Source organism: Sphingomonas sp. (genome assembly GCF_036388215.1).
In the GTDB taxonomy this organism is placed as follows: Bacteria; Pseudomonadota; Alphaproteobacteria; order Sphingomonadales; family Sphingomonadaceae; genus Sphingomonas.
Map to the genome: position 1 here is coordinate 110444 of NZ_DASVSH010000030.1, position 55904 is coordinate 166347.

Below are 55904 nucleotides of genomic sequence, written 5' to 3' on the forward strand. Positions count from 1 at the left end.
CGCGCTGGGAGAGCAAGATGGCGCGCAATTTCAAGACCCTGGACGACATGGGCGACCTAGCGGGCAAGCGCGTGCTGGTTCGCGAAGACCTGAACGTGCCGATGGCCGATGGCGCCGTAACCGACGATACGCGGCTGCGCGCGGCGGTGCAGACCGTCGCCGAGCTGGCGGACAAGGGCGCCAGGGTGGTCATCCTCGCCCATTTCGGGCGGCCCAAGGGGCAGCGCACCCCTGATATGAGCCTGGCGCTGGTCACCAAGCCCTTCGAGGCCGTGATCGGCCGCCCGGTGCGCTTCATCGATGACCAGCAGGCGTGCGATGTCGTTCACAAGATGCTCGATGGCGAGATCGGCATCCTCGAAAATACCCGCTTCGATCCGGGTGAGGAAAAGAACACGCCCGAAACCATCGATCGCCTTGCCGCGCTGGGCGATTTCTATGTCAACGACGCCTTCTCGGCCGCACACCGCGCGCACGCCTCCACGGAGGGCCTTGCGCACAGGCTTTCCTCGTTCGCCGGCAGGCAAATGGAGGCCGAGCTTGACGCCTTGGACAAGGCCCTCGGCAATCCCGAGCATCCCGTCGCCGCGGTGGTCGGCGGTGCGAAGGTATCGTCCAAGCTCGATGTGCTCAAGCATCTGGTGGCGCGGGTGGATCACCTGATCATCGGCGGCGGCATGGCGAACACCTTCCTCGCCGCGCGGGGTGTCGATGTCGGCAAATCCCTGTGCGAGCACGATCTGACCAGCACTGCCGAGGAAATCCTCGATGCGGCTGATCGAGCCAATTGCACCGTGCATCTGCCCTACGACGTGGTGGTCGCCAAGGAATTCAAGCCGAACCCGGCGACTCGCACCGTCAATGTCCACGAAGTAGCTGCCGACGAAATGATCCTCGATGTCGGCCCCGCGGCCACCGAGGCGCTGGCCGACGTGCTCAAGAATTGCCGCACGCTGGTCTGGAACGGGCCGATGGGCGCGTTCGAGACGCCGCCGTTCGACACGGCCACGGTGAGCTTAGCCAAAACCGCCGCCGCGCTCACCCGCGAAGGATCTTTGGTCTCGGTCGCGGGGGGCGGGGACACGGTTGCCGCGCTCAACCAAGCCGGAGCGGCCGGGGATTTCAGCTTCGTCTCGACTGCGGGAGGAGCATTCCTCGAATGGATGGAGGGCAAGGAATTGCCCGGCGTCGCTGCGCTTTCGCGCGGCTGAAGACCAAGATATCAAACCGACAAAGCTATCAGGGGACCGGAACGGACATGCAGACTTCTGAAATGACGGCGAAGATTGCCGGGGGCAAAGGCTTTATCGCTGCGCTGGACCAGAGCGGCGGATCAACGCCCAAGGCGCTGGCCGGTTACGGCATCGAGGCAGCAGCATGGGCCGACGAGGCGGGCATGTATGGGTTGATCCACGACATGCGCAGCCGGATCATCGGCTCGCCCGCGTTCACCGGCGACAAGGTGATCGGCGCGATCCTGTTCGAGCGGACGATGGATGGGCAGGTTGGCGGCAAGCCTACTCCACAGGCGCTGATCGAGAAGGGCGTCGTGCCTTTCCTCAAGATCGACAAGGGCCTCGAGGAGGAGGCGGACGGCGTCCAGATGATGAAGCCGATGCCGGGCCTCGACGCTCTTCTGGCGCGGGCCAAGCAGCTCGGCGTGTTCGGGACCAAGGAGCGCTCGGTCATCAACCTCGCGAACAAGGACGGTATCGCGGCGATCGTCTCGCAGCAGTTCGTTGTCGGCGACCAGGTGGCAGCGCACGGGCTGGTCCCCATGCTTGAGCCAGAGATCAATATCAAAAGCGCGGAGCGCGCTGCCGCGGACCTTATTTTGCGTGATGAACTTCTGGCGGCACTCGACGATGATGTGAATGGGCCGAAGTTCATGCTGAAGCTCTCGATTCCCGCCGTTGCCGGAACGTTCGATGCATTGGTCGATCACCCGCGCGTCCTGCGTGTGGTGGCGCTCTCCGGCGGATTCAGCCGCGCCGATGCATGTGTCGAGCTGGCGAAGAACCGCGGCATGATCGCCAGCTTCAGCCGTGCGCTGCTTTCCGATCTGCGCCACCAGATGAGCGACGCCGAGTTCGACAGTTCGCTGGGCGAGGCGATCGACGAAATCTATACCGCCTCGACACAGAAGTCCGCAGTTCCGGCATGACCGCACGCCGCCCGGTTCTGGCGGGCTTGGCGCTCGCCATGCTGGGCGGCCCGGCATTCGCAAAGGGAATTGCGATGGAAGAGATCGACCCGCCGTTCGGCATGATCGGCAAGATCAAGGCCGTGCCCGGCAAGCGCGCCGCGCTGATTGCCATTCTCGGCTCGGGCACGGGTGCGATGCCGGGGTGCCTGGCCTACCTGATAGCCGAGGACGCCACCGACCCGGATGCGATCTGGATCACCGAGATCTGGGACAAGAAGGAAAGCCATGCGGCTTCGCTGGCGTTGCCCTCGGTAAAGGAAGCGATCCGTCTGGGCCGCCCGCTCATCGCTGGCTTCGAGCTGAGCGCGGAGACTCGCCCGAAGCCCGGCGCAAGCTTCGTGAAAGCCTGACGGGTCTAGGCTGTATCGATTCAACCTGTCCTTCCTCGCCCCCTGAAAGGGGGAGAGGGTTGCGCAGACTTAGGTCGGCATCTTCAGCCGGCCTTAGTCGAAGCTGGGTGAGGGGTGCGGTTGCGCAGCAACCGCGCGGAGCTTTGCTCCGCCCTACCCCTCTCCAGCTGCGCTAGGCAGCAAGCTGCCAAGCTTCGCTATCCTCTCCCCTATCAAGAGGAGAGGATACTTAAGGCTGAATGTCGATACAGCCTAGCGCGTCGCCTGCCGAACGATTGCCTTCAATGTGAGCGCGTCATCGATCGCGGCGACATCGATGTCATTGTTGAAATAGGCCCATACCTCCCGCCCGGATCGGGCCTGGTCCACCATCCAATCCGCCCATCCGAGCAGCGTCTGCTCGGGATATCGCCCCCAATATTTCCCCTGGCCCCCGTGGAAACGCAGATAGGCGACAGGGCCGATCGCCACGCGCTCGGTGGCAAGCCCCGCCATGTCGTGCGCACAGAAGCTGGCGCCATATCGTTCGAGCAATTCCAGTGCTTCGGGCACATACCAGCTCCTGTCGCGAAACTCGAAAACACTGGTCACGTCCTTCGGCACAAGCTGGAGGAAGCTTTCGAGTCGCTCCAGGTTTAGGCGGAAACGCGGCGGAAGCTGGTAGAGGATTGGCCCCAGCGTCTCGCCCAAATGGCGAAAGGGCGGCATCATCCGCGCGAGCGGTTCTTCGCAATCCTTGAGCTTCTTCGCCTGGGTCAGGAAGCGATTCGCCTTCACCGCATAGCGGAAGCCCGCCGGCGCCTGTTCGCGCCACGCATCGAAGGTTTCGCTCTTGGGCAGGCAATAGAAGCTGTTGTTGATCTCCACCGTGTCGAACTGCTCGGCATAGAAAGCGAACCAGCGCTTGACCGCAAGCTTCTCCGGGTAGAAGCGGCCACGCCAATGGCGATAGTTCCAGCCGGAGCAGCCGATGCGGATGGCGGAGTAGGGCATGAGCGAACCTGATCAGGGCGGACTATTGGACGACAACGCGCTGGAAGGCTTCGCGGCCCAGTTCGTGCGCGATCTCCGCCGGCCGCCCTGCCAGCTCTATCTGATTTCGCCGCTCGATGTGACCGGGGATTTCCCCGATCGGCTGAAGCGCGCTCTGGATGCGGGGCCTGTCGCGGCGTTTCAGCTCCGCGTGAAGGGCATGGATCAGCATGAGGCCGCGCGGCTGGGTGAGCCGCTGCTGCGCATCTGCGCTGATGCCGACGTCGCCTTTATCGTCAATGACGATATGGGCCTCGCCAAGCGGCTGGGCGCGGACGGCGTGCATCTGGGTCAGGGCGATGGTGACCCGCGCGAAGCGCGCGCTCTTCTGGGCCCGACCGCGCAGATCGGCGTAACTTGTCATGCCAGCCGGCACCTGGCGATGGAGGCGGGGGAGGACGGGGCCGATTATGTTGCGTTCGGCGCATTCTATCCGACCAATACCAAGGAAACCCATCACCGACCCGTGCCCGCTATTCTCAGCTGGTGGTCCACGATGTTCGAAATCCCCAGCGTCGCGATCGGCGGGATCACGCCGCAGAATGCCGCGCCCCTGATTGCTGCCGGCGCGGACTTCCTTGCGGTGAGCAATGCCGTCTGGGCGGGCGACGAAACCGCGGCAATCGGGGCATTCACGGACCTGCTGGCCAACTAGATCGTTCTGCTGTCGAACCATTGTGCGACAGGAGATCAATTCGGTGCGGAAACAACTATTCATAGCGCTATGCCTCGCGGGAGCGTCGCTCGGTTCCGTGGCGTCGGGGCAGACGAACTCCTCGTCGCGGCCGCCGATCGACAATACGATTCTTCACGCCCAGGTGATCCTCGATCACCTCGGCTTTTCGCCCGGCATCCTCGATGGACGCGAGGGCCAGTCGCTCACCGCCGCGCTCAAGGGCTTCCAGACTTCGCGTGGGATGACCGTCAGCGGCAAGCTTGACCCCGCGACGCTCAGCGCTCTCTACCCCTATCGTGCGCTCCGCCCGATGCGGACGCTTACCCTGGACGTCGCGACGATCGCTGGTCCCTATGTGAATCCCATGCCGAAGGATCCCGAGGACCAATCCAAGCTTCCGTCCCTCGCTTATACGCGGCCGATCGAAAAGCTGGCCGAGATGTTTCACACGACGCCCGAGGTGCTGGTCGAGCTGAATCCCGGCGGCGGCGAGATCAAGCCCGGCGCGACCTTCGTTTTCCCCAATGCCCTTCCTTCATCGCGCGATTATCCTTCCGAACTGCGCGAGGATTGGCGCAAGACGCTGAGCGATCTCAATGTGGATGCCAATCAGCCCACGGGCGACCGGATCGTGGTCGATAAGTCCGAAAAGGCGCTCAAGGTCTATAATGGGGAGCAGCTCGTCGCCCAGTTCAGCGTGACCACGGGCAGCGAGCATGATCCCCTCCCGATCGGCACGTGGAAGGTCAACGGCGCGGACTATAATCCGAAATTCCATTACAATCCGGACCTGTTCTGGGATGCCAAGAAGGGCGACGATCCCGCAATGCTGCCGCCCGGCCCGAACGGTCCGGTCGGCGTCGTATGGCTTGATCTATCCAAGGAGCATTACGGCATTCACGGCACCCCCGAGCCCCAGACGATCGGCCGAACCCAGAGTCACGGCTGCATCCGGTTGACGAATTGGGATGCCGCGCGGCTATCTCTGATGATAAAGCCGGCGACACCTGCGGTATTCCAGGAGTGACGGATTGATCTGGCTGAAGCGAATCGGGTGGGGGGCCGCGGCGATCGGGCTGCTGCTGATCGCCGGATTCGTTTCGCTGGTGCGCATTACGGTCAGCCCGGCGACGCGCGAGCAGGTCGCCGCGATGCCGACCATGGTTTCCGACCCGTTGCTGGGCACAACCCAGGTGCAGATGTCCGCCGGTGGTCCGCTGATAATACCCGTCGCGGGCGTGGGCGCACGCCAGCTCAGTGATACCTGGGGGCAGAGCAGGGGCGGGGGCACGCGCGTCCACAACGCGATCGACATCATGGCCCCGCTCGGAACGCCCGTGCTCGCGGCGGCGTCCGGCACGGTCGAGAAATTGTTCGAGAGCGCGAATGGCGGCCACACGATCTACATTCGCACCGCCGACCCCACGGTAATCCATTATTATGCGCACCTCGACAGTTACGGGGTGGGCGAGAAGCAACAGGTTCGCCAGGGCGATGCGATCGGCACGGTCGGCAATACGGGCAGCGCGTTCGGCGGCGCGCCGCACCTCCATTTCGAGATCAAGGTCGTCGCTCCGGGCGAGCGCTGGTGGCAGGGCACCAATGTGAACCCCTATCCCTTGCTTGCGGGGACCGCGCCGCGCCGCTAAAGCGCGCCCTCGCTCTTTCTCAGGCAAACAGGTCTCGATCCCATGAAGATCAGTGGCGTGGACATCCGTCCGGGCAACATCATCGAATATGAAGGCGGCATCTGGAAGGCCGTCAAGATTCAGCACACCCAGCCCGGCAAGGGCGGTGCCTATATGCAAGTCGAGATGAAGAATCTCATCGACGGCCGCAAGAACAACGTTCGTTTCCGCTCGGCCGAGACGGTCGAGCGCGTGCGCCTCGACACCACCGATTTCCAGTTTTTGTTCCGCGACGGCGATGCGCTGACCTTCATGGACAAGAACACCTATGACCAGATAACGCTCGACGCGGGCATTCTCGGCGATGCCGCGGCGTTCCTGCAGGACGGGATGGACGTGGTTATGGAGCTTTACGACGAGCGCCCGATCTCCGTGCAGCTTCCAGACACGATCGAGGCGCTGATCGTGGAGGCGGACGCCGTGGTGAAGGGGCAGACCGCCTCGTCTTCGTACAAGCCGGCCATGCTCGAGAACGGCGTTCGCGTCATGGTCCCGCCGCATATCGGCGCGGGCACGCGGATCGTGGTCGATGTGTACGAGCAGACCTATGTGAAGCGCGCGGATTGATTTTCTTAGCCCTCTCCCGCTTTCGCGGGAGAGGGTTGGGTGAGGGTCTTCTTCTTTTTCGGCCGCCGGCAAAAGAAGAAGACCCTCACCCTCCCGCCTTCGGCGGGCCCCTCCCTCTCCCGCGAAAGCGGGAGAGGTGTTTACTGGAGCGATTGCATTGGTTTCCCACTCCGGCATTATCACGGTGATCGAAAAGGCCTGCCGCAAGGCGGGGCCGCGGCTGCGTCGCGATTTCAACGAAGTCTCGCAGCTTCAGGTCAGCCGCAAGGGGCCGGCGGACTTCGTTTCGATGGCCGACAAGCGCGCCGAGGACACGCTGATCGAAGAGCTGCGCCATGCGCGGCCGGACTGGGGTTTCCTGGTCGAGGAGCGCGGCGAGATCGAGGGCGATCCTAGCAAGCCGCGCTGGATCATCGATCCGCTGGATGGAACCAGCAACTTCCTTCACGGCATCCCGCATTTCTGCATCTCGGTCGCGGTGGAGGATCCGCTCGGGCCGCAGGGCAAGCCCGAGATCACGCACGGCTATGTCTATCAGCCTCTGAGCGACGAAAGCTTCTGGGCCGAAAAGGGCCGCGGCGCGTGGTTGCAGGGCCAGCGCCTGCGCGTCTCGGCGCGGCGCGATCTTGCCGATGCGCTGATCGCTACCGGCATCCCCTTCCTCGGCCACGGCAATTTCGCGCAGTGGAGCCGCATCTTCGGCGCCGTTGCCCCCGAAGTGGCAGGCATCCGCCGGCTCGGCTCGGCGGCGCTCGACATGGCCTGGGTCGCCGCGGGGCGCTTCGACGGTTTCTGGGAAAGTGACCTCAAGCCTTGGGACGTTGCCGCCGGCATGCTGCTGATCAAGGAAGCGGGCGGCTTCGTCACCGATTTCCGCGGGCAAGACATGTCGATGGAGCGCAGCCAGTTCCTGGCCGCGAACGACGTGCTCCATTCGAAGCTGCACAAGCTGGTGGGCAACGCCCTGCGCTGAGCGTTATTGCGAGTTATTCTCACGAGTTCCGGGCCTTGCCGCCAAGGGGGCATCGTCCTAAAGCCGCCCCACGATTCCGCATCCGCGAGAAGGCATCTTGGTCGACCTATCCGAATATCTGCCGATCCTCCTGTTCCTCGGCGTGGCGATCGTGCTTTCCAGCGCGTTCGTGTTTCTGCCCATGGCTGTGGGGCGGCTAACCGGGGCGCATAAGCCCTCTCCCGAAAAGCTCACCGAATATGAGTGCGGCTTCCCGGCTTTCGAGGATTCGCGCAGCCAGTTCGATGTGCGTTTCTATCTGGTCGCGATCCTCTTCATCATCTTCGATCTCGAAGCCGCGTTCCTGTTTCCCTGGGCGGTGTCCGTGTTCGATCTCGGCTGGACCGCGTGGATTTCGATGATGATCTTCATCGCCGAACTCGCGCTCGGCCTTGTTTATGCCTGGAAGAAGGGAGCCCTGGAGTGGGAGTAGAATACCGCCCGCCGGAGACTTCGGAGTTCCAGCACGGTGCCGCCTTGCCCGGTGCCGGCACGCTACCCGACGTGGGCTTCCTCAACGACATCAATGCCGAGATCGGCGACAAGGGCTTCCTGGTCACGTCCACGGAGGACCTGTTCCAATGGGCGCGCACCGGATCGCTCTGGTGGATGACCTTCGGGCTGGCGTGCTGCGCAGTCGAGATGATCCACGTCAACATGCCGCGCTATGACATGGAGCGCTTCGGCGCCGCGCCGCGAGCATCTCCGCGCCAGTCGGACGTCATGATCGTCGCGGGCACGCTCTGCAACAAGATGGCCCCAGCGCTGCGCCGGGTCTATGACCAGATGTCCGAGCCGAAATACGTCATTTCGATGGGCTCGTGCGCCAATGGCGGCGGCTATTATCACTACAGCTACAGTGTCGTGCGGGGCTGCGACCGGATCGTGCCGGTGGATATTTATGTTCCCGGTTGCCCGCCTACCGCCGAGGCTTTGCTATATGGCGTGATGCAGCTCCAGCGTAAGATACGCCGCTCGGGGACGCTCGAGCGGTGAGGAGTGCAGCGCCTCGCATGCTGGAGCGCGACGAGTCGATCTGGGCGCCGCTGCTCGGCGAGGAGGGCGTTCTGCGCCGTCCTGGCCTCGAAGTAGCGTTCGACGTTACGCGCGCCGCGTTGCTGCGCGTAATCGACAGGCTCCGCGTCGAGTTCGAATATCAGCAGCTCATGGAAATCGCGGGCGTCGATTATCCCGAGCGGGCGGAACGCTTCGAGGTGGTATACTGCCTGTTGTCGCTGACCCAGAACCACCGCGTCCGCTTGCATGTCAGCACCGACGAAGTGCAGGCGCTGCCCTCGGTCACCCATATCTGGCCGGTCGCGGGCTGGCTCGAGCGCGAAGTGTACGACCTCTATGGCGTGCTGTTCGACGGCAATACCGATCTGCGCCGCATCCTGACCGATTACGGGTTCCAGGGGCATCCGCTCCGCAAGGACTTCCCCATGACCGGCTATGTCGAGCTGCGCTATTCGGAAGAGTCCAAGCGGGTCGTTTACGAGCCGGTGAACCTCGCGCAGGACTTCCGAAATTTCGACTTCCTCAGCCCCTGGGAAGGCGCGGCCTATGTGCTGCCGGGCGATGAGAAAGCCCCGGGGCCGGGGCCTGGGGACACGCCGCAGGGCAAGTCCGCACCATCCCCATCGCCGGCTCCAAGCGCGCCCGCGGCGCCCGAAGCCAAGGGCGCGCCGACACCGCTCAAGGCCGATGAGATCGCCAAGGCAGACGCTCCAGCCGCCCAGCCCGCCAAGCCGCGCGCCAAGCGAGCGAAGACCGTTGAAAGTCCTTCACAGACGGGCGCGGGCGAGAACTCGCCCGGCAATCAGCCCGAGTCCAAGCCCAAGGATCCCGATGTCGTGCCCAGCAAGGGCAAGGGCCAGAACCAATGAGCGATTCCGTCGATCAGATCTTGGAGCACGGCGCCAGCGGCCCAACCGCGGGCAATACCGAGATACAGAACTACACGATCAATTTCGGGCCGCAGCATCCCGCCGCACACGGCGTGCTGCGCCTGGTGATGGAGCTGGACGGCGAGATCGTCGAGCGTATCGATCCGCATGTCGGCTTGCTCCACCGCGGCACTGAGAAGCTGATCGAGTACAAGACTTACACCCAAGCTCTCCCGTACTTCGATCGCTTCGATTATTGCTCGCCCATGGCGATGGAGCACACTTATGTGCTCGCGGTCGAGAAGCTGCTCGATCTCGAAGTGCCGATCCGCGGCCAGTATCTCCGCGTCTTCTTCGCCGAACTGACGCGCATCAAGAACCACATGCTCAACCTCGGCAGCCACGTCATGGACGTCGGCGCGATGACGCCGAACCTGTGGCTGTTCGAGTTGCGCGAAGACTGCATGAACTTCTATGAGCGCGCATCCGGCGCGCGCATGCACGCCAATTATTTCCGCGTCGGCGGGGTGCGGCAGGACGTGCCGCTCAAGCTGCTCACCGACATCGCCGAATGGCTCGATACGCGCCTTCCGCGCCTGTTCGAGGACGCGATCAGCCTTGTCGCCGAGAACCGCATCTTCAAGCAGCGCAACGTCGATATCGCCGTGGTCAGCCGCGACGACGCGATCAAATGGGGCTTTTCCGGCCCGATGATCCGGGCGGCGGGCATTCCCTGGGATCTGCGCAAATCGCAGCCTTATGACGTGTACGACCGCATGGAGTTCGACATTCCGGTGGGAACCCGCGGCGATTGCTACGATCGCTTCATGGTTCGCGTTGAAGAGGTCCGCCAATCGGCGCGGATCATGAAGCAGTGCCTGCAGGACATGCCCGAAGGCCCGGTGATCACGCTCGACCGCAAGGTCGCTCCGCCCAAGCGCGGCGAGATGAAGCAGTCGATGGAAGCGCTGATCCACCACTTCAAGCTCTTCACCGAAGGCTTCCATGTTCCGGCGGGCGAGGTTTATGTCGCGACCGAGAGCCCCAAGGGCGAATTCGGTGTCTATCTGGTCAGCGACGGCACCAACAAGCCCTACCGCTGCAAGGTCCGCCCGACCGCGTTCAGCCACCTCCAGGCAATGGACTTCATGTCGCGCGGCCACATGCTCGCGGACACCACGGCCATTCTCGGCGCGATGGATATCGTGTTCGGGGAGTGCGACCGGTGAGTCTCCTCCAAGCATCACGAGCGGTTTTGCTACTCTTCATTCTGTTTTTCGAGGCTGTTGTTTTTTTCGCGAAGCAATTGCCAGAATTCGGATTGATACTGGGACTGTTTTCGGGCTTCGGCGTCGTTATGAGCGCTACGGTCTGCGTTGCGGCCCAGGCGGCAACCGTTGCACAGAGGCGCCGTAATGGCTGACGCACCCCAAATCCCCGACGAAGCCGAGACCCGCGCGCGCTGGGGCAATTTCGCCTGGACGGCGGAGAACGCCGCCAAGGCGCGCGAGATCGTCGGGCGGTATCCGCCGGGGCGGCAGCAATCGGCGTCGCTTCCCTTCCTCGATCTCGCCCAGCGCCAGGTGGGCGCGGAGACGAATACGCAGGGCTGGCTGCCGGTGCCGGTGATCGAGTTCGTCGCGCGCGAACTGGGCATGCATTATATGCGCGTGTTCGAAGTCGTCAGCTTCTACACGATGTTCAACATGGCGCCCGTCGGCCGCTATCACGTCCAGGTCTGCGGCACGACGCCATGCATGTTGCGTGGTTCGGACGATGTGATGGCCGCGTGCAAATCTCGCGGGCTTCGCAAGGGCGCGACCACGGCGGACGGCATGTTCACCCTCAGCGAAGTCGAGTGCCTGGGCACTTGCGCCAATGCGCCGATGGTGCAGATCAACGACGATAATTTCGAGGATCTGGATTTCGAAAAGACCGTTGCGATCCTCGATGCGCTGGCCAAGGGCGAGAAGCCCAAAACCGGCCCGCAGATCGATCGCCAGACCAGCGCCGCCGAGGGCGGGCCTACCAATCTGACCGCGATGGTATCCGAAAATCACGATTACCGGGGGGAATGGGCGTGAGCGACAACAAGAATCTGATCGTCACGATCCTCGCGATCATCGGCGGCATCGTCGTACTCGGCTGGCTGCTGCGCTTGACGTTCGCGCTGCTCGGGCCGCTGATCATCATCGGCATCGCGGTGCTGGTCTATGTGATGTTCATGAAGGGCAAGGGCGCCAGGTGATGCTTGCCGGAATTTTCCAATGTTAGAAGATCGGGACCGCATCTTCACCAATGTCTACGGCTTCCAGCCGTGGAACCTGTCGGCTGCGCAAGTGCGCGGCGATTGGGATGCGACCAAACAACTGATGGCGATCGGCCAGGATGCGATCATCGACCGCATCAAGGCTTCGGGGCTGCGCGGGCGCGGCGGGGCAGGGTTCCCGACCGGCATGAAGTGGAGCTTCATGCCCAAGGAGCCCCGTCCAGATCGCCCGAACTTCCTGGTGATCAACGCCGACGAATCCGAGCCCGGCAGCTGCAAGGACCGCGAGATCATCCGCCACGATCCGCACAAGCTGATCGAAGGCGCGCTGATCGCGGGCTTCGCGATGCGCGCGCGCGCTGCTTACATCTATATCCGCGGCGAATATATCCGCGAGGCCGAGACGCTCTTCGCCGCGGTGGCCGAGGCCTATGCCGCCGGCCTGATCGGCAAGAACGCCAGCAAATCCGGCTATGATTTCGACGTCTTCGTCCATCGCGGCGCCGGTGCCTATATCTGCGGCGAAGAGACCGCGATGCTCGAGAGCCTGGAGGGCAAGAAGGGCCAGCCGCGCCTCAAGCCGCCATTCCCGGCGGGCGCGGGGCTCTATGGCTGCCCGACAACGGTCAACAATGTCGAATCGATCGCCGTCGTGCCGACGATCCTGCGGCGCGGTCCCGAATGGTTCTCGTCGTTCGGGGCGGAGGGGAACAAAGGCACCAAGCTCTTCCAGATCAGCGGGCATGTGAACAAGCCGTGCGTGGTCGAGGAAGCGATGAGCATCCCGTTCCGCGAGCTGATCGACAAGCATTGCGGCGGCATTCGTGGCGGCTGGGACAATCTGCTCGCGGTGATCCCGGGTGGCTCGTCGGTACCGCTCGTCCCCGCCGAGCAGATCATGGACTGCCCGATGGATTTCGACGGGCTCAAGGCGCTCGGCTCGGGCCTTGGCACCGCGGCGGTCATCGTGATGGACAAGTCCACCGACATAGTCCGCGCGATCTCCCGGCTCAGCTATTTCTACAAGCACGAGTCCTGCGGCCAATGCACCCCTTGCCGCGAAGGCACCGGCTGGATGTGGCGCGTGATGGAGCGCATGCGCACCGGCGACGCCGAGATCAGCGAGATCGACACGCTCTATCAGGTGACGAAGCAGGTCGAGGGCCACACCATCTGTGCGCTGGGCGACGCGGCGGCCTGGCCGATCCAAGGGCTGATCAAGCATTTTCGCCCTGAGATGGAGCGCAGGATCAACGAGCGTAACGGCACCGCCGAAGCACCGATGCAGGAGGCTGCGGAGTAATGATTGTCGTTGCGGCCTCCGTGTTGATGGCGATGTCGCCGGGCCCGTTTGCGCTCATGGCTGCGCCGTCGCTTGTGGTGGGGCAGGACAAAAGGGGCACGAAGTCGAGCAAGCTCTCGGAAGCTAACGAGCATCGCAAGATTTTGCGTGCCTATGCGCTCTGTGTGGCGGACTCGGACCCGAACGACATGACCGACCGGGCAGTTCGCGCGGTAATGGAAAACGGCGCAATGTCGCGCAAGGCCAAGGACGGTGCTGCCGTTTTGGCAAAAAGCTGGTGCCCGACGATCATGGTTGGTCACAATGAAAAATTCGGGTGGCTTTCCTATCCGGCAGAGGCGCTGCGCGGGCAACTTTTCCGCGCCCGATACCTGCTGAAAATGGCAGGCAAACCAATCGGGCCGCCGCTCGAGTCAACCGAACCCGCCTGGCGGCTTCCTGCAGACGATTCGTATCGACCGGCGCAGATTTTTGGCGAATGTATCGTACGCAAAGCCCCCGAGCTGAGCCGGACGGCGATAAGCGGCAAGATCGTCGCGACACCGGAAGAGAGCGAGTCCTATGCGGCGCTGAAGCCGACGATTGCGGCTTGCGTCCCCGGCGGAGTCACGTTGACACTAACCCGCGCCTTTCTCGAAGCGACAATCGCCGAGGCACTATTTCACTTTGCGACGGTCACGCCGACGGTCGTAAGCCACGATGCGAATATCAGGAGCGCGCAATGATGACATTTGCAGTTGCCACCACTCTTTTGCTCATTGGGGCACCGGCCCAGGCCAGCGCCGATACCGCGATGTCGATCGCAACCTGTGTCGCCGACAGCGAGCCGCGCGGCGTGCGCAAGCTCCTGTCGACGCTTCCGGGATCGGACGACGAGGCCAGGGCGTCGCGCAAGCTCGCCGTCGCCTATGACGCGTGCCGCGGTACGGTGTGGTATGATTTCGCCGATGCGCGTGCGCTGCTCGCGGTTGCGATCATGGCGGGTTCCGCTAATCGGCCGGGCAGTGTCGCAGCTTCGCCCTGGTATGCTTCCGCCATTTCCGGCCGGTCCGTCGGGGTCGACTATAGTGCTGCGGAGGTTGCCCGCCAGCAATACGGCACCTGCATCGCCGCCGCCGCGCCCTCCGCCTCGGCGCAGCTCGTGATGGCAGCGCCCGGTAGCGCCGAAGAACGCGCGGCGATCGGCGCTCTCAAGCCGGTGCTGGGCGGGTGCATCGTTCAGGGCCAGACGGTGAAGCTCACCGCGTCGAACCTGCGGCTGATGCTCGCCGAGCCGCTCTACCACGCGACCGCCAATTGAGCCCTATCCTGCCCCGTATCCGTATCTTGCTGGCGCTTTGCGCGGCGCCTCTCGCTGCGCATGCGCAGGAGCGGATTGCCGCGCCCACGGCAATGTACCCGGTTGGAGCAGGGCCGGCCGAAATCTCGAATGCGAAATCGATCTCCGAGGCCAATCGGGGGCGCATGGCCGGGGCTGAATTCGCCCGGTGTATCGCGTCAAGATCAGCCAAGCGCGTCGACGCGGTGTTGGCCATGCCGAACGGCGACGCTTACAACCGGGCCCTGGTCGGGCTTGCAGACGATTATTGCCTTTCCGGCGGCCAGTTGAGATTCGACAGCAATTTGTTTCGTGGGGCGCTTTTCGTTCAGCTCTATCGCCAGCGCAGTGCTGCGGAAGCCAAGGGGAAAGCATGGTCCCGCAGCCTGGCCCCGTTCGATCCCGGCGCACCTGCCTCGCCCGTGGAATTTGGTCAGGCGAGACTGCTATCGTTCGCGGACTGCGTCGTCCGCCGCAACCCTGCTTTTGCTCGCGAAGTCGTGCTGTTGCCGACCGCGAGTCCGGGCCAGGAAAACGCGATCCGGCAGCTGAAAAACGATTTGGCCCCGTGCTTTCCGGCCGGGAGTACAATGACACTGAGCAAGCCCGTTCTGGAGGGCGCGCTCGCCGAAATTCTTTATCGAACCCCTGCCGCGTCGCTGACGCCGGCGGCGCAGGAAAAGAAGTAATGCCCAAGCTCAAGGTCGATGGAATCGAAGTCGAAGTCCCCCAGGGCGCCACCGTGCTCCAGGCCTGCGAAGCTGCGGGCAAGGAGATTCCGCGTTTCTGCTATCACGAGCGCCTGAGCATCGCGGGCAATTGTCGCATGTGCCTGGTCGAAGTGAAGCCCGGGCCGCCCAAGCCGCAGGCAAGCTGCGCGCTGCCCGCCGCCGACAATCAGGAAATCCGCACCGACAGCCAGATGGTCAAGGCCGCGCGCGAAGGCGTGATGGAATTCCTGCTGATCAATCACCCGCTCGATTGCCCGATCTGCGATCAGGGCGGCGAATGCGATTTGCAGGACCAGAGCCTCGCTTACGGCAAGGGCCACAGCCGCTACACCGAGAACAAGCGGGCCGTGACCGAAAAGTACATGGGCCCGATCATCAAGACGATCATGACTCGCTGCATCCAGTGCACGCGCTGCGTCCGCTTCGCGGAGGAAGTCGCGGGCGTGGAAGAGATCGGCGCGATCTATCGCGGCGAGGACATGCAGATCACCACCTATCTGGAGCACGCGTTCAAGAGCGAGCTTTCGGGCAACACCGTCGATCTCTGCCCGGTCGGCGCGCTGACGCACAAGCCGGTGGCGTTCGAATATCGCCCGTGGGAGCTGCGCCGCAACCTTTCGATCGACGTGATGGACGCGGTCGGCACCAACATCCGGCTCGACAGCCGGGGCCGCCAGGTGATGCGCGTGCTTCCGCGGATCAACGAGGACGTGAACGAGGAATGGGCGCACGACAAGACGCGCTATCACGTTGACGGGCTCGTCCGCCGGCGCCTCGACAAGCCCTTCGTGCGCCGTGACGGCAAGCTGGTCGAAGCGAGCTGGGACGAGGCGTTCGACGCGATCGTCGCGGCAGACGCCGGATCGAGCGTCGCGGCGATTGCCGGCGACATGCTCGACTGCGAGACGATGTATGCCGCGAAAAAACTGGTGAATTCGCTCGGATCGGAGCTTCTCGAAGGTCGCCAGACCGGCATGGCCTATGACGTGACCAATTTGGGCGCGGTCGCATTCAACACCACGATCGCGGAGATCGAGAATGCCGACGCGATCCTGCTGGTTGGCTCGAACCTTCGCTGGGAAGCCCCGCTGATCAACACGCGCGTGCGCAAGGCGATCAAGAAGGGGGCAAAGGTTTTCGCGATCGGGCCGGAGACCGACCTGACCTATAAGGTCGAGTGGCTCGGCAACGATCTGGGCCTGCTCGGCAAGATGCCGGAGAATCTCGCCCAGGCGATCGACAATGCCGCGCGCCCTGCGCTGATCCTCGGCCCCGGCGCGCTCAAGGACGGGCATGGCCCGGCGCTGGCATTGGCCAAGGGCTTCCAGCGTGCCCCCACTGAAACGCAAAGCGCCTGGAACGGCTTCAACGTGGTCCACACCGCCGCCGCGCGCATGGGCGGTCTGATGCTCGGTTTCGCGCAAAAGGGCGGCATCGCGGATATCGTTGCCGCCGCGCCCAAACTCACCTTTTTCCTCGGTGCCGACGAAGTCGATTTCTCGGCGTTCGCGGGAAGCTTCAAGGTCTATATCGGCCATCATGGCGACAAGGGTGCGCATCACGCCGATGTGATCCTGCCGGGCGCGACCTATGCGGAGAAGCCGGGCACCTATGTGAACCTCGAAGGCCGCGTCCAGCGCGCCGACCGCGCGGTATTCGCCCCGGGCGATGCGCGTGAGGACTGGACGATCCTGCGCGCGCTCTCGGAAAAGCTCGGCAAGCCGCTGCCGTTCGACAGCTATGCCGAACTCCTCGCCGGGATGTCTTCCGAAGCGCCCGAATTGGCGCAAGAGGGGCTGATCCGTTACCCATGGTCGCCGCCCAAGCTCTTCTCGAAGACGAGCGGGCCGGTGAGCTATCCGATCCAGGATTTCTACCTCACCAACGCCATCTGCCGCGCCAGCCCGACGATGCAGCGCTGCTCGGCCGAGTTGGTCCACGGCGAAGATTTCGCGGAGGCGGCGGAGTGAGCAAGCAAACGCACGTCGCCCTCACCCTTCCGGCGCCTTCGGCGCCTCCCTCCCTCTCCCAATGGGAGAGGGAAGGGGCCCGCGACGCGCAGCGTCGTGGGAAGAGTGAGGGTGACGAAGGAACTCACATATGACGGCCTTCTTCCAGTCCATCAGCCTGTTCGGGTGGCAGCCTTTCGCCAGTTACAATCTCGCCTGGTTCACCGCCACGATCGCCGGAATCCTGCTCATCGCGTTGCCGCTGATGCTGGCTGTGGCGATGATCATTTATGCCGATCGCAAGATCTGGGCGGCGATGGCGCTGCGCCGCGGGCCCAACGTCGTCGGCCCGTTCGGGCTGCTCCAGTCGTTCGCCGATGGGCTCAAGGTCTTCCTCCAGGAAACGATCATCCCGTCGAGCGCGAACAAGACGCTGTTCCTGATCGCCCCGATCATCACTTTCACGGTCGCTCTGATCGTGTGGGCGGTGGTGCCGTTCCAGGCGGGCGTGGTGCTCGCCAACATCAATGTCGGCTTGCTCTACGTGCTCGCGGCATCGTCGCTCGGCGTCTATGGAATCATCCTCGCGGGCTGGTCGTCCAACTCCAAATACCCCTTCTATTCAGCGATCCGCGCCGCGGCGCAGATGGTCAGCTATGAAGTCTCGATCGGCTTCGTGCTGGTGTCGGTCGTGTTGTGGGCCGGGACGTTCAATCTGGGCGGCATCGTCGAGGCGCAGCGCGGGGCGGCAGTGTTCGGGTGGGTGAACGGTTTCGTCGCCAATCCGCTGCTGTTCCCGATGTGGGTGGTGTTCCTGATCTCTTCGCTGGCCGAAACCCAGCGCGCGCCGTTCGACTTGACCGAGGCGGAGAGCGAGCTTGTCGCGGGGTACCAGACCGAATATTCGTCGATGAGCTTCGCGCTCTACTGGCTCGGCGAGTACGCCAACGTGCTGCTGATGTGCACGCTCAACGCGACTTTGTTCTGGGGCGGGTATCTGCCCCCGGTCGATTGGGCGCCGCTCTATTGGGTGCCCGGAATCCTCTGGCTCTTCGCCAAGATCCTGTTCTTCTTCTTCATCTTCAGCTGGATCAAGGCGACCGTGCCACGCTACCGCTACGACCAGCTGATGCGGCTGGGATGGAAGATATTCCTGCCGCTGTCGCTGATCTTCGTATTCCTCGTTTCCGGATACCTGATGTGGCTCCGGGTTGGATTTCCCGCATGAGCCTCGCCCAGATCATCCGTTCCTACACCTTGTGGGAGTTCCTGAAGGCCCATTGGCTGACCTTGCGCTATTTCTTCAAGCCCAAGGCTACGATCAACTACCCCTATGAGAAGAACCCGCTCTCGCCCCGCTTTCGCGGCGAGCATGCGCTGCGCCGCTATCCCAATGGCGAGGAACGCTGCATCGCCTGCAAGCTGTGCGAGGCGGTGTGCCCCGCGCTGGCGATCACGATCGAGGCCGAGCCGCGTGAGGACGGCAGCCGCCGCACCACGCGCTACGACATCGACATGACCAAGTGCATCTATTGCGGGCTCTGCCAGGAGGCGTGCCCGGTGGATGCGATCGTCGAGGGGCCGAACTTCGAATTCTCGGTCGAGACGCGCGAGGAGCTGATCTACCAGAAGGATAAGCTGCTCGCGAACGGCGACCGCTGGGAGCGCGTCCTCGCCGCGAACCTTGCCGCCGATGCACCGTACCGTTAATGGCCCCGCAAATCGTCCCCACCTCCGCTCAGGCTGAGCCTGTCGAAGCCTCCCTCCCCGGGCGGCAACCCTTCGACAAGCTCAGGGTGAGCGGAAAATCTGGAATGTCCGTGCTTTGATCCAGATCCTCGCCTTTTACCTGTTCGCCACGGTCGTAATCGCGTCCGGCGCGATGACGATCCTGTCGCGCAATCCGGTGCATTCGGTGCTCTGGCTGATCCTGGCGTTCTTCAACGCGGCGGGGCTGATGGTGCTCGCCGGAGCCGAGTTCATCGCGATGCTGCTGGTGATCGTATACGTGGGCGCAGTCGCGGTGCTGTTCCTGTTCGTCGTGATGATGCTCAACATCGATTTCGCCGAGCTGCGCGCGGGCGTGATGCGCTATGCTGCGGTCGGCGCCTTACTGGCGCTGGCGCTGGCGGCGGAGATTGTCGTGGCGGTCGGCGCGTGGAACGCCGGCGGGCTGCAGATGGGCCGCCGCATTGCGCCTATCGATCGGGAGGTCCCCAATATCGAAGCGGTCGGCCAATTGCTCTACACGCGCTATCTGTTCGTGTTCGAGGGAGCCGGGCTGGTGCTGCTGGTCGCGATGATCGGCGCGATCGTGCTGACCTATCGCAAGCGCAGCGACGTGCGCCCGCAGAATATCAGCCACCAGATCAATCGCCGCTCGAAGGATGCGACCCGCAACACGCAACCGCCGGTGGGGCAGGGGGTGGAGTTGTGATGGGGTCTGCCACAATGATCCTCCCCGGTACGGGGAGGTGGCAGCGCGAAGCGCTGACGGAGGGGGCTCTCTCCGAAGTACAGCACTTGCGGCACGCCCCCTCCACCAGCCTGCGGCTGGTCCCCCTCCCCGTGCCGGGGAGGATCGAGGCATTATGATCGGCGTTACCCATTACCTTGTAGTCAGCGCGATCCTGTTCACGCTTGGCGTCCTCGGCATCTTCATGAACCGCAAGAACCTCATCGTCATCCTGATGGCGATCGAGCTGATCCTGCTGGCGGTGAACCTGAATCTCGTCGCCTTCTCGAACGCGCTGGGCGATCTCGTCGGCCAGGTCTTCGCGATGTTCGTGCTGACCGTCGCTGCCGGTGAGGCCGCGATCGGGCTCGCCATCCTCGTCATCTATTTCCGCGGCCGCGGCACGATCTCGGTCGACGACGTCAATCGGATGAAGGGCTGATGTCTCCCATTCTCTTCATCGTATTCCTGCCGCTGCTGGCGGCTATCGTCGCCGGGCTGGCCAACAAGACGTTCGGCTCGGTTTTCCCCAAGGTGGTCACCACGGGCGCGCTGTTCGTCGCCTGCGCGCTCTCCTGGCCGATCTTCCTGAGCTACATGAGCGGCGTCGCTGAGCCTAATGTAGTGCCGGTGCTCAACTGGATCACCAGCGGCGACATGCATGTCGATTGGGCGCTGCGCGTCGATGCGCTCACTGCGGTGATGCTCGTCGTGGTCACCAGCGTCTCGGCGCTCGTCCACCTCTATAGCTGGGGCTATATGGACGAGGACCCCGATCAGCCGCGCTTCTTCGCCTATTTGTCGCTCTTCACCTTCGCGATGCTGATGCTCGTGACCGCGAACAATCTCGTCCAGATGTTCTTCGGCTGGGAAGGCGTAGGTCTAGCTTCCTACCTCCTGATCGGCTTCTGGTTCCGCAAGCCATCGGCCAATGCCGCGGCGATCAAGGCATTCGTCGTCAACCGCGTCGGCGATCTCGGCTTCATGCTCGGCATTTTCGGCACATTCCTGGTGTTCGGCACGGTCGATATTCCAACGATCCTCGCCGCCGCGCCCAATATGCACGGTTCGACTATCGGATTCCTGGGGCTCCGCGCGGACACGATGACCGTGCTCTGCCTGTTGCTGTTCCTCGGGGCGATGGGCAAATCGGCGCAGCTCGGGCTTCACACCTGGTTGCCGGACGCGATGGAAGGACCAACCCCGGTTTCGGCGCTGATCCATGCCGCGACGATGGTGACTGCCGGCGTGTTCATGGTCTGCCGCCTCTCGCCGATGTTCGATCAGAGCGCGGTCGCGATGGGGGTGGTGACCTTCGTCGGCGCGGCCACGTGCCTGTTCGCCGCGACAGTCGGAACGGTGCAAACCGACATCAAGCGCGTGATCGCTTATTCGACCTGCTCGCAGCTCGGCTACATGTTCTTCGCCGCCGGCGTGGGCGCGTACGGCGCGGCGATGTTCCACCTTTTCACGCACGCATTCTTCAAGGCGCTGCTGTTCCTCGGCGCTGGATCGGTCATCCACGCGATGCACCACGAGCAGGACATGCGCTATTATGGCGGGTTGCGTAAGCACATCCCGATCACCTTCTGGACGATGATGGCGGGCACGCTCGCGATCACCGGCGTCGGCATCCCTGGCATCTTCGGCTTCGATGCGATCGGTTTTGCCGGCTTCCATTCGAAGGACGCGATCATCGAGGCGAGTTGGGCCGCCGGTGTGCCGAGCGCCTTCTGGGTCGGTGTGTTCGTCGCGCTGCTGACGAGCTTCTATTCGTGGCGCGTCGTGTTCCTGACCTTCTACGGCGCACCGCGCTGGACGCAGTCGGAGCACATCCGGCACGCGATTCATGACGCACACGGACACCATCACGACACGCACGGTCACGGAAACGAAGAGGCCAACGCCCCGGCGCAGGAGGATGCCGGCCACACGCCGAACGCGCACGAAGCGCTCCATGCGCCCGCAGAGGGCACCGGCGGCTATCATCCGCACGAGAGCCCCTGGGCCATGCTCGTACCGCTGCTGCTGCTGTCCATCGGCGCGGTTTTCGCGGGTTTCGCTTTCCACGGCTATTTCATCGAGCCGGAAGCGGGCGAGCATTTCTGGAAGGGCGCTCTCGCGTTCAACGAGCATCTGATGCACGCGATGCATGAGGTTCCGGTGCCGGTGAAGCTCTCCGCGACGATCGCGATGCTGCTCGGCCTCGGCATCGCCTGGTATGCCTATATCAAGCGCCCCAGCTTCCCCGTGGCGTTCGCGGAGCAGTTCGGCGTCCTCTACCGCTTCCTGCTCAACAAATGGTATTTCGACGAGATCTACCATTTCCTGTTCGTGCGCCCCGCCTTCGCGATCGGCCGCCTGTTCTGGAAGGCGGGGGACGAAGGCATCATCGATCGCTTCGGCCCCAACGGCATTGCGCGGCTGATCCAATTCAGCGGCGTTGGCACGGCCAGGCTGCAATCGGGATATCTCTACACCTATGCGTTCATCATGCTGATCGGCCTTACGGCTGCGCTCACCTGGGTGATCGCAGGATGAGCGGTTTCCCGATCCTCTCGATCATGCTGGCGATCCCCGCGGTGGCGGCGGTCGCGTGCCTGTTCTCGAGCGCCAGTAATGCCCGCTGGATCGCGCTCGCCGCCACGCTGGTCGATCTAGCGCTCGGCATCTGGCTCTGGACCAGCTTCGATCAGGGGCCCGGAGCGGCGCAGTGGCAGTTCGTCGAGCATTTTCGACTGTTCGGCGTGGGCGGAGTCGATTTCGCTTGGGCGCTGGGCATCGACGGTTTCGCGCTGATGCTCATTGTCCTTTCGGTCTTCCTGATGCCGATCTGCATCGGCGCGAGCTGGAGCGCGATCGACAGGCGGGTGCCTGAATATATGGCTGCGTTTCTCGCCACCGAATTGCTGATGATCGGCACCTTCGCGGCGCAGGACCTGCTGCTCTTTTACGTATTCTTCGAAGGCGGGCTGATCCCGATGTTCCTGATCATCGGGATATGGGGCGGCGCGAACCGTGTGTACGCCAGCTATAAATTCTTCCTCTACACGTTGCTCGGCTCGCTGCTGATGCTCGTCGCGATGATCGCGATGATCCTGAGCGCGGGCACTGCATCCATCCCCGAGCTGATGGGCCATGATTTCCCGGCGCACTGGCAAAGCTGGATGTGGGTGGCGTTCTTCGCCAGCTTCGCAGTCAAGATGCCGATGTGGCCGGTCCACACCTGGCTCCCCGACGCGCACGTTCAGGCCCCAACGGCGGGTTCGGTGATCCTGGCGGGCGTGCTGCTCAAGCTTGGCGGTTACGGCTTCCTGCGCTTCAGCCTGCCGATGTTCCCGGAAGCTTCGGCACAGTTCATGTGGCTGGTTTTCGCGCTCTCCTGCGTGGCCGTCGTCTACACTTCGCTGGTCGCTCTGGTGCAGTCGGACATGAAGAAGCTGATCGCCTATTCCTCGGTCGCACACATGGCGATCGTCACGATGGGGCTGTTCGCCTTTAACAGCCAAGGCATCGAAGGGGCGATGATGGTCATGCTGGGCCACGGGCTAGTCTCTGGCGCGCTCTTCCTGTGCGTCGGCGTGATCTATGATCGGCTGCATACCCGCGAAATCGACCGCTATGGCGGTCTCGCGATAAACATGCCGCGCTATGCTGTGTTATTCCTCCTCTTCACCATGGCGGCGGTGGGCCTGCCCGGCACTAGCAATTTCGTCGGCGAATTCCTGGGGCTTGCGGGTGTGTACAAGGTTTCCACCTGGACCGCGCTGATCGGTACGACGGGCATCATCCTGGGCGCGGCATATATGCTCTATCTTTATCGCCGCGTTGTTTTCGGCGAGCTCACCAAGGACGATGTGCGCGCGATGCCCGATCTGAATGCGCGCGAGCTGTGGCTGCTCGCTCCGATCGCTGCGGCGGTGCTGTGGATGGGCGTCTACCCTGAGAGCTTCCTCGAGCCGATGCGGCCCGATGTCGCTCGCTTGGTGGAGCGGATGAGCCGCGCCGCGCCGGCCGGCGATTCGCAGCCGACCCCCGGAAAGGCGGCTCCGGCGGCTCATGGTGAAGGCCATGCTGCGCCCGCTGCTTCCGCCCAGCACGGGAGCGCCCACTGATGAGCTATTCCCTGCAATTGATGATGGCGCTGCCCGAGCTGGTGCTCAGCGTCGGCGCGATCGCGCTGATGCTGGTCGCAGCCTGGGGCGGGCAGCAATCGACAAAATTGGTGAGCTGGGCGAGCATCGCCGTTCTGATCGGCGCGGGCATCTCCCTGGCTGGCCCCGCATCCGCGGGCGGCGAGGCGTTTGGCGGCCTCTATCGGCCTGACATGTTCGCCGCATTCGCCAAGGCGCTGATCTTCTTCGCGGCCGCGGTCTCGATCCTGATCGCGCCGCGCTTCTTCCAGTCCACATCCGGAGACGATCTTCGCCCCGAATATCCGGTGCTCATCCTGCTTTCCACGGCCGGCATGGGGATGATGGTTTCCGCCGGAGACCTGATGAGCCTGTATATCGGCCTCGAGTTGCAGAGCCTCTCGGCCTATATCCTCGCCAGCTTCATGCGCCGCGACGTGCGATCCGCCGAGGCAGGCTTGAAGTATTTCGTTCTCGGATCGCTTGCCTCTGGCATTTTGCTTTACGGCATCAGCCTGGTCTACGGCTTCAGCGGCACGACATTGTTTGCTGGGATTGCTGACGCTTATGCCGGCGGGCGCTCGATGGGGTTGCTGTTCGGGCTGGTGTTCGTCTTTGCCGGCCTGGCCTTCAAGATCAGCGCCGTGCCGTTCCACATGTGGACCCCAGACGTCTATGAAGGCGCGCCGACCCCGGTGACGGCCTTCTTCGCCTCCGCGCCCAAGGTCGCGGCAGTCGCGCTCGCTACGCGGGTCGCGATCGAGGCAATGGGTCCCGCAATCCACGACTGGCGCCAGATCGTGATCTTCGCGGCGCTGGCATCGATCATCTTCGGCGCGGTTGCTGCCATCGGCCAGACCAATATCAAGCGGCTGCTCGCTTATTCCTCGATCAACAATGTCGGATTCGCCTTGATCGGCGTGGCGGCGGGCGGCGAGGCGGGCGTATCCAGCGTGCTTTATTACATGGCGATCTATGTCGTAATGACGCTGGGCAGCTTCCTTGTCGTGCTCCAGATGCGCGGGCCGGATGGCCAGCCTGTCGAGAGCATCGCCAGCCTATCCGGGATGTCCCGCACGCGGCCCGGGCTGGCACTGGCATTGGCGATCTTCATGTTCAGCCTTGCGGGCATCCCGCCGCTGCTGGGCTTCTTCGCCAAGCTGCAGGTGTTCGTAGCTGCGGTGGATGCCGGCCTGTTCATATTCGCGGCGGTGGGCGCGGCGGCTTCGGCGATCGGAGCCTATTATTATCTCAAGATCGTCAAAATCATGTACTTCGACGAGCCGGCGCCGGCATTCAGCGGCAAGACCCATCCCGTCGAGGGTGGACTGCTCGTGCTAGCGGCAGCGGTGATATCGCCGCTCGGCTGGCCGCTGCTCGGCTATCTCGAAATCTTCACCGCATCGGCTGCGAAGGCGCTGTTCTGACCGCGACGATACGTACCGTCGCCGAAACGGGATCGACCAACCAGGACATGGCCGGTCTTGCGCGCAGCGGCGCGAGCGAGGGCCTGTGGCTTCGCGCCGAGCGCCAGAACGCGGGCAAGGGCCGGCAGGGCAGGGCCTGGGTTTCCCCGGTCGGCAATCTCTATGTCAGCACCCTGGTGCGCGTCCGCCCCGGCGAGCCTTCGCCCGCCACGCTGGCGCTTGTCGCCGCGGTCGCGCTCGAAGAAACCGTCGCGGTCTTCGGGGTGCAGGCGATGCTCAAATGGCCCAACGACCTGCTTGTGAATGGCGCAAAGCTCTCAGGCATCCTGCTCGAGCGCGTGGACGACGCGGTCATCCTCGGCTTTGGCGTCAATCTCGCCCATTGCCCTATTGGCCTGGGCCAGCCGGCGACCAGCCTGAACGTCTATGCGCCGGCCCCGGAGGCGGAGGTCTTCGCCGAAGCGCTCGCGGAGATTTTCGCGCGCTGGCTTTCGCGCTGGCGAGACGGCATCGCACCTGTCCGTGATCGCTGGCTCGCCCGCGCACATCCCATCGGCACCGCGCTTACCGCACGCCTTGCCGATGGGACGAGCCTGGACGGCCTGTTCGGCGGGCTCGACAAGGATGGCGCGCTGATGCTGCGCTTGGCCGACGGCACTGTCCGTGCCATTCACGCGGGCGACGTGTTCCTGCTCTGAAAGGGCTTTTCGATGCTGCTCGCGATCGACGCCGGCAACACCAATGTCGTCTTCGCACTGGTGGAAGCCGGCGAGATCCACGCGCGCTGGCGCATCGCCACCGATCCGCGCCGCACGGCGGACGAATATGCGGTGTGGCTCAGCCAGTTGCTTGGGCTTGAGGGCTTCGAGATGGCGTCGGTTACCGCCGTGATAATCGGCACGGTGGTCCCGCGCGCGCTCCATAATCTTCAGGTGCTCTCGGCCAAATATTTCAATGCGGAGGCAGTGATCGCGGGGCAGGGTGAGGCAGGCTGGGGATTCCAGCTCGATGTGGAGGAGCCGCAAAATCTGGGCGCCGATCGCGCGCTGAACTCGATCGCCGCGCATGCTGGACATCCCGGCGACCTGATCGTAATTGATTTCGGCACCGCGGCGACCTTCGACGTGATCGATTATACTGGGGCCTATAAGGGCGGGATCATCGCGCCCGGGATCAACCTGTCACTCGACGCACTGGTCACTGCCGCCGCCAAGCTCCCCCGCATCGCGATCGAGGCGCCGAAGGGGAATCTCTCGGTGATCGGCCGCAACACCGTCGATCAAATGCACATCGGTATCTATTGGGGCTATGTCGCGATGATCGAGGGGCTCGTCGCGCGGATGAAGGCGGAGGTCGGCCGCCCGCTCAAGGTGATCGCCACGGGGGGCCTCGCGGTGCTCTTCGAGAAGCATACGAACGTGTTCGACGCGATCGAACCCGATCTGACGATTCAGGGGTTATGGATGCTGTGGAAACGCGGCCGCTGACTCCATTCAAGGAAATATGGTGACACCAGGTAACGAACTACTTTTCGTCGCGCTCGGCGGATCGGGCGAGATCGGCATGAACGTCAATCTCTATGGCTGCCAGGGCAAATGGCTGATGGTCGATTGCGGCATCACCTTCGGCGATGCGCAATATCCGGGCGTGGACGTGATCCTGCCCGACCTCCAGTTCATCGAGGAGCGCCTCGACGAGCTGATCGGCATCGTGCTGACGCACGGGCATGAAGATCATATCGGCGCCTTGCCCTATCTGGCCGGCGAGCTGGGTGTGCCGCTGTATGCAACGCCATTCACCGCCGGGCTGATCAACGGCAAGCTCGAAGAAGAAGGCAATGCCGACCGGATCGAGCTGAAAATAGTCAAGGAGGAAGGCCCGTTCCAGATCGGGCCCTTCACGATCACCTATACTCCGCTCGCGCATTCTATCCCCGAGGGCAACGCGGTGCTGATCGAGACGCCTTACGGCAACGTCTTCCACACCGGTGACTGGAAGCTCGACGATGCGCCCGCGCTGGGTGGCGCATCGACCGCCGCCGAACTGACTGCGATCGGCGACAAGGGCGTGCTCGCATTGGTGTGCGATTCCACCAACGTCTTCAATCCCGAAGCCTCGGGCTCCGAGATCGACGTTCGCACCGGGCTTGATGAAGTGGTCGCGGCGATCAAGGGCCGCGTGCTCGTCACCACCTTCGCGTCCAACGCCGCCCGCCTCCAGACGCTGGGCGAAGTCGCGCGGGATTGCGGACGCGAATTGTGCGTCGCGGGCCGTTCGCTCGATCGCATCATCCGCGTCGCCAAGGCGACCGGGTATCTTCGCGATTTCCCTGACACGATCGACTTCGAAACTGCGATGTCGCTGCCGGCAAACCGCGTGATGATCATCGCCACAGGCGGGCAGGGCGAGCCCCGCGCGGCGCTCAACCGCATCGCGGAGGACACGCACGTCCTAAAGGTTCACAAAGGCGACACCGTCATTTTCTCGTCCCGCCAGATCCCCGGCAACGAGATCGCGATCGGCAAGATCATGAACACGCTGGCCGGAAAGGGCGTGGAGATCATCACCGACCGTCAGGCCTTTGTGCACGTATCCGGCCATCCTGGACGTCCCGAGCTGGCCGAAATGTACAAGTGGATAAGGCCGGAAATTCTGGTGCCGGTCCATGGCGAAGTCCGCCACATGCACGAGCAGGCGCGGTTCGCCTTGTCGCAGGGTGTGCCCCAGGCGATCACGCAGGTGAACGGGGATATCTGGAAGCTCGCGCCGGGGAGGCCCAAGCAGATCGGGCACGCGCCGGTGGGGCGGCTTGTCCTCGACGGCGACGTGATCCTACCCGCCGATGGCTCCACGATCAACGAGCGGCGGCGCGTAGCGCTCTACGGGCAGATCTCGGTGGCCGTGGCGATCCGCCAGGGCAAGCTGCTCGGCGAGCCGCAGGTCCGCCTTCAGGGCGTGCCTGTGGAGGAAGACCGCGACAATTTCATCGCGGATGCCTCGAATGCCGCGGCTCAAACGGTAAGCAAGGAAAGCAGTCGCGATCTGGAGAAACTCCGTGAGGCCCTGCGGCTCTCGGTCCGCCGCGTCGCGGTGCGCTACACGGGCAAGAAGCCCGTGGTCGATGTGCTGATCGTGCAGGCCTGACATGAAGTGGCAGTCCGCCCTTGCGATCTACCTCCTGTTCTGGGCCTTTTCGGTATTCCTCGTGCTGCCCTTCGGTGTGAAGACCAGCGAGGAAGCGGGGGTGGCTATGGTGCCCGGCCAGGCCCAGAGCGCTCCCCATGAATTCGACGTCAAGCGTGTGATGATCCGCACGACGATAGTCGCGAGCTTATTGTTTGGAATTTTCCTGGCGAATTACATCTTCGGCTGGGTGACGACCGAGACGCTGGATTGGGTGAACTAGCTCCGCAGCCGCTCGATCGCCTGTGCCAGCGCTACATACAGCTTGCCCATGTCGGACGACAGCAATGTAACTCCGAGCGGCGATCCATCACGCAGCACGAGGATCTGGCGGAGCATCGCTTCGAAATCGTGGATGTAGCGATTGACGTTGTCGCGGAAGCCATCGTCCTCGTCATAGAGCCGGTGGATTTCCCTGGCGTCGCCCGAATCGAGCACGCGGACGGCGCGGCGCGTGAAGACGCCGCGGTCACCCTTCAGATATGCCGCCCAGGCGCTGTCGGTGACGTCCGACGCGAAGACCTTCGTGATGTCGATGGCGTTCGAATTCAGCGCTTCGATGAGCAGCGAGACGCGGCGGGCGAAATTGTCGCCATCGGCTTCCTCGCGCGCGGCGCGGCCGGCTTCGATCTGCGCTTCGACCTTGCCGGTGCTTTCAGCGAGTTGGAGCATCTGCTGCGTCAGCCGCTCTGAAGCGCGGGTGGCCGCCCCAACGGCGGCTTCGGTTGTGGTGGCGAGCTCGCCCAGCTGACGGCGGACGGTCTCGTCCATCGCGCGGCGGAGCGCAATGGTGCTGGCTTCCTCCAGCGCGCGCGTCGCACCGGGGACGATTCCGGCAATCGCCTCGCGCGCATGGTCGGCGGCGGCGACTGCGGTCTCGCGAACGCGAAGCAGCGCATCCACCAATTGGGGCGCGGCGTCCTCGGCGAAGCGGCGTGTGGTGGCGATCGTCTCGTCGACGATTTCTTCCAGCGCGTGCGCGCGCTCTCCGCCGGTCTCGAGGGTTTCAAGCAGCGACGCCTGGGTCTTGGCCAGCGTGTCGCGCTGCTGGCTTACTACGTCGGCAATAGCTTCGATCGCGTCGTGCGTGCTCTCAGCGGCGGTGACCAGCGCCAGCAATTCGGGTTTCGCGCCGGCCACGATCTGGCGGCTCGCAGTGATCCGCGCGTCAAGGCGGGCCAGCGCTTCGGGCAAAGTCTCGTCGATTTCGCGCGCGGAGGCGTCGAGCGCGGTGAGCAACTCCTCCGAAGTGGCGATCACGCGGTGCGCGATCGTATCGCCGATGTTGAGCGCCTCGGACATGGCATCCACCGAACCATGCAGAGCCCTAACCGATGCGGCGAGGCCCTGGGTACGGTCCATCCCCGCCGCGTGCAGCACCTGAAGCTCGCGATCGAGCCGGTCCACGCCGGTGGAAAGTCCCGCGAACAGCGCATCGCCACGGCTATGTTCTTCGCCCAGCCGCGTGCCGATGCGCCCGATCGCTTCCTCGATCGTCGCCATGCGTTCGCCCAGTGCTTCTGCGGTATCACGGCCCGCCCGATCGAGTGCGGCCTGGTTGGCGCTCAGCATCGCAAGGATCGCTTCGCCCTGCGTTGCGATGCCCTTGCGCGCTTCGTCCACTGCGCTCGCGGCGCGATCAAGCACGGTATCGACTTCGGCGGACATCTGACCGGTTACAGCTTCCAGACGCGCGCTGGCTGTCTCGCTTGTCGCTTCCATCCGCGCGATGTGCGCCGCTAACCGCTCCGCCGCGCCCCCCGCGATCTGATCGGCCTCACGCCCGCGCTCGCTGAGGGCCGAAAGCTGGGTATCGAGCGAGGCGGCGCGCTGACTGGCCAGCAGCCCGGCTGCATCGACGCGCTCCGAAAGCCCGCGCATTTCCTCATGCGCTTTCGGCAGCGATGCGAGCACGATCGAAACACGACGCTCGGTTTCCCCGGCGGCGAGCGTAAGCGTGCGGCTGCTGCTGTCGAGCGTGGCGGATTGGTGCGCCACGGTCCCCGCGACTTCGGCGATCTGCTCGGCCGCGCGGTCGCCCATCGCGATCAATATGTCGGTCTGTTCCGCCAGCGCCGCGCGGTTCTCGGCAATTTTCCTGGAAAGCGCCGCGACTGCCCGCTCGAGCAACGCCGCCTCCGCGCGCATCGTCTGCGCGGTGGCGCCGAAGCGCCGGGCCTCGCTGCGGCTGTTTCGCATCGCCAGCAGGTAGAGGAGGCCGATCAGCAGCGGCGGCACGCAGAGCGCGGCGATCAGCTGGACAAGCGCGACCGGTTCCATGCCTGCCTGAACCGCGGGTAATGCCAGCCAGCCCAGCCCCGCGAACGAGCTCAATGCCGCAACGATGGCAAGGGCCGCGGGCAGCCAGCTCCAGTCGCGGCGCGGCTCCGGCGCGTCTGCTTCGTCGACCAAGTGCGCCTCCAACGAAGGCGCCACCGCTTCCGCGAGGACGAAAGGCTCGTCGGCTATGGCGAGCATCGGCTCGGCTGGATTTCCCCCTATCATGTGACGCATTTACCACATTATCGCGGCTTACCAACAGCGGAAGGAAACGGACCGTTAACGCGCTCCGCGATACCTTAAACACATGGCGTATGATCCCGGTGCAATCGATGCGACCCTGGCGGCCGCGGTGGGCGACGAGCCTCAGCTAATCGCTGAGCTGCGCGAGGCTTTCCTTGAGGGCGTTCGCCGCTGCCTCGAGGGGATGAAGGCTGCCGACACGCCCGATGGCTGGAGCGGCGCCGCGCTGCGGCTGAAGGGCCTGGCCGCAAGTTTCGGCGCGGTTCGCCTGATGGCGCTGGCTTCGGAAGCGGCCAATGGACCGTCGCGGGACGGCGCCGTCCTCCGCAAGCTCCATCGCGCGGTGGAGCGCCTGTAGCCCCCGTTCAGCTTGGATAAATGGCCAGGTGTGTTATGGGCTCGCTCACCCAGGGCCCCGGATCCGTGCGCAGGCATAACTTCTCACTCATTCTGATCGCCGCAGCTCTGGGCTGGAGCGAATACGCCATTGCCCAGAATGCCGCGCCTGCGCAGGACGAGGCAATCACGGTCACCGGACGCAAGCTCCCGGCAAAGGCGGTGCACCGCTACGTGCGCCAGATCACTTCTTCGGTGGATGGCCAGCTCACGCGGTTCAACCAGCCCGTTTGCCCCACGGTCATCGGCTTTCCCGAGCAATATGGCGGGATAATCGCCAAGCGTATCCGCAGGGTGGCGTCGGAAGCGGGGGTGCGCCTGGCCAAGGAAAAGTGCCGGGCCAATCTGGTGCTGATCATCGCGAGGGACGCGGACATGCTGGTAAGGCAGTGGCGCGCGAAGAGCCCGGGCATTTTCGAAGGCGTGGATTCGTCGGCGCTGCAGGTCGCCTATCGCAGCGGACCGGTGCACGTGTGGAACACCACCGAATTGCTCAACGAAGATGGGCAGCGCGCAAGCGGCGGGACGATGACCGTCAAGTCAGCCTCTATCCTGACGCTTCCAACCCAGCATGCCATTGCTGGCTCGATGATCGTAATCGATGATGACGTTACGATCGGCAAATCGCTGACCCAGATCGCCGACTATGCGGCGATGCGCGCGCTGGCCGGGGCTACGCCGCCGCGCGAGGGACTGGAGGCGGATACCATCCTGACGCTTTTCGATAGCTCCGTTTCTGCGCCGCTGGCGGTCACGGCCGTGGACCGGTCCTACCTGGCCGGCCTTTATAGTGGACGTGCCAACCTCAGCTCGACGAGCGCGATGCAGCGAATTTCCCGCAGGATACGTCGCGACGCAGAGGCGCGGGGCGAAGTGGCGAACAATTAGCGCTTGCGGCTGAGCTCGCGCGTCGCGTCTTCGAGACCGGCTAGCGTAAGTGGATACATGCGGTCGTTCATCAGCTCCCGCATGATGCGCACCGATTGCGTATACCCCCATTGCGCCTCGGGCAGCACGTTGAGCCACACTGCCGCGGGATAGGTATTGGTCAGCCGCTGCATCCAGACTGCGCCCGCCTCCTCATTGAAATGCTCGACCGAGCCGCCTGGATGCGTGATCTCATATGCGCTCATCGATGCGTCGCCGACGAAGATCACCTTATAATCATGGCCGTATTTGTGAAGGATATCCCACATCGGCGTCCGTTCGGTGAAGCGCCGGCGATTGTCTTTCCATACGCCTTCATAGGGGCAATTGTGAAAATAGAAGAATTCGAGGTTCTTGAACTCGCTGGTCGCGGCTGAGAACAGCTCTTCGCAAAGCTTGACGAACGGGTCCATCGAACCGCCGACATCGAGGAAGAGCAGCAGCTTGACCGCGTTGTGCCGTTCGGGGCGCATGACGACATCCAGCCAGCCCTGCTTGGCAGTGCCGTCGATCGTCGCGTCGATATCGAGCTCGTCGGCCGCGCCCTCCCGCGCGAAACGGCGAAGGCGGCGTAGCGCGACCTTGATGTTGCGGGTGCCCAATTCCTTGGTGCTGTCGAGATTCTTGAATTCGCGCTGATCCCACACTTTCAGCGCACGCCTATGCTGTGATTCGCCGCCGATGCGCACGCCTTCGGGATTGTAGCCCGAATTGCCATAGGGGCTTGTGCCGCCCGTCCCGATCCACTTGCTGCCGCCCTGATGCCGGCCCTGTTGCTCGGCAAGCCGCTGCTTGAGCGTCTCCATGATCTCGTCCCACGATCCCTGCGACTTGATTGCGGCCATCTCGTCAGGCGTCAGAAATTTCTCCGCGACCGCGCGCAGCCAGTCCTCGGGGATCTCGGCCGGAGCGACGCCATAGCTGGTGGAGATCCCTTTGAAGACCTTGGCGAAGACCTGGTCAAAACGGTCGAGCAGGCCCTCGTCCTTCACGAAGGTCGCCCGGGCGAGAAAATAGAAAGCCTCGGGCGTGCGCTCGATCACATCGCGATCGAGTGCTTCGAGCAGGATCAGATGCTCTTTCAGGCTGGCCGGAATGCCGGCGGCGCGCAGCTCATCGAGGAAGGAGAAGAACATGCCGCTTATTCCGCCTCCCGGCGTCCATGCACAAGCTCCACCAGCACGAACGAAATGATCATCAACAGATACCAGGCGCCAAGCTTCGCGGGTGAGACCATGTGCCAGCCATCCTCCTGGCCGGGATAGAGCCAGGCGCGCGAGAAAGTGCCCAGATTCTCCGCGAACCAGATGAAGATCGCGACGAGCAGCCAGCCAAGCAGCAGCGGCATCCAGCGCTCCTCGCGCCAGACCTTGAAACAAGTGCGCGTGCGCGCGAACAATATGGTCGTGGCGATGAAGAGACCCAAGCGAATGTCGGGCAGCCAATGGTGCGCGAAGAAATTGACGTAGATCGCCGCTGCGAGAATCCAAGTCGTCCAGCGCGGAGGATAGCCGGGAAAGCGAAAGGCGAAAATCCGCCACACGCGCGCGATATAGCTGCCGACCGCACCATACATGAAGCCGGTGAACAGTGGCACGCCGCCGATCCGCAACAGGCTGGGCTCGGGATACAGCCATGACCCATGGGCGGTCTTGAACAATTCCATCACGGTGCCGACGAGATGGAAGGCCAGGATGACCTTCGCCTCGCTCCAGCTTTCCAGCCTGAACGCCAGCATTGCGGCCTGGATCAGCACTGCCCCAATGACCAATGCATCGTAGCGCGCGAGCGGCGCTTTCGCGGGATAATAGAAATGCGTGCCCATCAGCATCGCGAGCATCAGCGCGCCAAACAGGCAGGCCCAGCCCTGCTTGAAGCCGAACAGCAGGAATTCATAGGCCCAGGCTCGCCAGCCCGGCCGTGGCTCGAACGCCTCGAGCCGCGCGCGGACGCGGGCGAAACGGGTCGCGCCCGCGCCTCCCCGCCGGCCGGCTATCCGATCGGCTCCGGCTGCCGCGGATGGCGCGGCAGGGCAGGGTCGAGCACGGCCCAGTCCGGCGCGCTTTCGCTCCAGATCACTTCGGTAGGGCGCACGAGGTTCGGGTCGTCGAACGCGCCCGCGCGCACGCCTAGAAAAGCCGGATCGCGGGCAGGCCCGGTTAACAACGCCGTCCCGCAATTCGGACAGAAGCCGCGCCGCATCACGTTCCTGCTATCGGCGAGGCTCTCGTACCAGTTGACCTCGCCGGTGAACGAGACCTGCTCAAGTCTATACAGCGCGTTGGTCGTCCCGTTGCCTGCGGCCCAATATTGGCAATCGCGGCACCAGCACGTCCGCGTCCGTAGCGGCTCGCCCTCTATCGCGATGCGGACCTTGCCGCACAGGCAACCCGCATTGATGGTCATTTGCCCTGCTGCCGCCGCGCCATGAAGGCCAGCCGCTCAAACAGCATCACGTCCTGCTCGTTCTTCAGGAGCGCGCCGTGCAGGGGCGGGATGGCCTTGGTCGGGTCACGGTTCTGAAGGATTTCGAGGGGCATATCCTCGTGGAGAAGCAGCTTGAGCCAGTCGAGCAACTCGCTCGTGCTCGGCTTCTTCTTGAGGCCCGGCACGTCGCGAATATCGTAGAACATGTCCATCGCCTTGCTCACCAGGATCTTCTGGATCTTGGGGAAGTGGACGTCGATGATCGCCTGCATTGTCCCGCGATCGGGAAACTTGATATAGTGGAAGAAGCAGCGGCGCAGAAACGCGTCAGGAAGCTCTTTTTCGTTGTTCGAAGTGATCACGACGATCGGCCGCTCGACCGCGCGGACCATTTCCTTGGTCTCGTAGACATGGAATTCCATGCGATCGAGCTCCTGGAGCAGGTCATTCGGGAATTCGATATCGGCCTTATCGATCTCGTCGATCAGCAACACGGGCACTTCGGGCGCGGTGAACGCCTCCCACAGCTTTCCCTTACGGATGTAATTGCCGATGTCGTGGACTCGCTCGTCGCCGAGCTGGCCGTCGCGAAGGCGCGCTACCGCGTCATATTCGTAAAGGCCCTGTTGCGCCTTGGTGGTCGATTTGACGTTCCACTCGATCAGCGGCGCGCCCACGGCCTTGGCGATCTCATAGGCCAGCACGGTCTTGCCCGTGCCGGGTTCGCCCTTGACGAGGAGGGGGCGTCGCAACGTGACCGCTGCATTGACCGCGACCTTGAGGTCCTCGGTCGCGACATAGCTCTTTGTGCCTTCGAAACGCATGGGCACGGCTTAGATGGCTTGGGTTGCGCGATGCAACCCGTTCTTACAGCTTGTCGCGCGCGCCTGCTCGGGCTTCCAGCAAATCCCATAGCCCGCGATGCTGGGCGAAAAGCTGTTGCGCACCGAACAGCATCGCCCGCTCGATCGCGCCTTCGCGCACCAATGCGTCGATCACGGTCGCGGTTTCCTCCAGCGCGGGCAGTGCCAAGGGGGGAGGGGTGAGGCCCAGGCGATCGGCGGCGGCGTCCAGAACCCTGCGGATTTCGACCCAGTCCACCGCGAGCCCGATTGCCGCGCCGATCGCGCAGCCCGCGCGATCCGATTGCGCCAGCATTTCGAGCGCATGGCGCTGGGCGGACGCGGCGGCCTCCGATTCGGCATGGCCGGGCGTGCTGGGAAGCGGACCCGCGGCGGCCACGATCCGGGCGAGGAGCGCGCGCTCGGCAATGAAAGCCCCGCTCGCCGCGTCAAGCCAACTCCGCTCGGTATCGGATCGGGCATGGGAGACCGCGTGATCGATGATTCCCGGGTAGCGGCCGTGAAGAATGCACAAGTAATGCGCGGCGTCGGCGAGATCGCGCAGCGGCTCGATCTTGGTCTGGAGCCGCTGGAGATAGGGGTGATTGGCGCTGCCATCGGACCCTGCCAATGCGCCGAGGGCTCCCCAGCCACCCGCCAGTCGCGCAACTTGTACGGTATCGAACGGCATAAGCCCCCAGATGCAAACCTGACCGGCGGAGAGCCGGCGCAATGGTGATGCATCGCAGGGATATACCGAAGCGCGTAAAGACGTGGTTTAGCCGGGGTTTACCACTCATAGAGCCTCTGTGCCGGAGCGGGATTCTGCCGCCTTCGGCCATTATCGTCGCAGAACCTAGGTGTGAAAGGCGGGCGGCCGCCCAACCTTCATTTCGCGGGCGGAGACCCGCAGGGTACGTTTTTCGCCGACCAGTCGATCTCATAGGTCGCTGGCACTCGCTTTCCATCCCCCACCTGCTGCTTCTTGCTCGCCGGGTCGTAGGTGATCCAGCCCATGCTGTTGTCGAATGCGGCAATACGGCCGTTGTCCCTTTGCGCGGTTGCCGCATCGATCTCCGGATGCTCGACGCGCGAGCCCCGTACCATGCGGATCGCACCATCGCGAAGCTCGAAGGCACGGTAGTAATTGCGGCCGAAGATCCGCGTGTCGAACGCGGATTGGGACGACCATTGATAGGGCTGAGTCGAGCCAGGCAGCCGCACCGTCGTCACATGGCAGGTGAACTCGGGCTTGGCGTAGAACGGAAGATTTTGATCCTGACCAGCGCCGCGCACCCGGCGTTCGGGGGGATTGAACCCTCCCCCAGCCAGGGCCAGCGATTTTTCGCCATCTTCGTCGGTCCAAGCGACGATTCCGGTGCCGGTGATCGTGAGAATGCTCGCAGCCGCCTTCTCGTCGTAGTGCCATTTGACGTCGTCGATCACCTGCCAGGTATCGCCGACCGCTTCCTGACGAAAGCTGTTGAGTAGCTGATCCGGAGCGACCGCGGATAGCTGAGCTTGCTGCTGCAGGCCCTTCAGCCCGCGAATGATCGTGGTGCTGGTGATCCGGGCGGGCTTGTCGAAGCCCGCCCGGGCATCGATCTCGAAGGTAGAGACCTCGTCGGGCGCGGTCGGCGCCTGCCATTCCAGACGCTCGATCGAGCCGCCCTGCACCCTGAGCGGGAGGACCCATCTGAACGGGAACACCGGAGCCGCGGCGGGCCCGGCGACGGGGGGAAGCGTGCCGTCTAGCCAATAGACCGCATCGCCGATGCGCGCGCGCACGATCACGTGATCAAACATGCCCGGATTGGGCAGGCGCTCGTCGAGCCCGTCGTCGAGGCCAGCGGAGTTGACGAGCACGGGCTCAGCTTCTATTTTCAGCTCGGCAAGCAGGGCCAGCAGCAGCGCGGTCTTGCCCTTGCAATCGCCGTATCGCCGCTGCCACGTCTCTTCGGCAGTGCTGGGAGTCAGATTACCGCCATCCAGCCCAACGTAGATGTAGCGCACATCCTGCTGCACCAGCTTGAGCGCGGCGCTTGCGCGATCGAACGGATTCGACCTGGCGGCCGCAATACGGCTCGCCTCGCGCTTAACCGCCGAGCCTTCAGAGAGCTTCGCCGCTTTGACATACAACGGCGCGAACTGGCGGGAGACGGCGCTCCAATCGGGAAAGTTGCTGAACTCGACGATGCGCTTCCAGAGATGCCGGGGTGGCGCGTCCTTCGCGAGGATCACCGCGGGGGGATTGTCGAAGCGGAAATCGATCGCCTGGGCGCTTTCCGCTCTGGCGGCCTGCATGTCGGGAGTCATTTTGATGCTGGGCTTGCGGCTCTTGGCCCAGCTCAGCCGCAGGCGGTAGCGGCCGGGCGCCGGCTGGGGAGCGAGGGTCAGGATCCCCGCGACGTTGTTGCGCAGCGTGGGATCGCTATTCGGCAGGGTTAGGCCAACCTCCAGTTCGTCGCCGACGCGCAAGTCGGGGATGCGGAGGATCGCGGTCAAGCTGCCGTCCAGCCTTGCCGCTTCGAGCTGATCCTCGCGGCGCAGGATTTCGAAGGATGCTTTCTTCAGCACGTCGATCGTCTCGCCATCGCGGTAGACGCGGATGACATGGACGGTCGGGGCGCCGGCGGCGGGATTCCACGCGATCGACACGTTGCCGAGCTGCAGCGCGTTCGCATGGAGAATCCTGGTGCGATAGCCGAGGTATTGCGACTGGCCCTGATCGTCGAGATGCACGACGAAATCCTGGCGGCGCACGAACACGAGGCCACCGGCATCCTGGGGCACCGGCAACAGCTCGGATTCGCTGACCCAGGGCGGCCGAGGTCCCTGCCGCACCTGATCGTTCTGGGCGGATGCCGGCGCGCCCGCGAGCACGGACACAAAGAACAACGATATTGGAAAACGCACTATTTATCCCCCACGAGCCGCATAATGGCTTGAGACCTAAGGAATGCAATATCATACGCGCACGCGTGAGCGGGCTGCCCGATGCTGGGTGCCAGCGCAGCGGCCCTTCCAGGCCTCCGGAAAGAAGAAAAGGCACGGGCGTCAAGCCCGCGCCTTTTCTAACCCAACCCTAGTCCTCCCTCGCAGGGGAAGGTAGGCGAAGGAGTTACTGATCGAGGAACGACCGCATCTTCCGGCTTCGCGACGGATGCTTCAGCTTGCGCAGCGCCTTCGCCTCGATCTGGCGGATGCGCTCGCGGGTGACCGAGAATTGCTGGCCGACTTCCTCGAGCGTGTGATCGGTGTTCATGCCGATGCCGAAGCGCATGCGCAGCACGCGTTCCTCGCGTGGGGTCAGGCTCGCCAGCACACGCGTCACCGTCTCCTTGAGGTTCGCCTGGATCGCCGCATCCACCGGAATCACCGCGTTCTTGTCTTCGATGAAATCGCCGAGATGCGAATCCTCCTCGTCGCCGATCGGCGTTTCGAGGCTGATCGGCTCCTTGGCGATCTTCATCACCTTGCGAACCTTTTCGAGCGGCATGCTCAGCCGTTCGGCCATTTCCTCCGGCGTGGGCTCGCGGCCCTGCTCGTGGAGGAACTGGCGGCTGGTCCGCACCAGCTTGTTGATCGTCTCGATCATGTGGACCGGGATGCGGATCGTTCTTGCCTGATCAGCAATGCTGCGGGTGATCGCCTGGCGGATCCACCACGTCGCATAGGTGCTGAACTTGTAGCCGCGACGGTATTCGAACTTATCGACCGCCTTCATCAGGCCGATATTGCCCTCCTGGATAAGATCCAGGAACTGTAGCCCGCGATTGGTGTATTTCTTGGCGATCGAGATGACGAGGCGCAGGTTCGCTTCGACCATTTCCTTCTTGGCGATACGCGCCTCGCGCTCGCCCTTTTGCACCATGTTGACGATGCGGCGGAATTCGCCGAGCGCCATGCCGGTCGCCTGGCTGATCTCGCTGATCTCGATCCGGATGCGATCGACCGCGCCGCCTTCGTTCTCGGCGAAAGCGGCCCATTTCTTGTCAAGCTTCTGGACTGCGGGCAAGAAGCTCTCGTCGAGCTCGTGATCGACATAGCGATCGAGGAAGTCCTTGCGCGGCACCTTGTGGCGCTCGGCGAGGCGCAGCATCTGGCCGCCTAGCGCCGTGAGCCGCCGGTTGAAGCTGTAGAGCTGGTCGACGAGATATTCGATTTTGGCGTTGTGGAACTGGACGCTTTCGACTTCGGCCGTCAGCTCCTCGCGCAGCTTGTGATATTTGCGCTCGTCGCTCGCGCTCAGCTCGCCGCCCGCCGCCATCGCATCGAGCCGCGCTTGCTGGACCTTGCTGAACTTCTTGTAGATCGACGTGATGTTGGCGAACTTCTCGAGCGCTTGCGGCTTGAGGGTCTCTTCCATCTGGGCGAGGCTGAGAGTGTTGTCTTCCTCCTCGTCGTCCGAAATCCGGGGAGCCCGGCGCTCGGTCATCGAATCCTCGTCTTCTTCCTCGACGACTTCCTCGACTTCTTCCTCTTCCTTGAAGCTGGCGCCGGCGGTCTTCTCGCTGATCTCGCCGGTATCTTCTTCGGCATTCTCGACCTGCTCGGCCGAGGGGCCCTTGGAGAGCATCGCGTCGAGATCCAGGATCTCGCGTAGCTGCATCGTGCCTTCGTTGAGCGCGTTGGACCAGCCGATGATCGCGTTGAAGGTGATCGGGCTTTCGCAAAGCCCCAGGATCATCGTGTCGCGGCCGGCCTCGATCCGCTTGGCGATGGCGATTTCGCCCTCGCGGCTGAGCAGTTCCACCGCGCCCATCTCGCGCAGGTACATGCGGACGGGATCGTCGGTGCGATCGACGGTTTCCTTTTTCTTGACGGGCTCGAATGCCGAATCGTCGCTCTCGGGCGCATCCTCCGCTTCGTCGGCCTTGTCTTCCTCGGCCTCGCCGTCCTCGCCGCCTTCTTCATTCTCGACGACGTTGATGCCCATATCGTTGAGCGCGGACATGACGTCCTCGATCTGCTCCGAGGTCATCTGATCCTGCGGGAGCATCTCGTTGAGCTGATCGACGGTGATGTAGCCGCGCTTCTTGGCCCGGGCGACAAGCTTCTTGAGCGTGCCCTCGTTCAGATCGATCAGGGGCGCGTCGCCTGCTTCACCAGTCTCGGTGACGTCCGCCATGGTTGCCTTGGCCATCAAAATCCTCAAAATCAGATGGCGGCTATTTTACTAGCCGCCCTATTCGTCCAATTCGTCTTCGTCCGCAAGCATCAGATTGGCAAGCCGCGCCTCCAGTTCCTGACGCTGCCGGGAAAGCGCCTGCTGCCGCGCAAATGCTTCGTCCGTCGTGTCCTTGCTCAACGCCGCGGTAGCTTCGGCGAGCGCCGCGTCGACCGCGGGCTGCGCCACCATTACGGCGATGGCTTCGTTCAAATCCTCGCGCGCCCGCGCCTCGTCCTCCACATGCGTTCGGGTGAACGAGAAGGGCAGGGCATCAGCCCTCAGGAGATCGCTCGCCACCGAGTCGAAACCGGATTTCGCCAATATGGTGAGGACTTTGCCCTGATCAAGCTGCCGATCCTCTAGCGCCACATCGATCACCGCCTCGAACAATTTGCCGAGCGCGCCGCTGGCGGTGCGCAAACTGCCGAGCACTTCCATGTGCCGTGCGATTTCGGCGGGATGGCGGATCAGCCCGGCAAGCACCGCGCGGGCCAGGATCGGATCGAGACCACCTGCCTGAACCCCCCGCATCGTCGCGCCCGGCATGGTTTCGGGCGGCTTCCATGGGCCTTTCTGGCGCGCGGCCCGCGCACGGGGCTGGAATTCCCGGCGTGGCGTATCGAACAGGACATCGAAGCGGCGGCGGAATTCGGCGACATATTCGGTGCGCACGCTAGGCTCCGCAATCGTCTGGGCAAGCTCGGCGAGACGGCGCTTCAGCCCCGCGCGGCGCTCGGGCGTGTCCAGCGGCTCGGCGACGACTTCACTTTGCCATAGGCGATCCACGAGCGGCTGAGCCTTGGCCAGCAAGGCTTCGAACGCCGCCGGCCCCTGGGCGCGGACCAGATCGTCGGGGTCCATCCCCTCGGGCAGGGTCACGAAAGCCAGGCTGCGGCCCGGCTGGAGCATCGGCATCGCGCGGTGCGCGGCGCGCAATGCGGCCTTCTGCCCCGCGCTGTCGCCGTCGAAGCAGAGCAGGGGGGTCTCCGCCATCCGCCACAACCGCTCCAACTGGTGCTCGGTCAGCGCGGTTCCCAGCGGCGCGACCGCCTCGCCGAACCCGGCCTGCGCCAGCGCGATCACGTCCATATAGCCCTCGACCGCAATGGTCCGGCCGGTCTTGCGCGCAGCCGCCTGGGCGCGATCGAGATTGTAGAGCGTGCGGCCCTTGTCGAAGAGCGGTGTCTCGGGGGAGTTGAGATATTTGGGCTCGCCGTCGCCGATGATGCGGCCGCCGAACGCGATCGTCCGCCCGCGCACGTCGCGGATGGGGATCATCAGCCGGCCGCGGAAGCGGTCATACGGCTCCTTCGCCTCGACCTGGATCAGCAGCCCCGCCTCGACGAGCATCGGATCGCCATATACCTTTAGCGATTCCCTGAGCTTCCCCCGCGAGTCGGGAGAGAAGCCAAGGCCGAAACCGCGAGCGAATTCTTCCCCGATCCCGCGCTTCTTGAGCACGGCGCGCGCCTCAGCTCCCTCGATCCCCTGGAGCCGCTCGGAAAACCACCGCGCGGCATCCTCCATCGCCTCGTGCAGCCCCTTTGCGCGCTCTGCCTTTTCGGCGGAACGGCGGTCCTGCTCGGGCATCTCCAAGCCCGCGGCTTGGGCCAGCTCCTTCACCGCATCGATGAACGGCAGCCCCCGCTGATCGGTCATCCAGCGGATCGCGTCGCCATGCGCCGAGCAGCCGAAGCAATGGTAAAAGCCCTTGTCGTCGTTGACGTAGAAGCTTGGCGTCTTTTCGTTGTGGAAGGGGCAGCAGGCGCGGAATTCGCGGCCGGCGCGCTGGAGCTTCACGGTGCGCGCGATCAGGCCCGAAAGGAGGGTGCGGGCACGGAGCTCGTCCAGGAATTGCGGCGTGAGGGACACTTACTCCCCCTCCCTTCCAAGGGAGGGGGCTGGGGGGTGGGTGAGTCCACGATTCCACTGGCGCACAGGTAAACTCCGCGCCCGGGCGACGATCGTTTCAAGTACGCCGTCGATGTTTGTCGCGACCTCTGAATTCGTGAAGCGGAGCACCGTGTATCCCAACTGGCCAAGGCCGGTATCCCGATCCCGATCCTTGTCTGCATCGTGCGTATCGCCATCGACTTCCACCACCAACCCGATATTCGGACAGCAGAAATCCACGATGCAGGGCTCTATGGTGTGCTGGAACCGAAACTTCAGCCCCTCGATCTGCGAGGCTCTCAGGCGCTGCCAGAGCTTCTCTTCCATCGGGGTGGGGGCTTGGCGCAGTTCTTTTGCGCGGGCTCGCATGTTTTGTCTGCTTTGCGTGAACACTCACCCACCCCCCAACCCCCTCCCTTGGAAGGGAGGGGGAGCTTAGTCTAGCTCAAAGCCGCCTTCACAGCCGCGCTCGCCTTGCTCATATCCAAGCTCTTCGCATGCCGCGCCTTAAGCTCTGCCATTACCCGGCCCATGTCTTTCATGCCGCTCGCGCCCAGCTCCGCCTTGATCGCTTCCACAGCAGCGGCGGTTTCCTCCGCGCTCATCTGCGCGGGCAAGAACCGCTCGATCACCGCGACTTCCGCCGCTTCGGCATCGGCCAGCTCCTGCCGCCCGCCCTTGGCGAACATCTCGATCGATTCGCGGCGCTGCTTGATCATCTTCTGCAGCACTTCCACCACCAGCGCGTCGTCATCGTCGGGGGCTTTGCCGGTGCGGGCCTCGATATCGCGGTTCTTGATCGCGCTGAGCATCAGGCTGATCGCGTTGCGGCTTTCCTTGTCGCCGGCCTTCATCGCCGCGATCTGCGCGGCCTTGATATCGTCTCTGATCATTTTCTCTTCTCGGTGAATCGGGTTTGTGGGGGTGTAGACCCGCGAAGCGGTTGACGCGAGGGGGGAGGGGGTCTAGCCGCCACCCCTTAGCGACATCGCCGATTTCCACTGGAGCGCCACTCACCCATGGCCGAAGCCAAACCCATGCCCGCGCCTGAAGGAGCCACCGGCGTTCTGGTGCTCGCAAGGGGGGACGTGGTGTGGGGCCGCGGCTTCGGCGCCGAGGGCCAGGCGGTGGGCGAAGTGTGCTTCCACACCGCGATGACCGGCTATCAGGAAATCATGACCGATCCGAGCTTCGCCGGGCAGATCATCAACTTCACCTTTCCCCATATCGGCAATGTCGGCGCCAATCCGGACGATGTAGAGGCCGACGAGCCGCATGCTTTGGGCATGATCGTTCGCGAGGACGTGACCGAGCCGAGCAGCTTTCGCGCGACCGAGCATCTGGATGCATGGATGAAGAAGCATGCGCGGATCGGGCTGTCGGGGATCGACACGCGGGCGCTGACGCGCCGCATCCGGGCCGGTGGCGCGCCAAACGGCGTGATCGCACATTCGCCCAGCGGTGAATTCGATATTCCGATGCTCCTCCAGATGGCGCGCGAATGGCCGGGGCTGGAGGGAATGGACCTTGCGATCACGGTGAGCTGCGAGACCCATCGCGGCTGGGAAGGCGGCGTGTGGCGGCTGGGCGCCGGTTATGGAAAGTCACACGAGGGTCACACTGTCAGCTCCAAGCGGCCGCACGTAGTTGCGATAGACTATGGCAGCAAACACAATATCTTCCGCAATCTTGTTAAGGCTGGTGCTGAAGTTACCGTGCTGCCCGCCACGGCAAGTTTCGAGGAGGCGATGTCGTTGGACCCCGACGGCTTCTTCCTCTCCAACGGCCCCGGCGATCCCGCTGCGACGGCGGAATATGCCGTGCCGGTGATCCGCCAGATGCTCGACAGCGGCAAGCCGGTATTCGGCATCTGCCTGGGCCACCAGTTGATGGCGCTCGCGGTGGGCGCGCAGACGAGCAAGATGTTCCAGGGCCATCGCGGCGCCAACCACCCGGTCAAGCGGCTGAGCGACGGCGCGGTGGAGATCACCAGCATGAACCACGGCTTCGCGGTGCTGAGCGAGACCTTGCCCGCCAATGCGCGCGAGACGCATGTGTCGCTGTTCGACGGGAGCAATGCGGGGTTCGAGCTGACGGATCGCAAGGCGTTCGCGGTGCAATATCACCCCGAGGCCAGTCCCGGGCCGCAGGATAGTTTGTATCTGTTCGAGCGGTTTGTGGGGATGTTGAGGGAAGCTTCTTGATGATCACGATAGCTGCCTTGGCGCTGGCCCTGACGCCTGTACCTTTGGCGGGATGCGAAGAGGCGGTTGCCCGCTTAACCCGTGCTGCGGGCTCCGACACAAGGGTCGTGGTCTCTTTCACCGGCTCCCAGAATTCTCTGTCGCAACTTGATTCGGCGTCGGATCCGAGAGCAGAACCCTCTCTCTTTCCCGTGTCGCCTGATCTATTTGTTTTTACCCTCAATCTGCGACCATATCAGATTAGCGGGTTTGACGCCGAGGCCTTCGCAAGGCGCACATGCTCGCTCGAACGGTCGAAGGGCGCGCGATTCAACGGTGTCATGTCGTTCAAGCGCGAAAGCATGACCAAGGACGGACGAACCCTGTTCCGCGAGAACATGATCGACGCGGTCATGGCCGAGTTTCAGAGCAAATAATGCCCATACGCACCGATATCTCCTCGATCCTCATCATTGGCGCAGCCTCCCTCACCCCCTTTAGGGGGAGAGGGAAGAGCCGCGCAGCGGCGAAGGGAGCGGGGGGAGTGGGGATTGCCTCGCGGGTTCATCCCACACCCCCCTCTCCCAACCCTCTCCCCCTGAAGGGGGAGAGGGCTTTAGAAGTCTCTTCCCAGCGCCATCAGGATGGCGCGCGCGACGCCTTCCGGATTGGTCATCGCGTCGTTGTTTGCGAAGCGGATTACGCGCCAGCCTTGCGCTTCGAGTTCGGCGGTTCGGCGGGCGTCATAAGCTTCGCGGCCGGCATGGGTTTCTCCGTCCAGCTCTACGATGAGGCGATGCGAGCGCGCCACGAAATCGGCGACGAACGGCGCGCGGACGTTCTGGCGGACGAACTTGATGCCCTGAAGGCGGCCGGCGCGGAGGATTTCTCAGAGCGCGCGTTCGGGGTCGCTCATGTTGGTGCGGAGTTGCTTCGCTCGGGCTCTGGTTTCGATGTTGCGCTTCATTTCGCCAACTCCCCCCTCTCCCCAACCCCTCTCCCCCTGAAGGGGGCGAGGGGCTTTTTGGCCTCATAGCAAATGCCCAAACGCACCGACATCTCCGTCAACGGCGCGGGGGCCATCGTGATCGGCCAGGCGTGCAAGTTCGATTATTCGGGGACGCAGGCGATCAGGTCGTCCACGGATCAATCAGCCGCACCCCGGTCCATTCGAAATCACGGGTGTTGCGCGTCGCTACTGGGCAATCCCGCGACAGCGCCTGAGCGGCAAGTTGGATATCGAGCAGCTTCGTTTCCTGCTTTTCCAGCTTTTGGTGGGCAACCAGAGTTCCGAAAACATGCGCGGCTCGTGCGTCGAACGCCAACGTCCGTTCTGCGTGGAGCATCTCGAGGTCGGCCAGCCATTGCTCCAGCGCGGACCGCCGTGCCGCTGTCTTTGGGTTTTCGATACCTAACCGAATTTCCGCGATCACGATCGTTGATAGCCAGAGCTTCGGACCATTCGCGGCCAGCCATGCCGGCACTTGCGGATAAAGTGCGGGCCGGTTCGATGCGCTCCAGACATTTGTATCGACCAGGATCACAGATCGGGAAACTCGATATCCTTGCCGATAGCCAATTCGGGGATTTCGAGTTCGGCTCCGTTGGCGACCTTGATCAGGTGGTCGACGAACTCGGCGCCACTCATAGCCCGCAGCCATGCACCGCGATCTTCGGTTGCAGACGCGTAGGTCCGTTCGAGCAAGGCGCGGAGTTCGGCCTCCATCGATCGGCCGTTCCTGACCCCCGCCAACCGTGCAGCCTGCTTAATCTCCTCGGGAATATTCCGGATCGTCACGCTGCCCATCGCCGGCTCCTGTGATTGCAATGCAATCAATGTATTCAATGAGAGCATCCTGATCAATGCCCAAACGCACCGACATCTCCTCGATCCTCATCATCGGCGCCGGGCCCATCGTCATCGGCCAGGCGGCCGAGTTCGACTATTCGGGCACGCAGGCGGCCAAGGCGTTGCGCGAGGAGGGGTATCGCATCGTCCTGGTCAATTCGAACCCGGCGACGATCATGACCGATCCCGACATGGCGGACGCGACCTATGTGGAGCCGATCACGCCGGCGATCGTCGCCAAGATCATCGAGAAGGAGCGCCCCGACGCGGTGCTCCCCACGATGGGCGGGCAGACCGCGCTGAACACCGCGCTGGCGCTGGCGAACGATGGCACGCTGGAGAAGTTCGGCTGCATCATGATCGGCGCGGATGCCGAGGCGATCGACAAGGCCGAGGACCGGTTGAAGTTCAAGGACGCGATGACGCGGATCGGGCTCGAATCCGCGCGCTCGGCAATCGCGCATAGCGTGGCCGAGGCGCTGGAGGGGCTGGAGAAGGTCGGGCTGCCGGCGATCATCCGGCCGAGCTTCACCATGGGCGGCTCGGGCGGCGGCATCGCCTATAACCGTGAGGAATTCCTGAGCATCGTGCGCTCTGGCCTCGACCTGTCGCCGACCACCGAGGTGCTGATCGAGGAATCGCTGCTCGGCTGGAAGGAATATGAGATGGAAGTGGTCCGCGACCGCGCGGACAATTGCATCATCATCTGCTCGATCGAGAATGTGGATGCGATGGGAACGCACACCGGCGATTCGATCACCGTCGCGCCGGCGCTGACGCTGACCGACAAGGAATATCAGATCATGCGCAACGCCAGCATCGCGGTGCTGCGCGAGATCGGCGTGGAGACCGGCGGCTCAAACGTGCAGTTCGCGGTTAATCCCAAGGACGGGCGGCTGATCGTCATCGAGATGAACCCGCGCGTGTCGCGTTCGTCCGCGCTGGCCTCCAAGGCGACGGGCTTTCCGATCGCCAAGGTCGCAGCCAAGCTGGCGGTGGGCTACACGCTCGACGAGATCACCAACGACATCACCGGGGCGACGCCCGCGAGCTTCGAGCCGACGATCGATTATGTCGTCACCAAGATACCCCGCTTCGCCTTCGAGAAGTTCAAGGGCGCCGAGGCCACGCTGGGCACCGCGATGAAATCGGTCGGAGAAGTGATGGCGATCGGCCGCAACATCCATGAATCGATGCAGAAGGCCCTGCGCGGGCTGGAGACGGGCCTTAGCGGTTTCAACAATGTCGATCGGCTCGCCGGCGCACCACGCGACGAGATCGAGGCGGCGCTGGCAATCCGCTCGCCGGATCGGCTGCTGATCGCGGCACAGGCGCTCCGCGAGGGTTTCACTGTCGCCGAAATCCACGCGCTCACTGCCTATGATCCCTGGTTCCTCGATCGTATCGCCGAGATCATCGCGGCGGAGGAGCAGGTCTGCCGCAATGGGCTGCCGCAGGATGCGCCGGGCATGCGGCGGCTCAAGGCGATGGGTTTCAGCGACAAGCGCCTTGCCTTCCTGGCACTCAAGTCGGTCAACATGCGCCGCGGTTCGGAAACGATGGCGCGCAGCCACGGCCTGATCGGTGAAGTCGTCAAGGCGATGACTGGCGGCGTCACGGAAATCGATGTCCGCGCGCTCCGCCACAAGCTGGGCGTGCGGCCGGTCTTCAAGCGCATCGACACCTGCGCCGCCGAGTTCGAGGCGAAGACGCCGTACATGTACTCCACCTATGAAGCCCCAAGCTTCGGCGAGCCCGAGAACGAATCCGAGCCGAGCGATCGCCGCAAGATCGTCATCCTCGGCGGCGGGCCGAACCGGATCGGGCAAGGGATCGAGTTCGATTATTGCTGCTGCCACGCCAGCTTCGCGCTCGCCGATGCGGGCTATGAGACGATCATGGTCAATTGCAATCCAGAGACGGTGAGCACCGATTACGACACGTCCGACCGCCTCTATTTCGAGCCGCTGACCGCCGAGGACGTGCTCGAAATTCTCGAGATCGAGAAGTCGAACGGCGAACTGGTCGGCGTCATCGTCCAGTTCGGCGGCCAGACACCGCTCAACCTCGCCAAGGCGCTGGAGGATGCGGGCATCCCGATCCTCGGCACGTCGCCCGACGCGATAGACCTGGCCGAAGACCGCGAGCGCTTCGCCGATCTGGTCGGCAAGCTCGGCCTTAAGCAGCCCGCGAACGGCATCGCCCGCAATCGCGACGAAGCGGTCAAGATCGCCGAGCGGATCGGTTACCCGGTGCTGATGCGCCCCAGCTATGTGCTCGGCGGCCGCGCGATGGAGATCGTCGATTCGACCCTCCAGCTCGACGATTACATCCAGACCGCGGTCCAGGTGTCGGGCGACTCACCCGTGCTCATCGATCAGTATCTTCGCGATGCGATCGAAGTGGATGTGGATGCGATCTGCGACGGGACCGATGTGGTGGTCGCCGGCGTGCTCCAGCATATAGAGGAAGCGGGGGTCCATTCGGGGGACAGCGCCTGCTCGATCCCTCCCCACGGTCTTTCGGCCGAAGTCATCGCTGAAATCGAGCGCCAGACCGAGGCGCTGGCACATGCGCTGTCGGTGAAGGGCCTGATGAACATCCAGTTCGCGGTGAAAGAGGGCGAAGTCTATCTGATCGAAGTCAATCCGCGCGCCAGCCGCACCGTGCCCTTCGTCGCCAAGGCGATCGGCTTCCCCGTCGCCAAGATCGCCAGCCGCGTGATGGCCGGCGAAAAGCTCGCGGACCTGCCGAAGCTGAACCGCCACATCGAGTATTTCGCGGTCAAGGAAGCGGTTTTCCCGTTCAATAAATTCCCCGGCGTCGATCCGGTGCTGAGTCCCGAGATGAAATCCACCGGAGAAGTGATGGGAATCGCTGCGGATTTCGTCACTGCATTCGCCAAGTCCCAGCTCGGCGCGGGCACCATTCTGCCCGCAAGCGGCACGGCGTTCGTAAGCGTCAAGGATTCGGACAAGCAGAAGATCCTCCCAGCGGTCGAGCTGCTTCGCGGCGCCGGCTTCCACATCCTCGCCACCGGCGGTACCGCGGATTATCTCGAACAGGCGGGAATCCCCGTCGAGCGCATCAACAAGGTGGCGCAGGGCCGGCCGCACGTGGTGGACCGGGCCAAGGATGGCGGGATCGACTTGATCTTCAACACCACGGAGGGCTGGCAGGCGCTAAAGGATTCCAAGGAAATCCGCCAGGCCGCGCTTACTCAGAAGATTCCGTACTTCACCACTGCCTCCGCCAGCACGGAGGCTGCACGCGCGATTTCGGGCGGTGCAACGGCTGACCTTGCAGTGCGTTCGTTACAGTCCTATTATTCGCACTCGCACAATTAATCCTCCCCATCGATGTTAGTGTGCGGCGCCTCCGCGGTGAGGCGCTTGGCGGCGGGGCGTTGACGAAGGACTGAGACGATGGCCACGGTCGATAAGATGCCGATGCTTCAGGAGGGCTATGAAAAGCTCACTGGCGAGCTGAAGCGGCTAAAAGCGGAACGCCCGCTGATCGTGGATGCGATCGAGGAAGCGCGCGCGCATGGAGATCTTTCGGAAAACGCCGAATATCACGCCGCGAAAGAGCAGCAGGGCCAGAACGAAGCCACGATATCGGATATCGAGGGCAAGCTCTCGCGCGCCCAGATCATCGATCCCAAGGATCTTTCAGGCGACAAGGTCGTGTTCGGCGCAACGGTCACGTTGCTCGACGAAGACGAGAAGCCGATCAAATACCAGATCGTCGGAGAGACCGAGGCTGATGCCAGCAAGGGCCGCATCTCGTATAACTCCCCGATCGGCCGCGCGCTGATCGGGCGCAAGGTGGACGAGGAGATCGAAGTCTCGGTCCCCGCCGGCGACCGCTATTATCTCGTGTCGGCGATCGAATTCATCTGATGATCGCCGGACGCCGTATCACGGCGACCGGGGCCATCGTCGCGGTCACCGTGCTGGCGAGCATCCTCGTGAGCCTCGCCAATATCGAAATGGAAGCAAGCATCCGTGGCGGGTTCATCCCGGCGCGGCTGAGCGGCGTGATCGATTTCACCGGCGTCGCTGCGGTGCCCGCGCTACTGACGCCGCTGAGCTGCACCTTGCTTCACGCCGGGCTTTTCCACCTTGGCATGAACATGCTGATGCTGGTCGTCACCGGACAGCCGACGGAAAAGACGCTGGGTCCCTGGGGCCTGGCAATTCTATATGTCGTCGGCGCCTATGCGGCGGCGGCGGCGCAGTGGCTGGTCGATCCGGTCTCGGTAATTCCCATGATCGGGGCGAGCGGCGCGGCGTCGGCGGTCGTGGGAGCCTATTCGCTGCTTTTCGGACGGTCGCGCGCAAAAGCAATAGGCCCGATTTCCGCCCAGGCGGTGCACGTGATCTGGCTGGCGCTGGCCTGGACCGCGATCAACCTTTTGTCGGCGTTCGCGTTCCTTGGAGCAGGCATCGCCGTTGCTGCCGCTGCGCATATCGGCGGATTTCTTGTCGGCCTGGCGCTCGCCAAGCCCTTGCTCCGGTGGCGGTGGCGAAACGCTTAGCCGCTTTTGTCCGCGTCGGGATCGAGCAGCCGGTGCAGGTGCACCACCACATAGCGCATTTCGGCATCGTCGACAGTGCGCTGCGCGGCCCCGCGCCAGGCCTTTTCGGCGCTGGCATAGTCCGGGTAGATGCCGACCACGTCCAGCGACGAGGGGTCCTTGAAGTCGAGCGTCTGCGGATCTTTCACGCGGCCGCCGAAGACGAGATGCAATTTGCTCAAATGAGCCTCCAGGGGGAAGGACGTTCGCCCCAGGCCTTAGCGGCTACGGCATCGCGCTCAACCCCCAATCAGGCCTTTCGCTACGAAGCGCTCTTCGCGGCGTCGATGACATTGCCGAACAGCGCGCCGATCTTGTCCTTGGCCGCATTGCGATCGGGCAGCAGTGCCTCGATTTCAGCGCGGCCGGTTTCCTTGGCTGCGCCGATCGCCGCCGTGGCGCGGTCGGCAAGCTTCTGGCCCACCGGATCGAGCAGTTCGCGCTCCTTGTCGAGGCGCGGCAGCAGCATCCCGACGACGACGCCCAGCGCCACGCCGCCGGCGACCAGCGCAATCGGATTGGCGCCGGTGTCTTCGGCCTGCTGGGGGGGCGTGCGGGGGGCTGTGTTCATTTCCGAGGTCCTTTCGTTGCCGGCGTCGCGGCTCGTTGGTTCAAACCCTTGTCGGGCTCGCGGGTTTCATTGCGGCGGCGGACTATGTCGCCGATCCAGCCGCGCGCCATCACCAGCCCGATCGCCCCGACTATACCGGCGGCGGCAACCGGGCGGCGGCGCACAGCGTCGGCGCCCTTGCGCGCCACGCTAGCTACGCCCTGCGCCGCGCTCTCCACTGCGTCCTGCGCAAGATGGGAAGGCTTGAGGCGATCCTGGACCACCGCCAGCGTGCCGAACAATTGCCGGCGCGCCGCCTCGACCTGTGCCTGTGCCGCGGCTATTTCTATCGAATCAGGGGTCATGACTTCTGGCCCATCATGCGCTTCACATGCGTCCAGGCGAGCCAGCCCAGGATCGCGGCGATCGCCGTTATGCCCGTAAAGACGATCAACGTCGCCCAGCCGGGGCCGACAAGGGAGGAGAGGGTAAGCACCAGTCCCACTGCGAGCGCGACAAGCGCCACGAACGCAAGCACCAGCGCGGTGGCGCCCATCCAAAGCATTGCCGTGGCATCGCGAAGCTTGGAGCGGGCGAGCGTGCGGTAATAGCCGATCTCGGCCTGGGCGTAGCCCTTGCCGTCCTCGACCAACCGCCCCAGCAGCTCGCCAATCCCTTCATCCTCAGGCTGCTGGATCACGTTGCCCTATGCCTTTGTCGAAGGCTTGTCTGGGTCGGCGGCGTCGGCCGCGGCGTCGATCCCCGACTTGATCAACCGCGCGAGCATGAAGCCCACCGCCGCGGCCGCGCCGACCGCGATGACGGGGCTTTTCTTCACGAACCCGCTGGCGTCGGCGATGAGGTCATCGACTTCCTTGCCGCGCAGGCTCTCGGCAAAGCTCGAAATACCCTCCGCCGCGGAGCGCGCATATTTGCCATATTCCTCACCCAGCCGCGCATCGACATCGAGCGCCGCGCCTTCGAACATCTTGGCTACTTCGTCCAGTGCGCCGGTTGCGCGGTCCTTGCCTTCGCCGGCAAAGGCGCGGGCGCGCTCCGCGGCCTCGCTTCCAAGCTTGCTCGCCTGTTCGCGAATCTGATCCGCGGGGCCGCGCCTGGGCTGGGCCGTGTCCGCTGCGGGAGCTTCGGTCAGCGTCTCGTTGATCGTGGGGGTCTCGCTCATCGTGATGCCCTCATTCGCCGTGTTCCCGCTCGCCGAATTGTTCGTCGTTTCGTCAACCATGCTCAATCCTCCATGTCTTGCGCGAAACAACAACGGCCTCGTTTGCGAGTTCCATCACTAGCCGTTAGAGGGCGCGCAAGCGCCCCATGCCTGTATCTAGGGAGACCGTTACATGACCGCAATCATCGACCTTCACGCCCGCCAGATTCTGGACAGCCGGGGCAACCCGACGGTCGAAGTCGATGTGTTGCTGGAGGACGGAAGCTTCGGCCGCGCCGCCGTGCCCTCGGGCGCATCCACCGGCGCGCATGAGGCAGTCGAGAAGCGCGACGGAGACAAGAGCCGCTGGCTCGGCAAGGGCGTTCAGGCGGCGGTCGATGCGGTCAACTCGGAGATCGCGGAGGAAGTTCTGGGCCTCGACGCAGAGGACCAGGCCGATCTGGATCGCGCGATGATCGAGCTGGACGGCACCGAGAATAAGGGGCGGCTGGGCGCGAATGCGATCCTCGGCGTCAGCCTCGCGGCCGCCAAGGCAGCGGCCGAGGCGCGCGGGCTGCCACTTTATCGCTATGTCGGAGGGGTCAACGCCCACATTTTGCCGGTGCCGATGATGAATATCATCAACGGCGGCGAACATGCCGACAATCCGATCGACTTCCAGGAATTCATGATCGTGCCGGTCGGCGCGGAAAACATCATGGAAGCGGTGCGCTGCGGATCGGAGATATTCCACACGCTCAAGAAGAAGCTCCACGAAAAGGGGCTGGCGACCGGCGTGGGCGACGAAGGCGGCTTCGCGCCGAATCTCAGCTCGACCACCGACGCGCTCGATTTCATCATGAGCAGCATCGAAGCCGCCGGCTACAAGCCCGGCGATGACGTGATGCTCGCCCTCGATTGCGCCGCCACCGAATATTATCGCGACGGCGCGTACAAGATGGTGGGGGAGGGCAGGACCTTTTCTTCGCTGGAGAACGTCGATTTCCTCGCGGACCTTTGCGCCCGATACCCGATCTTCTCGATCGAGGATGGCATGGGCGAAGACGATTGGGATGGTTGGAAAGCGCTGACCGACAAGCTCGGCGCGAAAATCCAATTGGTCGGCGACGATCTGTTCGTGACCAACCCCAAGCGGCTGAAGCGCGGCATTGACGGGGGCTATGCCAATTCGCTGCTGGTTAAGGTCAACCAGATCGGCACGCTGAGCGAGACGCTGGAGGCCGTCAGCCTCGCCCAGCGCTCCTCCTACACCGCCGTGATGTCGCACCGCTCTGGGGAAACCGAGGACGCCACGATCGCCGACCTCGCCGTCGCGACCAATTGCGGGCAGATCAAGACCGGCTCGCTCGCCCGCTCGGATCGGCTCGCCAAGTACAACCAGCTTATCCGGATCGAGGAAGAGCTGGGCGACGCCGCGGTCTATGCGGGGCGATCGGTGCTTAAGGCATAGAATGCCCCTCCCGCTTGCGGGAGGGGCTAGGGGAGGGCGTGTCCGCACACGATGTCCTCTCGACAGGCCCTCCCCCGACCCCTCCCGCAAGCGGGAGGGGAGTAGATTAAGTATGCATTCAGAGACATTCCGGTCTTGCTTAACGAACAAGGTTAAGCAAGAATCACCAAATGTCGCGTACCGCTTCTCCCATGCAGACCCTGCTCCGCCGCGCCGGCGTTCCCACGCTGGCGCTGATCGCAATCGGGTTCTTCGCCTATAACGCCGCGCTCGGCCCCACCGGCCTAGCCGCGGCCAAGGACTTCAAGGTCGAGCTGGAGCAGAAGAAGGTCGAGTTCGCAGCGCTCGAAAAGCGCAGGGCCGAACTCAAGAACCGTGTCGATCTGCTCGATCCCAAGCGTGGCGCCGATCCCGACCTCGTCGATGAAATGGCGCGCAAGCAGCTCAACGTGGTCCGTCCGGACGAAGTGATCATTCCCCTAAAGAAGTAAGGCGTTGAACGGCGCGGAAAACCGCGCGTTGACGTTGCGTCCGGGCCGATAACGCGCTTAAAGGCTCGCCCCTGACTATCCGGGATGAGGATTTCCTGATCGTGGCAAAATCGCCGGCGAAGCAAGCACCGACCCAGCCCGCAGCATCGAACCGCGAGCGGCCCAACGAGCCCCAGCGGTACAAGGCCTCGAAGGAGGAACTGCTCGAATTCTACAAGCAGATGCTCCTCATCCGTCGCTTTGAGGAGAAGGCCGGCCAGCTTTACGGCCTCGGCTTCATCGGTGGCTTCTGCCACCTCTATATCGGCCAGGAAGCCGTTGCGGTCGGGCTCCAGTCTGGCTTGGACGGCGAAAAGGATTCGGTGATCACCGGCTATCGCGATCACGGCCACATGCTCGCTTACGGCATCGACCCTAAGCTGATCATGGCTGAGCTGACCGGGCGCGGCGCCGGCATCAGCCGCGGCAAGGGCGGATCGATGCACATGTTCTCGACCGAGAAGAAGTTCTACGGCGGCCACGGCATCGTCGGCGCACAGGTCTCGCTCGGTACGGGCCTCGCCTTCGCGCACAAATATAACGAGGATGGCGGCGTCGCCATGGCCTATTTCGGCGATGGCGCATCGAACCAGGGCCAGGTCTATGAATCGTTCAACATGGCCGAGCTTTGGAAGCTTCCGATCATCTTCGTGATCGAGAACAACCAATATGCGATGGGGACCAGCGTCAATCGCTCCTCGGCGGAAGATCAGCTTTACAAGCGTGGCGAGAGCTTTCGCATTCCCGGCATCCAGGTGGACGGCATGGACGTCCTGGCTTGTCGCGGCGCCGCCGAAGAGGCTTTGGCCTGGGTCCGCGCGGGCAAGGGACCGATCATCCTCGAGATGAAGACCTATCGCTATCGCGGCCACTCGATGTCCGATCCCGCCAAATATCGCAGCCGCGAGGAGGTCCAGTCGGTCCGCGACAAATCGGACCCGATCGAGGCGGTGAAGCGCGAGCTCGAAGGCATGGGCATTACCGAGGAGCAGCTCAAGCCGCTCGAGCAGGAAATCCGCAAGATCGTGGGCGAAGCCGCCGATTTCGCCGAGCAGACCCCCGAGCCGGACCCGGCCGAATTGTATACCGACGTGCTGGTGGAGTCGTACTGAGATGGCGATCGAACTGAAGATGCCGGCGCTGTCGCCCACGATGGAAGAGGGCACGCTCGCCAAATGGCTCGTCAAAGAAGGCGACACCGTCAAGTCGGGCGA

At 63.6% G+C, this 55904-nt stretch carries 61 protein-coding genes (1 of these 61 cut by a window edge); 42 read left to right on the forward strand and 19 right to left on the reverse strand.

What is annotated here, in order from left to right; all coding sequences use genetic code 11:
• Positions 1-17: 17 nt before the first annotated feature.
• The 3 genes from VF617_RS11565 to VF617_RS11575 are packed head-to-tail and all read left to right on the forward strand — an operon-like array spanning position 18 to position 2556.
• Positions 18-1211, forward strand: coding sequence for a phosphoglycerate kinase (locus VF617_RS11565; protein ID WP_331015039.1), 1194 nt, complete (start codon positions 18-20; stop codon positions 1209-1211).
• Positions 1212-1258: 47 nt separating this feature from the next.
• Positions 1259-2164, forward strand: a complete 906-nt coding sequence (locus VF617_RS11570) for a fructose bisphosphate aldolase (RefSeq protein ID WP_331015040.1) — start codon at positions 1259-1261, stop codon at positions 2162-2164.
• Positions 2161-2556 (forward strand): putative quinol monooxygenase, encoded by a 396-nt coding sequence (locus VF617_RS11575; RefSeq protein ID WP_331015041.1) that lies wholly within the window; start codon positions 2161-2163, stop codon positions 2554-2556. The genes VF617_RS11570 and VF617_RS11575 overlap by 4 nt, the downstream gene beginning before the upstream one ends.
• Before the next feature lie 252 nt (positions 2557-2808).
• On the opposite strand, the gene VF617_RS11580 is transcribed toward VF617_RS11575, so the two are convergent.
• On the reverse strand, positions 2809-3549 hold the full coding sequence (locus VF617_RS11580; RefSeq protein WP_331015042.1) for a DUF72 domain-containing protein: 741 nt from the start codon (positions 3547-3549) through the stop codon (positions 2809-2811).
• Between VF617_RS11580 and thiE the strand changes: the two genes are divergently transcribed.
• From thiE to VF617_RS11715, 27 genes are all read left to right on the forward strand, one after another.
• Positions 3548-4243, forward strand: coding sequence for a thiamine phosphate synthase (gene thiE, locus VF617_RS11585; RefSeq protein WP_331015043.1), 696 nt, complete (start codon positions 3548-3550; stop codon positions 4241-4243). The two genes, VF617_RS11580 and thiE, sit on opposite strands and share 2 nt — an antisense overlap.
• Before the next feature lie 43 nt (positions 4244-4286).
• On the forward strand, positions 4287-5291 hold the full coding sequence (locus VF617_RS11590) for a L,D-transpeptidase family protein (RefSeq protein ID WP_414714029.1): 1005 nt from the start codon (positions 4287-4289) through the stop codon (positions 5289-5291).
• 4 nt (positions 5292-5295) lie between these two features.
• The gene (locus VF617_RS11595; RefSeq protein WP_331015044.1) at positions 5296-5913 is read left to right on the forward strand and encodes a M23 family metallopeptidase; all 618 of its coding nucleotides are present in this window, start codon (positions 5296-5298) and stop codon (positions 5911-5913) included.
• A 42-nt stretch (positions 5914-5955) separates the two neighbouring features.
• Complete coding sequence (efp, locus tag VF617_RS11600) at positions 5956-6519, forward strand: elongation factor P (RefSeq protein ID WP_331015045.1); 564 nt, start codon at positions 5956-5958, stop codon at positions 6517-6519.
• Between the two features lie 157 nt (positions 6520-6676).
• Entirely contained in the window at positions 6677-7492 is an 816-nt protein-coding gene (locus VF617_RS11605; protein ID WP_331015046.1) for an inositol monophosphatase family protein, read from the forward strand.
• Positions 7493-7589: 97 nt separating this feature from the next.
• On the forward strand, positions 7590-7964 hold the full coding sequence (locus VF617_RS11610; RefSeq protein ID WP_331015047.1) for an NADH-quinone oxidoreductase subunit A: 375 nt from the start codon (positions 7590-7592) through the stop codon (positions 7962-7964).
• Positions 7955-8527, forward strand: a complete 573-nt coding sequence (locus VF617_RS11615) for a NuoB/complex I 20 kDa subunit family protein (RefSeq protein WP_414714030.1) — start codon at positions 7955-7957, stop codon at positions 8525-8527. Before VF617_RS11610 ends, VF617_RS11615 begins: the two co-directional genes overlap by 10 nt.
• Positions 8528-8544: 17 nt before the next feature.
• Positions 8545-9417 (forward strand): NADH-quinone oxidoreductase subunit C, encoded by an 873-nt coding sequence (locus tag VF617_RS11620; RefSeq protein WP_331015048.1) that lies wholly within the window; start codon positions 8545-8547, stop codon positions 9415-9417.
• On the forward strand, positions 9414-10646 hold the full coding sequence (locus VF617_RS11625) for an NADH-quinone oxidoreductase subunit D (protein WP_331015049.1): 1233 nt from the start codon (positions 9414-9416) through the stop codon (positions 10644-10646). The genes VF617_RS11620 and VF617_RS11625 overlap by 4 nt, the downstream gene beginning before the upstream one ends.
• A 186-nt stretch (positions 10647-10832) precedes the next feature.
• On the forward strand, positions 10833-11501 hold the full coding sequence (locus VF617_RS11630; protein WP_331015050.1) for an NAD(P)H-dependent oxidoreductase subunit E: 669 nt from the start codon (positions 10833-10835) through the stop codon (positions 11499-11501).
• Positions 11498-11665, forward strand: a complete 168-nt coding sequence (locus tag VF617_RS11635) for a hypothetical protein (RefSeq protein WP_331015051.1) — start codon at positions 11498-11500, stop codon at positions 11663-11665. The genes VF617_RS11630 and VF617_RS11635 overlap by 4 nt, the downstream gene beginning before the upstream one ends.
• A 19-nt stretch (positions 11666-11684) precedes the next feature.
• Entirely contained in the window at positions 11685-12989 is a 1305-nt protein-coding gene (gene nuoF / locus VF617_RS11640) for an NADH-quinone oxidoreductase subunit NuoF (protein ID WP_331015052.1), read from the forward strand.
• Positions 12989-13714 (forward strand): hypothetical protein, encoded by a 726-nt coding sequence (locus VF617_RS11645; protein WP_331015053.1) that lies wholly within the window; start codon positions 12989-12991, stop codon positions 13712-13714. The genes nuoF and VF617_RS11645 overlap by 1 nt, the downstream gene beginning before the upstream one ends.
• Positions 13711-14289 carry a hypothetical protein gene (locus VF617_RS11650; protein WP_331015054.1) on the forward strand — a complete coding sequence of 193 codons (579 nt, stop codon included), beginning with the start codon at positions 13711-13713 and terminating at the stop codon, positions 14287-14289. The genes VF617_RS11645 and VF617_RS11650 overlap by 4 nt, the downstream gene beginning before the upstream one ends.
• Complete coding sequence (locus VF617_RS11655; RefSeq protein WP_331015055.1) at positions 14286-14996, forward strand: hypothetical protein; 711 nt, start codon at positions 14286-14288, stop codon at positions 14994-14996. The genes VF617_RS11650 and VF617_RS11655 overlap by 4 nt, the downstream gene beginning before the upstream one ends.
• Positions 14996-17008 (forward strand): NADH-quinone oxidoreductase subunit NuoG, encoded by a 2013-nt coding sequence (gene nuoG, locus VF617_RS11660; protein WP_331015056.1) that lies wholly within the window; start codon positions 14996-14998, stop codon positions 17006-17008. The genes VF617_RS11655 and nuoG overlap by 1 nt, the downstream gene beginning before the upstream one ends.
• A 130-nt stretch (positions 17009-17138) precedes the next feature.
• Positions 17139-18215 carry an NADH-quinone oxidoreductase subunit NuoH gene (gene nuoH / locus VF617_RS11665; protein ID WP_331015057.1) on the forward strand — a complete coding sequence of 359 codons (1077 nt, stop codon included), beginning with the start codon at positions 17139-17141 and terminating at the stop codon, positions 18213-18215.
• Positions 18212-18697 (forward strand): NADH-quinone oxidoreductase subunit NuoI, encoded by a 486-nt coding sequence (gene nuoI / locus VF617_RS11670; protein ID WP_331015058.1) that lies wholly within the window; start codon positions 18212-18214, stop codon positions 18695-18697. Before nuoH ends, nuoI begins: the two co-directional genes overlap by 4 nt.
• A 115-nt stretch (positions 18698-18812) precedes the next feature.
• On the forward strand, positions 18813-19424 hold the full coding sequence (locus tag VF617_RS11675; protein WP_331015059.1) for an NADH-quinone oxidoreductase subunit J: 612 nt from the start codon (positions 18813-18815) through the stop codon (positions 19422-19424).
• A gap of 154 nt (positions 19425-19578) precedes the next feature.
• Positions 19579-19884 (forward strand): NADH-quinone oxidoreductase subunit NuoK, encoded by a 306-nt coding sequence (gene nuoK, locus VF617_RS11680; protein WP_331015060.1) that lies wholly within the window; start codon positions 19579-19581, stop codon positions 19882-19884.
• Positions 19884-21983 (forward strand): NADH-quinone oxidoreductase subunit L, encoded by a 2100-nt coding sequence (nuoL, locus tag VF617_RS11685; protein WP_331015061.1) that lies wholly within the window; start codon positions 19884-19886, stop codon positions 21981-21983. The genes nuoK and nuoL overlap by 1 nt, the downstream gene beginning before the upstream one ends.
• Positions 21980-23557 (forward strand): NADH-quinone oxidoreductase subunit M, encoded by a 1578-nt coding sequence (locus VF617_RS11690; protein ID WP_331015062.1) that lies wholly within the window; start codon positions 21980-21982, stop codon positions 23555-23557. Before nuoL ends, VF617_RS11690 begins: the two co-directional genes overlap by 4 nt.
• Positions 23557-25002, forward strand: coding sequence for an NADH-quinone oxidoreductase subunit NuoN (gene nuoN / locus VF617_RS11695; protein ID WP_331015063.1), 1446 nt, complete (start codon positions 23557-23559; stop codon positions 25000-25002). Before VF617_RS11690 ends, nuoN begins: the two co-directional genes overlap by 1 nt.
• A gap of 8 nt (positions 25003-25010) precedes the next feature.
• The gene (locus tag VF617_RS11700) at positions 25011-25700 is read left to right on the forward strand and encodes a biotin--[acetyl-CoA-carboxylase] ligase (protein WP_331015212.1); all 690 of its coding nucleotides are present in this window, start codon (positions 25011-25013) and stop codon (positions 25698-25700) included.
• Between the two features lie 12 nt (positions 25701-25712).
• Complete coding sequence (locus VF617_RS11705) at positions 25713-26489, forward strand: type III pantothenate kinase (protein WP_331015064.1); 777 nt, start codon at positions 25713-25715, stop codon at positions 26487-26489.
• A gap of 16 nt (positions 26490-26505) precedes the next feature.
• Positions 26506-28146 (forward strand): ribonuclease J, encoded by a 1641-nt coding sequence (locus tag VF617_RS11710; protein ID WP_331015065.1) that lies wholly within the window; start codon positions 26506-26508, stop codon positions 28144-28146.
• 1 nt (position 28147) lies between these two features.
• A complete protein-coding gene (locus VF617_RS11715; protein ID WP_331015066.1) occupies positions 28148-28408 on the forward strand; it encodes a DUF1467 family protein in 261 nt (86 codons plus the stop codon).
• On the opposite strand, the gene VF617_RS11720 is transcribed toward VF617_RS11715, so the two are convergent.
• Positions 28405-30699, reverse strand: coding sequence for a hypothetical protein (locus VF617_RS11720; protein WP_331015067.1), 2295 nt, complete (start codon positions 30697-30699; stop codon positions 28405-28407). The genes VF617_RS11715 and VF617_RS11720 overlap by 4 nt on opposite strands.
• A gap of 73 nt (positions 30700-30772) precedes the next feature.
• Between VF617_RS11720 and VF617_RS11725 the strand changes: the two genes are divergently transcribed.
• A complete protein-coding gene (locus tag VF617_RS11725; RefSeq protein WP_331015068.1) occupies positions 30773-31066 on the forward strand; it encodes an Hpt domain-containing protein in 294 nt (97 codons plus the stop codon).
• A 65-nt stretch (positions 31067-31131) separates the two neighbouring features.
• Complete coding sequence (locus VF617_RS11730; protein ID WP_331015069.1) at positions 31132-31992, forward strand: hypothetical protein; 861 nt, start codon at positions 31132-31134, stop codon at positions 31990-31992.
• On the opposite strand, the gene VF617_RS11735 is transcribed toward VF617_RS11730, so the two are convergent.
• The 10 genes from VF617_RS11735 to VF617_RS11780 form a co-directional block, all read right to left on the reverse strand.
• Positions 31989-33167 (reverse strand): vWA domain-containing protein, encoded by a 1179-nt coding sequence (locus tag VF617_RS11735; RefSeq protein WP_331015070.1) that lies wholly within the window; start codon positions 33165-33167, stop codon positions 31989-31991. The two genes, VF617_RS11730 and VF617_RS11735, sit on opposite strands and share 4 nt — an antisense overlap.
• A gap of 5 nt (positions 33168-33172) precedes the next feature.
• A complete protein-coding gene (locus VF617_RS11740) occupies positions 33173-34027 on the reverse strand; it encodes a DUF817 domain-containing protein (RefSeq protein WP_331015213.1) in 855 nt (284 codons plus the stop codon).
• On the reverse strand, positions 34024-34437 hold the full coding sequence (locus VF617_RS11745; protein ID WP_331015071.1) for a GFA family protein: 414 nt from the start codon (positions 34435-34437) through the stop codon (positions 34024-34026). Before VF617_RS11745 ends, VF617_RS11740 begins: the two co-directional genes overlap by 4 nt.
• Complete coding sequence (locus VF617_RS11750; protein WP_331015072.1) at positions 34434-35282, reverse strand: MoxR family ATPase; 849 nt, start codon at positions 35280-35282, stop codon at positions 34434-34436. Before VF617_RS11750 ends, VF617_RS11745 begins: the two co-directional genes overlap by 4 nt.
• Before the next feature lie 43 nt (positions 35283-35325).
• Positions 35326-35991, reverse strand: a complete 666-nt coding sequence (locus VF617_RS11755; RefSeq protein WP_331015073.1) for a DUF6975 family protein — start codon at positions 35989-35991, stop codon at positions 35326-35328.
• Positions 35992-36188: 197 nt separating this feature from the next.
• The gene (locus VF617_RS11760) at positions 36189-38216 is read right to left on the reverse strand and encodes a DUF3857 domain-containing protein (protein ID WP_331015074.1); all 2028 of its coding nucleotides are present in this window, start codon (positions 38214-38216) and stop codon (positions 36189-36191) included.
• Between the two features lie 205 nt (positions 38217-38421).
• Positions 38422-40446: an RNA polymerase sigma factor RpoD gene (gene rpoD, locus VF617_RS11765; RefSeq protein ID WP_331015075.1), complete on the reverse strand. Its 2025-nt coding sequence runs from the start codon at positions 40444-40446 to the stop codon at positions 38422-38424.
• A gap of 42 nt (positions 40447-40488) precedes the next feature.
• On the reverse strand, positions 40489-42345 hold the full coding sequence (dnaG, locus tag VF617_RS11770) for a DNA primase (protein ID WP_331015076.1): 1857 nt from the start codon (positions 42343-42345) through the stop codon (positions 40489-40491).
• Positions 42346-42759: an endonuclease domain-containing protein gene (locus tag VF617_RS11775; protein WP_331015077.1), complete on the reverse strand. Its 414-nt coding sequence runs from the start codon at positions 42757-42759 to the stop codon at positions 42346-42348. It abuts the gene before it with no gap.
• A gap of 47 nt (positions 42760-42806) precedes the next feature.
• Positions 42807-43259 (reverse strand): GatB/YqeY domain-containing protein, encoded by a 453-nt coding sequence (locus VF617_RS11780; RefSeq protein WP_331015078.1) that lies wholly within the window; start codon positions 43257-43259, stop codon positions 42807-42809.
• Positions 43260-43385: 126 nt separating this feature from the next.
• On the opposite strand from VF617_RS11780, the gene carA reads away from it, so the two are divergent.
• From carA to VF617_RS16535, 3 genes are read left to right on the forward strand one after another with little or no spacing between them, the layout of a single operon-like run.
• Entirely contained in the window at positions 43386-44570 is a 1185-nt protein-coding gene (carA, locus tag VF617_RS11785) for a glutamine-hydrolyzing carbamoyl-phosphate synthase small subunit (protein WP_331015079.1), read from the forward strand.
• Positions 44570-44986 (forward strand): hypothetical protein, encoded by a 417-nt coding sequence (locus VF617_RS11790; protein ID WP_331015080.1) that lies wholly within the window; start codon positions 44570-44572, stop codon positions 44984-44986. Before carA ends, VF617_RS11790 begins: the two co-directional genes overlap by 1 nt.
• Positions 44986-45585: a hypothetical protein gene (locus tag VF617_RS16535; protein WP_422663738.1), complete on the forward strand. Its 600-nt coding sequence runs from the start codon at positions 44986-44988 to the stop codon at positions 45583-45585. Before VF617_RS11790 ends, VF617_RS16535 begins: the two co-directional genes overlap by 1 nt.
• Positions 45586-45679: 94 nt before the next feature.
• On the opposite strand, the gene VF617_RS11800 is transcribed toward VF617_RS16535, so the two are convergent.
• Both VF617_RS11800 and VF617_RS11805 read right to left on the reverse strand, forming a co-directional pair.
• On the reverse strand, positions 45680-46093 hold the full coding sequence (locus VF617_RS11800) for a PIN domain-containing protein (protein WP_331015081.1): 414 nt from the start codon (positions 46091-46093) through the stop codon (positions 45680-45682).
• Positions 46090-46356 carry a FitA-like ribbon-helix-helix domain-containing protein gene (locus VF617_RS11805; protein ID WP_331015082.1) on the reverse strand — a complete coding sequence of 89 codons (267 nt, stop codon included), beginning with the start codon at positions 46354-46356 and terminating at the stop codon, positions 46090-46092. Before VF617_RS11805 ends, VF617_RS11800 begins: the two co-directional genes overlap by 4 nt.
• Positions 46357-46412: 56 nt before the next feature.
• Here VF617_RS11805 and carB point away from each other — a divergent pair, with 56 nt between their 5' ends.
• From carB to VF617_RS11820, 3 genes are all read left to right on the forward strand, one after another.
• Positions 46413-49745 (forward strand): carbamoyl-phosphate synthase large subunit, encoded by a 3333-nt coding sequence (carB, locus tag VF617_RS11810; RefSeq protein ID WP_331015083.1) that lies wholly within the window; start codon positions 46413-46415, stop codon positions 49743-49745.
• A gap of 78 nt (positions 49746-49823) precedes the next feature.
• Positions 49824-50300 carry a transcription elongation factor GreA gene (gene greA, locus VF617_RS11815; RefSeq protein WP_331015084.1) on the forward strand — a complete coding sequence of 159 codons (477 nt, stop codon included), beginning with the start codon at positions 49824-49826 and terminating at the stop codon, positions 50298-50300.
• Positions 50300-50938 (forward strand): rhomboid family intramembrane serine protease, encoded by a 639-nt coding sequence (locus VF617_RS11820; RefSeq protein ID WP_331015085.1) that lies wholly within the window; start codon positions 50300-50302, stop codon positions 50936-50938. The genes greA and VF617_RS11820 overlap by 1 nt, the downstream gene beginning before the upstream one ends.
• Here VF617_RS11820 and VF617_RS11825 read toward each other — a convergent pair.
• The 5 genes from VF617_RS11825 to VF617_RS11845 form a co-directional block, all read right to left on the reverse strand.
• Positions 50935-51159, reverse strand: a complete 225-nt coding sequence (locus VF617_RS11825; protein WP_331015086.1) for a DUF4170 domain-containing protein — start codon at positions 51157-51159, stop codon at positions 50935-50937. The two genes, VF617_RS11820 and VF617_RS11825, sit on opposite strands and share 4 nt — an antisense overlap.
• Positions 51160-51239: 80 nt before the next feature.
• Positions 51240-51548 (reverse strand): hypothetical protein, encoded by a 309-nt coding sequence (locus VF617_RS11830; RefSeq protein ID WP_331015087.1) that lies wholly within the window; start codon positions 51546-51548, stop codon positions 51240-51242.
• Positions 51545-51892: a DUF3618 domain-containing protein gene (locus tag VF617_RS11835; RefSeq protein ID WP_331015088.1), complete on the reverse strand. Its 348-nt coding sequence runs from the start codon at positions 51890-51892 to the stop codon at positions 51545-51547. Before VF617_RS11835 ends, VF617_RS11830 begins: the two co-directional genes overlap by 4 nt.
• Complete coding sequence (locus VF617_RS11840) at positions 51889-52227, reverse strand: phage holin family protein (protein ID WP_331015089.1); 339 nt, start codon at positions 52225-52227, stop codon at positions 51889-51891. Before VF617_RS11840 ends, VF617_RS11835 begins: the two co-directional genes overlap by 4 nt.
• A gap of 6 nt (positions 52228-52233) precedes the next feature.
• Positions 52234-52770, reverse strand: a complete 537-nt coding sequence (locus tag VF617_RS11845; protein WP_331015090.1) for a hypothetical protein — start codon at positions 52768-52770, stop codon at positions 52234-52236.
• Positions 52771-52882: 112 nt separating this feature from the next.
• Between VF617_RS11845 and eno the strand changes: the two genes are divergently transcribed.
• The 4 genes from eno to VF617_RS11865 all read left to right on the forward strand — a co-directional run.
• Positions 52883-54160 carry a phosphopyruvate hydratase gene (eno, locus tag VF617_RS11850; RefSeq protein WP_331015091.1) on the forward strand — a complete coding sequence of 426 codons (1278 nt, stop codon included), beginning with the start codon at positions 52883-52885 and terminating at the stop codon, positions 54158-54160.
• 170 nt (positions 54161-54330) lie between these two features.
• On the forward strand, positions 54331-54651 hold the full coding sequence (locus VF617_RS11855) for an FtsB family cell division protein (protein WP_331015092.1): 321 nt from the start codon (positions 54331-54333) through the stop codon (positions 54649-54651).
• A 101-nt stretch (positions 54652-54752) separates the two neighbouring features.
• Positions 54753-55802: a pyruvate dehydrogenase (acetyl-transferring) E1 component subunit alpha gene (pdhA, locus tag VF617_RS11860; RefSeq protein WP_331015093.1), complete on the forward strand. Its 1050-nt coding sequence runs from the start codon at positions 54753-54755 to the stop codon at positions 55800-55802.
• Position 55803: 1 nt separating this feature from the next.
• Positions 55804-55904: the 5' end (the start) of a pyruvate dehydrogenase complex E1 component subunit beta gene (locus VF617_RS11865; protein WP_331015094.1), read on the forward strand. The gene runs 1279 nt beyond the window's last position; only the first 101 of its 1380 coding nucleotides appear in the window; its start codon is at positions 55804-55806; its stop codon lies beyond the right edge, outside the window.

What these genes read in the sequence shown, in the direction of transcription:
- VF617_RS11625 (WP_331015049.1), top strand. Translation starts at nt 9,414, where the DNA reads ATGAGCGATTCCGTCGATCAGATCTTGGAGCACGGCGCCAGCGGCCCA.
- VF617_RS11630 (WP_331015050.1), top strand. Translation starts at nt 10,833, where the DNA reads ATGGCTGACGCACCCCAAATCCCCGACGAAGCCGAGACCCGCGCGCGC.
- VF617_RS11830 (WP_331015087.1), bottom strand. Translation starts at nt 51,548, where the DNA reads ATGAACACAGCCCCCCGCACGCCCCCCCAGCAGGCCGAAGACACCGGC.
- VF617_RS11720 (WP_331015067.1), bottom strand. Translation starts at nt 30,699, where the DNA reads ATGCGTCACATGATAGGGGGAAATCCAGCCGAGCCGATGCTCGCCATA.
- VF617_RS11745 (WP_331015071.1), bottom strand. Translation starts at nt 34,437, where the DNA reads ATGACCATCAATGCGGGTTGCCTGTGCGGCAAGGTCCGCATCGCGATA.
- VF617_RS11690 (WP_331015062.1), top strand. Translation starts at nt 21,980, where the DNA reads ATGAGCGGTTTCCCGATCCTCTCGATCATGCTGGCGATCCCCGCGGTG.
- thiE (WP_331015043.1), top strand. Translation starts at nt 3,548, where the DNA reads ATGAGCGAACCTGATCAGGGCGGACTATTGGACGACAACGCGCTGGAA.
- nuoK (WP_331015060.1), top strand. Translation starts at nt 19,579, where the DNA reads ATGATCGGCGTTACCCATTACCTTGTAGTCAGCGCGATCCTGTTCACG.
- VF617_RS11750 (WP_331015072.1), bottom strand. Translation starts at nt 35,282, where the DNA reads ATGCGTTTCGAAGGCACAAAGAGCTATGTCGCGACCGAGGACCTCAAG.
- VF617_RS11855 (WP_331015092.1), top strand. Translation starts at nt 54,331, where the DNA reads ATGTCGCGTACCGCTTCTCCCATGCAGACCCTGCTCCGCCGCGCCGGC.
- VF617_RS11650 (WP_331015054.1), top strand. Translation starts at nt 13,711, where the DNA reads ATGATGACATTTGCAGTTGCCACCACTCTTTTGCTCATTGGGGCACCG.
- VF617_RS11575 (WP_331015041.1), top strand. Translation starts at nt 2,161, where the DNA reads ATGACCGCACGCCGCCCGGTTCTGGCGGGCTTGGCGCTCGCCATGCTG.
- VF617_RS11580 (WP_331015042.1), bottom strand. Translation starts at nt 3,549, where the DNA reads ATGCCCTACTCCGCCATCCGCATCGGCTGCTCCGGCTGGAACTATCGC.
- eno (WP_331015091.1), top strand. Translation starts at nt 52,883, where the DNA reads ATGACCGCAATCATCGACCTTCACGCCCGCCAGATTCTGGACAGCCGG.
- VF617_RS11570 (WP_331015040.1), top strand. Translation starts at nt 1,259, where the DNA reads ATGCAGACTTCTGAAATGACGGCGAAGATTGCCGGGGGCAAAGGCTTT.
- VF617_RS11835 (WP_331015088.1), bottom strand. Translation starts at nt 51,892, where the DNA reads ATGACCCCTGATTCGATAGAAATAGCCGCGGCACAGGCACAGGTCGAG.
- carA (WP_331015079.1), top strand. Translation starts at nt 43,386, where the DNA reads ATGGCCGAAGCCAAACCCATGCCCGCGCCTGAAGGAGCCACCGGCGTT.
- VF617_RS11725 (WP_331015068.1), top strand. Translation starts at nt 30,773, where the DNA reads ATGGCGTATGATCCCGGTGCAATCGATGCGACCCTGGCGGCCGCGGTG.
- VF617_RS11820 (WP_331015085.1), top strand. Translation starts at nt 50,300, where the DNA reads ATGATCGCCGGACGCCGTATCACGGCGACCGGGGCCATCGTCGCGGTC.
- rpoD (WP_331015075.1), bottom strand. Translation starts at nt 40,446, where the DNA reads ATGGCCAAGGCAACCATGGCGGACGTCACCGAGACTGGTGAAGCAGGC.
- VF617_RS11780 (WP_331015078.1), bottom strand. Translation starts at nt 43,259, where the DNA reads ATGATCAGAGACGATATCAAGGCCGCGCAGATCGCGGCGATGAAGGCC.
- nuoH (WP_331015057.1), top strand. Translation starts at nt 17,139, where the DNA reads ATGACGGCCTTCTTCCAGTCCATCAGCCTGTTCGGGTGGCAGCCTTTC.
- VF617_RS11645 (WP_331015053.1), top strand. Translation starts at nt 12,989, where the DNA reads ATGATTGTCGTTGCGGCCTCCGTGTTGATGGCGATGTCGCCGGGCCCG.
- VF617_RS11805 (WP_331015082.1), bottom strand. Translation starts at nt 46,356, where the DNA reads ATGGGCAGCGTGACGATCCGGAATATTCCCGAGGAGATTAAGCAGGCT.
- nuoG (WP_331015056.1), top strand. Translation starts at nt 14,996, where the DNA reads ATGCCCAAGCTCAAGGTCGATGGAATCGAAGTCGAAGTCCCCCAGGGC.
- VF617_RS11620 (WP_331015048.1), top strand. Translation starts at nt 8,545, where the DNA reads ATGCTGGAGCGCGACGAGTCGATCTGGGCGCCGCTGCTCGGCGAGGAG.
- VF617_RS16535 (WP_422663738.1), top strand. Translation starts at nt 44,986, where the DNA reads ATGCCCATACGCACCGATATCTCCTCGATCCTCATCATTGGCGCAGCC.
- greA (WP_331015084.1), top strand. Translation starts at nt 49,824, where the DNA reads ATGGCCACGGTCGATAAGATGCCGATGCTTCAGGAGGGCTATGAAAAG.
- VF617_RS11755 (WP_331015073.1), bottom strand. Translation starts at nt 35,991, where the DNA reads ATGCCGTTCGATACCGTACAAGTTGCGCGACTGGCGGGTGGCTGGGGA.
- VF617_RS11790 (WP_331015080.1), top strand. Translation starts at nt 44,570, where the DNA reads ATGATCACGATAGCTGCCTTGGCGCTGGCCCTGACGCCTGTACCTTTG.
- nuoL (WP_331015061.1), top strand. Translation starts at nt 19,884, where the DNA reads ATGTCTCCCATTCTCTTCATCGTATTCCTGCCGCTGCTGGCGGCTATC.
- nuoF (WP_331015052.1), top strand. Translation starts at nt 11,685, where the DNA reads ATGTTAGAAGATCGGGACCGCATCTTCACCAATGTCTACGGCTTCCAG.
- efp (WP_331015045.1), top strand. Translation starts at nt 5,956, where the DNA reads ATGAAGATCAGTGGCGTGGACATCCGTCCGGGCAACATCATCGAATAT.
- carB (WP_331015083.1), top strand. Translation starts at nt 46,413, where the DNA reads ATGCCCAAACGCACCGACATCTCCTCGATCCTCATCATCGGCGCCGGG.
- VF617_RS11735 (WP_331015070.1), bottom strand. Translation starts at nt 33,167, where the DNA reads ATGTTCTTCTCCTTCCTCGATGAGCTGCGCGCCGCCGGCATTCCGGCC.
- nuoI (WP_331015058.1), top strand. Translation starts at nt 18,212, where the DNA reads ATGAGCCTCGCCCAGATCATCCGTTCCTACACCTTGTGGGAGTTCCTG.
- nuoN (WP_331015063.1), top strand. Translation starts at nt 23,557, where the DNA reads ATGAGCTATTCCCTGCAATTGATGATGGCGCTGCCCGAGCTGGTGCTC.
- VF617_RS11715 (WP_331015066.1), top strand. Translation starts at nt 28,148, where the DNA reads ATGAAGTGGCAGTCCGCCCTTGCGATCTACCTCCTGTTCTGGGCCTTT.
- VF617_RS11845 (WP_331015090.1), bottom strand. Translation starts at nt 52,770, where the DNA reads ATGGTTGACGAAACGACGAACAATTCGGCGAGCGGGAACACGGCGAAT.
- VF617_RS11565 (WP_331015039.1), top strand. Translation starts at nt 18, where the DNA reads ATGGCGCGCAATTTCAAGACCCTGGACGACATGGGCGACCTAGCGGGC.
- VF617_RS11705 (WP_331015064.1), top strand. Translation starts at nt 25,713, where the DNA reads ATGCTGCTCGCGATCGACGCCGGCAACACCAATGTCGTCTTCGCACTG.
- VF617_RS11710 (WP_331015065.1), top strand. Translation starts at nt 26,506, where the DNA reads ATGGTGACACCAGGTAACGAACTACTTTTCGTCGCGCTCGGCGGATCG.